Source organism: Micromonospora sp. NPDC053740 (assembly GCF_040677775.1).
In the GTDB taxonomy this organism is placed as follows: Bacteria; Actinomycetota; Actinomycetes; order Mycobacteriales; family Micromonosporaceae; genus Micromonospora; species Micromonospora alfalfae.
Map to the genome: position 1 here is coordinate 1 of NZ_JBFASO010000017.1, position 56006 is coordinate 56006.

Consider the following 56006-nt stretch of genomic DNA (forward strand, 5'->3'; position numbering starts at 1 on the left):
CTATCAGCGCCAGGCACTTTTACTACGTTACCCGCTCGTTTCCACCGTGTCAAACCGATATTTCGCGGTTCGCCATGCTTCAACCGATAATGCGGGCACCATGTCGCAACCGGCTTGCGCCGCTCTCGTCATGGATTCGGCAGGCCGGCCGTCGCGATTTCCCGCGACCCGCCCGGTGCCCTGCCGGTTCGTAACCATACCCGGTCGGTTTCGCGGCGCCAAATCCGCCTCGCGGCGTTTCTGGCGGCACCTCCCGGGTGGGGCTCCGGTGGGCGTGCCCACCCGACCCCCAGGTCGTTCGCCGGCGCTCCGGCCGCTTCAGGCTTTCGCCTGTTTCGTCCGTTCCGCGCTGGCAGAGAGAAAGTTACGCGTCCGGCGGGATGATCGTCAAATCCGCCGGACGCGTCCCCCGTCACATCGTCGACAGATGGCTATTCACCCAGCTCAACGCCAGCGAACGAACGCTTTCCACGGCGCAGCACCAGGTATCGCCCATGTAGAAGGTCGGTCGGCGACACCACGGCGTCCACAGCGGTCACCCGGTTGTTGTTGACGTAGGCGCCGCCCTCGGCGATCACCCGCCGAGCCTCCTTGAGGCCACTGACCAGACCGGAGTCGCGCAGCAGACCCGCCACATCCGGCAATTCGCCGGTGAGGCGTACGAGACCCGCCTCGGTCAGGGCCGCCCGCAGGGTCTCCGGCGCCAGCTCGTCCAACGAGCCGCGGCCGAAGAGCGCCTGACTGGCGGCGATCGCCTGTCGAGTCTCCTCGGCACCGTGCACCAGGGTGGTCAGCTCCTCGGCGAGCGCCCGCTGCGCCAACCGGGCCGCTGGCCGCTCGGCTGTCGCCTTGGCCAGCTCCTCCAACTCCTCGCGGGTCCGGAAGCTGAAGTACCGCAGGTAGCGGTCCACCTCCTGGTCCTCGACGTTGAGCCAGAACTGGTAGAACGCGTACGGGCTGGTCATCGTGGGGTCGAGCCAGACGGCGCCGCCCTCGGTCTTGCCGAACTTCGTGCCGTCGGACTTGGTGACCAGGGGCGTGGTGAACGCCTGCACCGGCCCCGCGCCCCGTCGGCGCACGTAGTCGACGCCGGCGGTGATGTTGCCCCACTGATCGGAGCCGCCGAACTGGAGCTGACAGCCGTGCCTGCGGTGCAACTCGAAGAAGTCGTTTGCCTGCAACAGCTGGTAGCTGAACTCGGTGAAGCTGATGCCGGTCTCCAGGCGGGCGCGCACCACCTCCCGCGCGAGCATCTTGTTCACCGGGAAGTGCTTGCCCACGTCACGCAGGAACTCGACCACCGACATCTCGCCGGTCCACTCCAGGTTGTTGACCAACTGGGCCGCGTTCTCACCGGAGTACGACACGAACGGCGCCAGCTGGTCACGGATGCGCTCGACCCATCCGGCGATCACTTCGGGCGGGTTGAGGGTCCGCTCGGCGCTCTCCTTCGGGTCACCGATCTGCCCGGTCGCCCCGCCGACCAGCAGCAACGGGCGGTGGCCGGCGAGTTGCAGCCGGCGGGCCATGGTGACCTGCATGAGCGAGCCGACGTGCAGGCTCGCCGCGGTGGGGTCGAAGCCCACGTAGTACGTGGCGGACTTTCCACCGTCGAGCAGCTCGCGCAGCTCGTCGAGGCCGGTCGAGTCCTGGATCAGGCCACGCCAGAGCAGGTCGTCGGTCAGGGAGTCCCGCCCGGGCGGCGGAGGGCTGCTGTCGGTCACGGTCACCGATTCTCCCCCATGGCCGGCACCAACCCGTACCGGGTTTGGCGCAACCCGCCCCGGCTAGGCTTGCGCCCGTTGATCAAGGAGGGCTTTGCCATGGAGATTCCGGATCTGACGGGCGGTCTCGTCGCCCTGCTCGGCCTCAAGTTCGAGGAGGCCAGCGCCGACCGGGTGGTCATCAGCTGGCAGGTCCGCCCGGAGCTGCACCAGCCGTTCGGCATCCAGCACGGCGGGGTGTACTGCTCGGTCGTGGAGAGTGCGGCCAGCGTGGGTGGCGCCCTCTGGCTGGCCGACCGGGGCAGCGTGGTCGGGGTGTCGAACCAGACCGACTTCCTGCGGGCCGTCCGGGACGGTGAGCTGAGGGCTGTCGGCACGCCGGTGCACCGGGGCCGCAGCCAGCAGCTCTGGCAGGTGGAGATCACCGACGCCGACGAGCGGCTGGTCGCCCGTGGTCAGGTCCGGCTGCAGAACCTCTCGCCCGCCTGAGCGGCGGCACTAGCCGGACCGGTCAACTGCGGGCCTCGTCCAGCATCGGCTCCGCGGCCTGGTCGGTGTCGGCGTCGCCGTCGGCTTCGTCGGGTACGCGGCTGAGCCGTACCTCGGTGATCGCCCGGTGGTCGATGCCGGCCACCATGAGCACCCAACCGTCGAGCGTGACGTCCTCCCCGGCGACGGTGGGGATGTGCCCGAGCCGGGTCAGCACCAGCCCGGCGACCGTGGTGTAGTCACCGGCCGGGCGCGACGGCAGCTCCACGCCGATGTCCGGCAGGTCGTGCACCGGGAAGGTGCCGGGCAGCACCAGCGCACCGTCGGGGTCGCGCCGCACCGAGCGCACATCCCGGTCGGTCTCGTCGTAGATCTCGCCGACGATCTCCTCCAGGATGTCCTCCAGCGTCACGATGCCGTCGACGGCGCCGCGCTCGTCCACGACGAGCGCGATGTGCTGACGCTCGGCCTTGAACTGGCGCAGCGCGTCCACCACCGGTAGCGAGTCGGGCAGCAGCATCGGCGGTCGGGCGATCTCGTCGACCGGCCGGTCGTCGGGCACACCCACCAGGTCACGCAGGTGGATCACTCCGGCCGTGTCGTCCAGGCCGCCGTGGCGCACGACCGGAGCTCGGGAGTGCCCGGTGGCGGCCAGCACGAGCCGCGCGGCCTCCGCTGTGGTCCCGCTGTCGAGCGTGAAGACCTGCAACCGGGGTACGAGGACAGCCCGCAACCGCCGGTCGGCGATCTCCACGGCACCCGCGATGATGGTGCGCTGCTCCTTGGTGAAGCCGTGGTTGCCGGCGACGATGTCACGCAGCTCGTCCGGGCCGATCTCCTCCGGCTCGTGTTTGGGGTTGAGCCCGACCAGGCGGACCACCACGTCGCTGGTGGCGCCGAGCGCCCAGACGGCCGGCCGGGTGAGGCTGGCGAGCAGGTCGAGCGGGCGGGCCACCAGCAGCGCCCAGCGCTCGGCGGACTGCATGGCGATCCGCTTGGGCGCCAGCTCGCCGAAGACCAGGGTGACGAAGGTCAGCGCGAGGGTGACCGCCACGATGGCCGCCGTCTCGGCGGCGCCGCCGAACACCCCGAGCAGCGGCACCAGGGGTTTTGCCAGCGAGACCGCCGCGGCGGCGGAGGCCAGGAAGCCGGCGAGGGTGATGCCGATCTGGATGGTGGCCAGGAAGCGGTTCGGGTCCTTGGCGAGCCGGGCCAGCACCCGCCCGGCCCGGCTGGTGCGCTCCAGCCGCTGGATCTGGCTGTCGCGCAGCGACACCAACGCCATCTCGCTGCCCGCGAAGAGCGCGTTGATCACGACCAGGACTCCGACCAGGGCCAGTTGGCTCCCGTAGCTCTGCACGCCCGGTTCGCTCCCTCGTGGTGGTGGCACCGGCCGCTACACGCGGCACCCGCCGGTCGGCGAGCCCGCCCGGCGTAGGCGTGTCTTTGCCCCGTCCGGCGCCGGCCGAATCCTGCCCCGGCGACGCTACGCCGAATCGGGCGAGGTGACGCTACGTCGAATCGGCGTCGGTGACGCTACGCCGGCAGGGGCGTCGGTGACGCTACGCCGGCAGGGGCCACGGTGACGCTACGCCGGCAGGAGCGACGGTGACGCTACGCCGACTGGGGCGTCGGCGACGTCGGCAGGTCGAGAACGTACGAGTCGCCCTCCGGGCGGAAGCCGAGCCGGTGGTAGTAGGGGGCCACCATCCGGGGCGGGCTGACCACCCGGTGGAAGCCTCTTTCGGTGAACAGGTGGCTGCGCCGGTAGACGAACTCGCCCGGGGTGAAGTCACGGAACTTCGGGGTCACGTAGTCCAGGTCGATCTGGGCGACACCGTGCGCCTCGGCGTGCGACAGCACCACGCCGACCACCTCGTCGGCCGTGACCACGAGGAACGCCGAGCGCCCCGACGCGTCCGGGTCCCAGTGGAAGCCGGGGTTGAACCGGGCGATGTCGGCGGCGTGCACCCGCAGCGTGTGCGCGAGGAACTGGTCACCGACGCCGACCTCCACCACCTGGTAGGTCTTCTCGTCGTGCCGGGTGGCGAGCATCCCGCGCAGGTACCAGATGTTGATCACCGCGAGCACGACGTTGAGCCCGACGCCGGGCCAGACCTCGATCGCGGCGTTGTAGCCGATCAGCACGAAGCAGCCGACGAGGTTGAGCGCCCGCAACCGCAGGATGCGCGACTGCAGCAGCGACCAGACCAGCACCGCGGAGCCGGCCCAGCCGACGAGATCCAACCAGTTCACGCCGCGAGACTAGTGCCCACCCAGGTCAGAGGCGTCGGCGGGCAGCTCCAACAGCCACTCCTCGACGTCTTCGCCGCGGCCGTTGGCGTACCCCGAGTCTTCACCGACCACCACGAACCCGCACTTGCGCAGCACCGCGAGGGAGGCGGCGTTGTCCTTGGCGGCGCGGGCGTGCACCGGCCGGGGCAGCTCGCGCAGCAGGGCGGCCAGGGCCGCGGTGGCGTGGCCCCGACCCCAGCGCGCCGGGTCGATCCAGTAGCTGACCTCGGTCTGCCGCTCGGCCGGGAAGGCGGTCACGTAGCCGACCACCTCGCCGTCGACCTCGGCGGTGCGGACCAGGTTCGCCGGGTTGGTCAGCACCCGGGCCCAGTGTGCGGCGAACTCCCGACGGTCGGACGGGTCCTTGGGGCCGAACGCGGCCATCCGGTTGGCCTCCGGGTCCTGCTGGTGCAGGAAGAACTCGACGAGGTCGTCCTCACGGACCGGGCGCAGCAGCAGATCGGAGGTCATCGGCCGAGGGTACGCAACGGCCGTGACACTAAGCGGCGGCGCGGAGTCAGCCGGCGGCGGCCACGGGCCGGCGCGTCCGGCCCCTGCGGAGCGCCCGAGCGGTCGACAATGACCTGACCGACCCAGGGAGCGCCGATGAACCGACCTGTCGTGGTGGGCGTTGACGGATCGCCGTCCAGCCTCGTCGCCGCCGAACACGCGGCGCGGGCCGCCGTGCTCCGGTCCCGACCGCTGCTCCTGGTGCACGGCTACCTGCATCCGTCCGGCTACGGCGTGCCGCTCAACCCGTACGACCTCGGGGTGCCGGCGCCGCCCGAGGAGGCGCAGCAGATGTTGGAGCGCACGGCGGCCGAGCTGACCGGCCGGTGGCCCGGCCTCGCCGTCGAGGTGCGTCAGGTCCTCGGGGGCCCGGCGGCCACCATGATCGAGGAGTCACGCCGGGCGGAGCTGGTCGTGGTGGGCAGCCGGGGCCTGGGCGGGTTCACCGGGCTGCTGCTCGGCTCGGTCGGCGCGCAGGTGGCCGCGCATGCCCACTGCCCGGCGCTTGTGGTCCGCCCGGACGAGCAGCCGATCCCGGTGGACGGCCCGGTGCTGGTCGGCGTGGACGGGTCCGAGTCGTCCCGGCTCGCCGCGGGCCTGGGCGCCGACGAGGCGGGGCTGCGGGACGTGCCGCTGGTGCTGGTGCACGTCGGTCCTCCGAACGAGGACCGGAGGGTGCCCGACGAGATCGAGGAGTCGCAGGCCGTGTACCAGGCCGAGGCGGTGAAACTCCTCGCCGACGCCTCAGCCGTGGTGCGCGCCGAACACCCCGACCTTGTGGTGCGGGAGCATCCGGTCCGGGCGGACGGCGCGGCCCAGGGGATCATCGAGGCCAGCGCCACGGCGTCGCTGCTGGTCGTGGGCACCCGGGGCCGGGCCGGGTTCGCCGGTCTGCTGCTCGGCTCGGTCAGTCAGGCGGCGATCCAGCACGCGCACTGCCCGGTGCTGGTCGCCCACCCGGTCAGCTGACCGCCTCGCCGTCACCTCGGCCGAGCATCTGCAGGAAGTCGGTGGTGAGGGCGAACGGGTCGGCCGGACCGGTGGCCGGTGGCCGGCGCTCGATCTGGTCGGCCAGCTCCCCGGCGGCGCGCCGGATCCGAGCGCGCAACGCGCCATCGGCGGTGCCGTCGGACCAGTCCTCCGGGGCGGCGAAGACCGCTGTCGGGACGACCACCGACCGAAGGTAGGCGAACATCGGGCGGACGGCGTGTTCCAGTGCCAGCGAATGCCGGGCGGTGCCGCCGGTCGCGCCGATCAGCACCGGCCGGTCGACCATCGACTCGGAATCCAACACATCGAAGAAGGACTTGAACAGCCCGTTGTACGAGGCGCTGAAGATCGGGGTGACGGCGATGAGCCCGTCCGCCCCGGTCACCGTGTCGATGACCTCGCGCAGCGCTGCCGGCGCGAACCCGGTGAGCATGTTGTTCACCACGTCGTGGGCGTACTCGCGCAGGTCGACGACGTGCAGCTCCACTTCGGAGCCGCGCCGGACCAACTCGTCGCGGGTGGCCGCGGCGAGCTGGTCGGCGAGCAGCCGGGTCGACGAGGGCTGACTCAGCCCCGCCGAGACCACGGCCAGGGTGCGGCGGGTCATCGGGTCGCCCCCTCCGGCGCCTTGCCCGTCACGTCGTCGACGGCGTGCACGGTGCTGTCAGTGGCACCGCCCGCGGCGACGACCAGCGAGGCGTGCGTCGGCGCTGCCGGCACGTGCGCCGGACGCAGCGCGGCGAACTCCTTGCGCAGCACCGGCACGACCTCCTCGCCGAGCAGGTCGAGCTGCTCCAGCACGGTCTTCAGCGGCAACCCGGCGTGGTCCATCAGGAACAGCTGCCGTTGGTAGTCACCGACGTACTCCCGGAAGCCGAGCGTGCGGTCGATGACCTGTTGCGGGCTCCCCACGGTCAGCGGGGTCTCCCGGGTGAACTCCTCCAACGACGGCCCGTGCCCGTAGACCGGGGCGTTGTCGAAGTAGGGCCGGAACTCCCGGACCGCGTCCTGCGAGTTGCGACGCATGAACACCTGCCCACCGAGGCCGACGATGGCCTGGTCGGCGGAGCCGTGGCCGTAGTGCGCGTACCGCTGGCGGTAGAGCGCGATCATCCGCTGGGTGTGCTCCTTGGGCCAGAAGATGTGGTTGGCGAAGAAGCCGTCGCCGTAGTACGCGGCCTGCTCGGCGATCTCCGGGCTGCGGATCGAGCCGTGCCAGACGAACGGGGGCACGCCGTCGAGGGGGCGCGGCGTCGAGGTGAACGACTGCAACGGGGTGCGGTACTTGCCCTTCCAGTCGACCACGTCCTCGCGCCACAACCGGTGCAGCAGGTCGTAGTTCTCGATGGCCAGGGGGATGCCGGCGCGGATGTCCTTGCCGAACCACGGGTAGACCGGGCCGGTGTTGCCGCGGCCCATCATCAGGTCCACCCGGCCGTCGGAGAGGTGCTGGAGCATCGCGTAGTCCTCGGCGATCTTCACCGGGTCGTTGGTGGTGATCAGCGTGGTGGCGGTGGACAGCAGCAGCCGCTCGGTGCGCGCCGCGATGTAGCCGAGCATTGTGGTCGGTGACGACGGCACGAACGGCGGGTTGTGGTGCTCGCCGGTGGCGAAGACGTCCAGGCCGACCTCCTCGGCCTTCAACGCGATGGCGACCATCGCCTTGATCCGCTCATGCTCGGTCGGCTCCCGACCGGTGGTCGGATCGACAGTGACGTCACCGACGGTGAAGATTCCGAACTGCATGACCAGCTCCTCGCGTGTCAACCGGGTGCCGTCGTGGTACCCGGACGCAGCTCTCAACTTATTTGACGACGCAACTATTCCGTCGGCGGTACGCCCCGCAGTGGCGCCGGTCACCCCCGCAACCGGACACCGGGTCGGGAACTCCCTCGGCGTCGGGCCGGTCAGCCGCCCGCCACCGAGGGCAGCACCTGCACCTCAGCGCCGTCCTTGACCGGGGTGGCCAGACCGCCGGAGTGCCGGCAGTCTTCCCCGTCGACGAAGACGTTGACGTAGCGACGCAGCTCGCCACGCTCGTCGCGGATGCGCCGGGCCAGCCGGGGGTGCGCGGCGGCCATCTCGTCGAGGACCGCCCGTAGCGTCCCGGCGGCGGTGACGTCCAGCCGACTCGCGCCCCCGGCCTCGCCGCGCAGCGGGCCGGGCAGCAGCACGGTGACCACGCTCAGACCTCCGCGGCGCGAACGCAGAGCACGTCGGGCAGGTGCGCCGCGACCAACGACCAGGAGTCGCCCTCGTCGCGGCTGGCGAAGACCGAGCCGGAGCGGGTGCCGAAGTAGACGCCAGCGGGGGTGGCGTCGTCGGCGCACATCGCATCGCGTAGCACCGCCGGATAGAACGGGCCCTCGGGCAGCCCGACCGACAGCGGCTCCCACTTGCCGCCCGCGTCGACGGAACGGAACACCCGGCACCGGTGGTCGGTCGGGTACCGCTCGCCGTCGGCCACCAACGGGAAGGTCCACACCGTGCCGCCGCGCCCCGGGTGGGCCACCATCGGGAAGCCGAAGTCGCTGGGCAGCCCATCGGCGATCGAGGACCAGGTGCGGCCGTCGTCATCGGAGCGGTAGACGCCGTGGTGGTTCTGCGCGTACAGCCGCTCGGGGTTGCCGGCGTCCCGGGCCACCTTGTGCACGCACTGGCCGAACTCCGGCCACTCGTCGGGCAGGAAGTAGGCGCGGATGCCGGTGTTGCCCGGCGTCCAACTCGCCCCGGCGTCCTCCGAGCGGTAGACCCCGCCGGTGGACATGGCGACAAGCAGCCGAGCCGGGTCACGAGGGTGGGGCAGCACGGTGTGCACCGCCTGACCGCCGAAGCCGCCCTCCCACTGCGGGCGGTGCGGGTGGTCCCAGAGGGAACGGACCAGCTCGAAGCTGCGGCCACCGTCGGTGGACTTGAACAACGCCGAGGGCTCCGTGCCCGCCCAGACGACGTCCGGCTCGTCGGGGCCGGCCGGCATCAACTGCCAGACCCGCCCGAGGGAGACGCCGGTGTCGGCCGGAAACGCGACAGGCGCCTGGTCGGGCTCGTCCCAGGAAGCGCCGAGGTCGTCGCTGGTGGCGACGCTGGGGCCGAAGTGTGAGCTGGTCATGCCGGCCAGCAGCCGCGGGGCGGAACGACGGGTGTCGACAGCGACGGCGTAGACACCGGTCATCGGAAAGTGCGGACCGGTGATCTCCCAACTGCGCCGGTCGTCGGTGCTGGTGGCGAGAAACAATCCCTTGGCCGTGCCGATCGCGAGCAGTCTTGCCATGACGTCCTCCGAACCGTCGGTGAGCAGATCCGGTGATTATGGCCACACCCCCCGACAGACTTCCGTGCCCACACGCGGACGGCGCTCTCAGCGCCGGATGCGGGGCACGTGCCGGCGGTACGCGCTGACCGTGGGGTCGCCGTCGAGCCAGAACCGCCAGGGCAGATCGTGGGCGCCGGTCACGCCGACCCGGGGGCCCGCCACCACCGTCTCCGGCGGCACCGGCCGGGCCGGCGGACGCAGGCGGACCGGGCCGTCGCCGAGCAGGTACGCCCCGTACGCCTCGCGGTCGATGCCGAGCGCCGAGCAGAGCCGGGCGGGCCCGCGGGCCAGGTCCACGTCCCGCCGGATGGCCGGCCGGCGCTCCCGTGCCGTGGGCAGCCCGTCGACCACCTCGCCGGCGCGCAGCAGCACGGCGGAGGCCTCCCCCTCGACCCCGGTGACCACGTTCATGCACCAGTGCATCCCGTAGGTGAAGTAGACGTAAGCGTGCCCGGCGGGGCCGAACATCACGGCGTTGCGCGGGGTGCGGCCCCGATGGGCGTGCGAGGCGGGATCACCGCCACTTCCCGCGTACGCCTCGACCTCGGTGATCCGGACGGTGACCCCGCCGACGTGCAGCAGGCAGCCCAGCAGCCCGCGCGCCGCCGGCAGCAGTGGACCGGCGAGAAGGTCCGCCAGCGCCACCAGGTCGGCGGCGGTGCCGCGGTCACCGGACGACAGGGTCATGTCCCCGACGGTACCCATCCCGCCACCGGCCGGCGCGCTGACCTTTCCGCGCCGCCCGAACAAGACTCACGTCGCAGATCAGACAGTCGGCCGAACAGTGAAACCCGAGCACCGGCTCGGGAGTGTTCCCGATGTCGTCGCAGGGAGCGACGACACACACGGGAGGAAACCACCATGACCGTACGGAGCATCCGGCGACCACTGATCGCCACCGGTCTCGTCGCGGCAGCCGCGACCCTGGCCTTCACCCCGTCGGCCAGCGCGAGCGTCCCACTGCGGGCCGCGGCGCAGGCCGACGACGCGTCTGTGACCGCGTTCGTGGTCGGCGCCACGGGCAAGATCGAGGCGAAGGGCGCGGCGGCGATCGTGCCGGTCACCGTCACCTGCTCGAAGGCCGTCGACTTCGATCTCACGGTCAAGGTCGCGCAGGCGGTCGGCCAGACGATGCGCGCGGGCACGACGGTTCGGAGGGTCACCTGCGCGGAGGGCACCCAGCAGGTGCGGATCGCGGTGATCCCGGTCGAGCGTCCGTTCGCAGCGGGCGTCGCGTTCGGCGTGCTGACCGCGAGCCCCTGTGACCCGTACTGCACACCCATGCACGACGAGCGCCCGTTCAACCTGGCGTTCTGAGGCGTCGCCTGGCGGCACGGCATGCCCGTGCCGCCAGGCTTCAACAGTTCGTTGACAATCTGACGTTCATAAGGTGTGCTCGGGGTATGACGACCGAGGACATCTTCACCGCGCCGGACCCGGGCCGGGCCCGCGCCCACCGCACCCACGAGGCGTTGCAACGGATCAGCGAGCGGCACGCCGGCACCGACACGCGGCGGGGCCGGTGGGCCCACCCGTACGTGCTCGACCCGTGGGAGGCGGTCGCCCTGGTCACCGCGCTGGCCGCTGGCGGGGCCGAGCGCGAACCCGCGGAAGAGCCGATCGACGCCGCCGACCTGACCGCCGCGCTGACCCTGCTGCCCCACGTCCGCGCCGAGCTCGACGCCCTGGAGGCCGGCCTGCTGACGCTGGCCCGCGACCGGGGGCTGACCTGGCAGGCGATCGCCTACGGGCTGGGGTTGGGCAGCGCACAGGCGGCCCGGCAGCGCTACGAGCGGGTCGCCGCCCGCTCGGCCGAGCAGACCCCCTGATCCGGTACGTCCTCAAACCGACGCCCGGATCGGCACGCCGCGCCTACGACGGCTGCGGGGCGGGCACACTGTGCGCACGACGAGGAGGCACCCATGGAGCGCGCGGAGATGCTGGCGTACTGCCTGGCCAAGCCGGGAGCGTGGCTGGACCAGCCGTGGGAGGGCGACGAGGTGGTGAAGGTGGGCGGCCGGATCTTCGCGTTCCTCGGCAGCGACAACGGCAAGCCGACGGTCGGCATCAAGTGCGGGGCGACCCGGGAGGTGGCCGACGAGTGGCTGCACCGACACCCCGACGACGCCAGCGTGATGGCCTACATCGGCCGGTCCGGGTGGAACACGCTGCGCCTGGACGGCGGAATCGACGACGAGGAGCTGACCGAGGCGGTCGACTCGTCGTACGACATGGTGGTGGCGAAGCTCCCCAAGCGGGAGCGCCCGACGGCCTGAACCGCCGCGGCGCCGGCGGCCAGCGCCGACGCCACGGCACAGCTCAGCGCGGAACGACAGCCTCGGTGGCCCACTCCCGCCAACCGGCCAGCCGGTCCGCCGCGGCGGCGAGCTGATCGGCGACCGGGCCAGGGCCGGTGGAACCAGGTGTGGTCCGGGCCGCGAGAGCCGAACGGACCGAGAGCACGTCCCGCACCGACGGGTCGAGGTGCCCGCTGATCGCGGTCAGGTCCTCGTCGGAGACGTCGTTCAGCTCGCACTCCCGAGCCGCGCAGAGTGCCACCAACTGGCCGGTGATCTCGTGCGCGTCGCGGAACGGCACGTTGCGCCGGACCAGCCAGTCGGCGACCTCGGTGGCGAGGGAGAAGCCGACCGGAGCGGCGGCGACGAGGCGGTCCACCCGGACCGTCATCGTGGAGATCATTCCCGCCAGGGCCGGAAGCAGCAGTTCCAGGGTGTCGACCGCGTCGAAGGCCGGCTCCTTGTCCTCCTGCATGTCCCGGTCGTAGGTCATCGGCAGGCCCTTGAGCATGGTGAGCACCGTCACCAGGCCGCCGACCAGGCGCCCGGACTTGCCCCGGGCCAGCTCGGCGATGTCCGCGTTCTTCTTCTGCGGCATGATCGACGAACCGGTGGCGAAGGAGTCGTCCAGCTCCACCCAGCCGAACTCGTGCGAGGTCCAGAGCACCACCTCCTCGCCGAGCCGGGACAGGTGCACCCCGATCAGGGCGGTGGTGAAGAGGAACTCGGCCACGAAGTCCCGGTCGGCGACGGCGTCCATCGAGTTGGCGAACGACGTACGGAAGCCCAGCTCCTTCGCCACCGCCACCGGGTCCAGTGGGAGCCCGGACCCGGCCAGGGCGCCCGCGCCGAGCGGGCTGATCGCCGCCCGGTGGTCCCAGTCGCGCAGCCGCTCGAGGTCGCGCAGCAGCGGCTGCACGTGGGCGAGCAGCCAGTGCCCGAAGGTGACCGGCTGGGCGTGCTGGAGGTGGGTCATGCCCGGCGCGGCGGTGTCGATGTGCCGCTCGGCCTGCTCGACCAGCGCCTCCGCCAGCTCGACCAGGCGGCTGGCCACGCCCCGGGCGTGGTCGCGCAGGTAGAGCCGCAGGTCGGTGGCGACCTGGTCGTTGCGGGACCGGCCGGCGCGCAGCTTGCCACCGAGGCTGCCGAGACGCTCCAGCAGACCGCGCTCCAGCGCGGTGTGCACGTCCTCGTCGTCGATGGTGGGGCGGAACGTTCCGGAGGCGCAGGCGGCCTCCAGGTCGTCCAGCGCGGCCAGCATCCGGCCCAGCTCCTCCGGATCGAGCAGGCCCGCGCCAGCGAGGACCCGGGCGTGCGCCCGGGACCCGGCGATGTCGTACGGGGCCAGGCGCCAGTCGAACTGCACGCTCACCGACAGTCGGGCGAGCGCCTCGGCGGGGCCGCCCGCGAACCGGCCACCCCAGAGGCTCGTCCGGTTGGTGGCGGCGCTGTTCTCAGTCAGGCTCTTGTCGTCCACGTCGCCCATCATTGCGTTGGTTGCCTTTCGCTCGCGACTGCGGGGCCCGCTTGCCGCGCCTGCTCAGTCTCCGCGCTCACACATGTCACTGGCCGCCACCGCCCAGCCGGGCGTCCCGAGCGGCGGCCATCCGGCTCGGCAGCCCCCACAGCTGCACGAAGCCTTTGGCCAGGGACTGGTCGAAGGTGTCGCCGGTGTCGTAGGTGGCCATCTGAAAGTCGTAGAGGCTCGCCTCGGAGCGCCGGCCGGTCACAGTGGCCCGGCCGCCGTGCAGAATCACCCGCACCTCGCCGCTCACGTGCCGCTGCGCGTCGTCGATGAACGCGTCCAGCGACGCCTTCAGCGGCGAGAACCACAGCCCGTCGTAGACGAGTTCGCCCCAGCGCTGGTCGACGCCCCTCTTGAACCGGGCCAGGTCCCGCTCGACGGTCACCGCCTCCAACTCCTGGTGGGCCGTGATCAGCGCGATCGCGCCGGGCGCCTCGTACACCTCTCGGCTCTTGATGCCGACCAGGCGGTCCTCGACCATGTCGAGCCGGCCCACGCCCTGCGCGCCGGCGCGCCGGTTGAGCTCCAGGATCGCCTGGTACGGGGTGACCGTCTCACCGTCGATCGCCACCGGCACGCCGCCGTCGAAGGTGATCACGACCTCGTCGGGGTCGCGCTCCTGGGTCGGGTCGGAGGTGTACGAGTAGAGGCCCTCGACCGGGGCGTTCCAGATGTCCTCCAGGAAGCCGGTCTCCACCGCGCGACCCCACAGGTTCTGGTCGACCGAGTACGGCGACCTGGCCGACACGTCGATCGGCAGCCCCTTCTCCTCGGCGAAGGCGATCGCCTTGTCCCTGGTCCAGGCGAAGTCCCGGGCCGGCGCGATGATCTTCAGGTCGGGGGCGAGCGCGTTCAGGCCCACCTCGAACCGGACCTGGTCGTTGCCCTTGCCGGTACAGCCGTGCGACACGATCGTGCCGCGGTGCTTGCGTGCCGCCGCCACCAGGTGCTTGACGATCAGCGGCCGGGACAGCGCCGACACCAGGGGGTAGCGGTCCATGTAGAGCGCGTTGGCCCGGATCGCCGGCAGGCAGTACTCGGCGGCGAACTCGTCGCGCGCGTCCACCACCTCGGACTCGGCGGCGCCGCAGTCCAGGGCACGCTGCCGAATGGCGTCGAGATCCTCACCGCCCTGCCCGACGTCGACAGCGACAGCGATCACCTCGGCGCCGGTCTGCTCGGACAGGTACGGAATGGCGACGGAGGTGTCCAACCCGCCGGAGTACGCGAGCACGACCCGCTCGGTCATGACGTGATGTTCCCTTCAGCGGTGTCTTCCCGGCGGGCCCAGCCGGCGAGCTTGTCTCCGAGTGCCGCCCCGCCGACGGCCTCACGGGCCACCACGAGGATGGTGTCGTCGCCGGCGATGGTGCCGACGATCTCGGGCAGGCCTGCCCGGTCCAACGCGCTCGCCAGGTACTGGGCCGCACCCGGCGGTGTCCGCAGCACGGCGATGTTGCCGCTGGAGTCGACCCCGTTGAGCAGTTCACGCAGCAGCCGTACCAGCCTGGCCGGCGCGGCCTCGGCGTCGCGCAACGGTCGCTGCCCGTCCTCGGGGATCAGGTAGACGGCCGGACCGTCGCCGCCGCGCACCTTGACCGCGCCCAACTCCTCCAGGTCCCGCGAGAGGGTGGCCTGGGTGACGCCGACCCCGTCGGCGGCGAGCAGGTCGGCCAGCTCGGTCTGCGACCGGATCGACCGGTCACGGATCAGCTCCACGATCCGGGCGTGCCGGGCCGCGCGAGTCAGCGGCGCTGTCATCGCTGCCCTCCGGTGACGGCATCGCCGGTCGCCTGGCCTCCCGTGCCGGTTCCCAGCAGGAACGTCAGCAGCGCCTTCTGCGCGTGCAGCCGGTTCTCCGCCTGGTCGAAGACCGCGCTCTGCGGGCCGTCGAGCACCTCGTCGGTGATCTCCTCACCACGGTGCGCGGGCAGGCAGTGCAGCACTATCGCGTCCGGTGCGGCCTGACCGAGCAGCTCCTTGTTGACCTGGTACGGCAGGAACGGGGTGATCCGGTCCAACCCGTCGGACTCCTGCCCCATCGACGTCCAGGTGTCGGTGGCCAGCACGTCGGCGTCGCGTACCGCCTGGGTCGGGTCGGTCAGCACCCGCACCGACCCGCCGGTCCGCGCGGCGATCTGGGCGGCCCGTTCCACCACTGCCGTGTCCGGCGCGAACCCGGCCGGGCCGGCGATCCGCACGTGCATCCCGGCGGTCGCCCCGGCCAGCAGGTACGACTGCGCCATGTTGTTCGCGCCGTCCCCCACGTACGCCAGGGTGCGGCCGGCCGTGCCACCGCACCGCTCCCGGATGGTGAGCAGGTCGGCCAGCAGCTGGCACGGGTGGAAACCGTCGGTGAGCGCGTTGACCACCGGCACCGTCGCGCCCGCCGCCACCTCGGCGATCCGCTCGTCACCGTGGGTCCGCAGCACGATCGCCGCGACGTAGCGGGACAGCACCCGCCCCGCGTCGGCGAGCGACTCACCGCGACCGAAGTGGGTGACCTGGGTGTCCACCACCAGGGGGTGCCCGCCCAGCTCGGCGATCCCCGCGTCGAACGAGATCCTGGTCCGCAGGCTCTGCTTGTCGAAGAGCACCGCCACCGAGCGGGGCCCGACCAACGGCCGGTGGCCGAACCGGTCCGCCTTCATCAGCGCCGCCAGGTCGAGGACCGCTGACTGTTCGGCCGGCGAAAGGTCGTCGTCGCGCAGGAAGTGCCGGGTCATCGAGTCGTCCCCGTCGTGGTGGTCACTGTGGCTGGTGCGATCTGCGCGCCGGCAGCGGCCGGGGCGGTCGCGTCCAGTGCGGCTGGCAGCGCGGCAAGGAAGGTGTCCGCCTGGGCGGCGGTGAGGATCAGCGGCGGAGCCAACCGGACCACACCCGGCTGCACCGGGTTGACCAGGAAGCCGGCTTCCCGCAGCGCCTCGGCCAGCACCGACGACACCGGCGCGGTGAGCGCCACACCGAGCAGCAGCCCGGACCCGCGTACCTCGGCGATCAGCGGGTGGCCCAGCGCCTCGATACCGTGGCGCAACCGCTCGCCGACCCGCTTGACGTTGTCGAGCAGGCCCTCGTTGGCGATGGTCGCCACCACGGCGAGCGCCGCCGCGCAACTGACCGGGTTGCCGCCGAACGTCGTGCCGTGCGAGCCGGGCGTGAGCAGGTCCGCGGCGGGACCGAAGGCCAGCGTCGCACCGATGGGCAGCCCACCACCCAGCCCCTTGGCCAGGGTGACCACGTCCGGCTCCACACCCTCGGCCTGGTGCGCGAACCAGTGCCCGGTACGCCCGACGCCGGTCTGCACCTCGTCGAGGACCAGCAGCGCGCCGTGCCGGGCGGTGATCCGTCGGGCCGCGGCGAGGTAGCCGGCCGGCGGGACCAGGACACCGTTCTCACCCTGGACGGGTTCCAGGATCACCATGGCGGTGGCCTCGGAGACGGCCGCGTCGAGGGCGGCGACATCGCCGTAGTCGACGTGGGTCACCTCACCGGGCAGCGGCCGGAACGGGTCGGCCTTGGCCGGTTGGCCGGTCAGCGCGAGGGCGCCCATGGTGCGGCCGTGGAAGCCGCCCCTGGTGGCCACCACGTGGGTGCGGCCGGTACGCCGGGAAAGCTTGAACGCCGCCTCGTTCGCCTCCGCGCCCGAGTTGGCGAAGAATACCCGGCCCGGGCGGCCGGCGAGCGCCAACAGCAGCTCGGCGAGGGCGACCGGAGGCTCGGCCACATAGAGGTTGGAGACGTGTCCAAGGGTCGCTACCTGCTTCGACACCGCCGCCACCACCGCCGGGTGGGCGTGACCGAGGGCGTTGACCGCGATGCCACCCACCAGGTCCAGGTACTCCCGGCCGGCGTCGTCGACCACGACGGCGCCGTGACCGGAGACCAACGCCATCGGCGGTGTGCCGTAGTTGTCCATCATGGAGTGCTTCCACCGCTGCGCCAACGTGCTCATGTCGCGTCCGTCCCGTCTCCCGGCACCACCATCGTTCCGAACCCTTCCGAGGTGAACACCTCAAGCAACGTGGAATGCGCCACCCGGCCGTCGACGACGTGCGCGGCGGGCACTCCCCCACGCACCGCCCGAAGGCATGCCTCCATCTTCGGCACCATCCCCGACTCCAGGCTGGGCAGCAGCTTGGCCAGGTCGTCCGCGGCGATCTCGGAGACCAGGCTGGTGGTGTCCGGCCAGTCCGCGTACAGGCCGGCCACGTCGGTGAGCACTACCAGCTTGCGGGCCCGCAACGCGATGGCCAGCGCCGCGGCGGCGGTGTCCGCGTTGAGGTTGTGCAGCACACCCTCCACGTCCGGCGCCACAGTGGAGATCACCGGGATCCGGCCGGCCTCGATCAGGTCGGTCACCGCTGACACGTCGACCGACTCGACGTCCCCGACCTGACCCACGTCGACCGGCACCCCGTCCACGTACGCCGGACGCCGCACCGCTGTGAACAGCCGGGCGTCCTCGCCGGAGAGGCCGACGGCGTACGGACCGTGCGAGTTGATCAAACCGACCAGCTCCCGGCCCACCTGACCGACGAGCACCATCCGGACCACGTCCATCGCCTCGGCGGTGGTCACCCGCAGACCACCGCGGAACTCGCTGGTGATGCCGAGGCGACCCAGCATGGCGGAGATCTGCGGACCGCCGCCGTGCACCACCACGGGCTTCAGGCCGGCGTAGCGCAGGAAGACCATGTCGGCAGCGAACGCCCGCTGCAACTCCGGGTCGGTCATCGCGTTGCCGCCGTACTTGACCACTACCGTCGAGCCGCTGAAGCGTGCCAACCAGGGCAACGCCTCGATCAACGTCTCCGCCTTCACCTGGGCGCGAGCCAGATCGCTGCTGAGACTCACAGTGCCGGCCTTTCGTTCGCGACTGCCCGACTCCGCTGCGCTGCGTTCCTCGCGCTCACGTCGAGTACGCCGAGTTCTCGTGCACGTACGCGTGGGACAGGTCGTTGGTCCAGATCGTGGCGGCCGACGTACCAGCGTGCAGGTCGATCCGGATGGTCACGTCCCGCCCGGTCAGGTCGACCTTGGAGCGGTCCTCGGCGGCGGCGCCGCGGCGGCACACCCACACCCCGTTGACCGCCACGTCCACCTCGTCCGGCTCGAACGCGGCGGCGGTGGTGCCGACGGCGGCCAGGATCCGACCCCAGTTGGGGTCGTTGCCGAACAACGCCGTCTTGACCAGGTTGTTGCGGGCCACCGTGCGGCCCACCTCGACCGCCTCGTCCTCGTCCGCCGCGCCGACCACGTCGATGGCGATCTGCTTGGTGGCGCCCTCGGCGTCGGCCACCAACTGCTGGGCCAGGTCGTGACAGGCCGCGGTGACAGCGGCGGCCAGCTCGGCTGGCGTCGGCTCGATGCCGCTCGCGCCGCTGGCCAGCAGCAGCACGGTGTCGTTCGTGGACATGCAGCCGTCGGAGTCGACCCGCTCGAAGCTGACCCGGGTGGCCGCCCGCAACGCCTCGTCCAGCGTCGCCGGCCCGGCCACCGCGTCGGTGGTCAACACGCAGAGCATGGTGGCCATCCCGGGCGCGAGCATCCCGGCGCCCTTGGCCATACCGCCGACCGTCCAGCCGCTCCCCCGGGTCACAGTGGTCTTCGGCCGGGTGTCCGTGGTCATGATCGCCTCGGCGGCGGCCGGGCCACCGTCGCGGGACAGCCCACGGATCGCCGAGCGGACGCCCGGCAGCAGCTTCGGCATCGGCAGCCGCTCACCGATCAGGCCGGTCGAGCAGACGGCGACCTCACCGGCGCCGAGGATCAACCGTGGGCTGACCGCTGTCAGCGCGGCGGCGGTGTGCTCGGCGGTGGCGTGCGTGTCCTGGAAGCCGGCCGGACCAGTGCAGGCGTTGGCGCCACCGGAGTTGAGCACCACGGCGCGGACCACACCGCCCTGCACCACCTGCCGGGTCCAGCGCACCGGCGCGGCCTTGACCCGGTTGGTGGTGAAGACACCGGCCACACCGGCGTCCGGGCCGTCGTTGACCACCAGGGCCACGTCCGCGCCGCCGCTGGTCTTGAGGCCGGCGGCCACACCGGCCGCCCGGAACCCCCGAGGGGTGGTGACGCTCACGGGGTGACGCCCCACATCGACAGGCCCGTCGTCTCCGGCAGGCCGAGCATCAGGTTGGCGTTCTGTACGGCCTGACCGGCCGCGCCCTTGCCCAGGTTGTCCAACGCGCTGAGCACGATCAGACGACCCGAGTCGACGTCGACGGTGGCCTGAAGGTGACACGAGTTGGAGCCCAGGGTGGCGGCGGTGTGCGGCCAGCGGCCCTCCGGCAGCACGTGCACGAACGGCGCGTCCGCGTACGCCCGGGCCAGCACCTCCTGCGGGTCGACGCCGCGCGCCGGCACCGCGGTGACGGTGGCCAGGATGCCGCGCGGCATCGGTGCCAGGACCGGGGTGAACGACAGGCCGGTCGCGCCGGTGGCCTGCTTGATCTCCGGGACGTGCTGGTGGGTGCCCACCCGGTACGGCGACATGTCGCCCATCACCTCGCTGGCCAACAGGTGCGGCTTGGCCGCCCGGCCGGCGCCGGAGGTGCCGGAGGCGGCGACCACCACCACGTCGGCGGGGTTGGCCGCGCCGTCGGCGATCAGCGGCGCGAGCGCCAGGGTGATCGCGGCGGCGTAGCAGCCGGTGTTCGCCACCCGGGTGGAGCCGGCGATCAGCTCCCGCTGGCCGGGCAACTCGGGCAGGCCGTAGGTCCACTGGCCGGCGTGCGTGCCGCCGTAGTACTGCGCCCAGGCGTACGGGTCGGCCAGCCGGTGGTCGGCGCCCAGGTCGACGATCCGCACCTCGGCCGGAAGCTGGGCCGCGAGAGCCGCCGACTGGCCGTGCGGCAGGGCAAGGAAGACCAGGTCCGCGTCGGCCAGGATCGTCGGATCGGTCTCGGCGAGCACCAGGTCGAGCCCGGTGAGCTGCGGGTGCACCACGTCGACGCGGTGCCCGGCCTGGCTGTGTGCGGTGGCGGCGGCAAGGTCGAACTCCGGGTGCCCGGCGATCAGGCGCAGGAGTTCACCCCCGGCGTACCCGCTCGCTCCGGCGACCGCGACTCGGATCCCCATACTCACCTCCGCATGACTATGCAGCGAAGGCTAGCAGCACTACGTGGTGACTGCAATTTTATGTGGAGTACTGCATGAACGTACGACCGGTTGGAGCGCTGGGATGGCTGTCGAAGAAGTACGGCAGCCAACGCTGACAGAACGCGCCGAACGGCCGGACCGCAGGACAGACCCGCCGGCTGAGGCCGGACAGGGACACCACGTCCCGCCGGTCGGTCTGGTGGAACAGGCCGATGGTGACGTCGAAGACGCCGCGTCGCACGGCGGCCTGGACACCCGCGGCGAGGATGTCCGCATCCAACTCGTCGACGGTGGCGTCCCGCCTGAGCAACTCGCCGGCCACGGCCGGCAACAGGTTGTTGCCGACGACCGTGATCAGTTTCGGATTCGGCACGAGATCGATGACTGACGACGAATAGCCCGAGACGTTGACGAAGGCCTCGGTGAAGGGCAGCAGGACCTTCGCCGTGCCCCAGGCCTCGACCAGTTCCGACGCCGACCGCGACACCTCGTCGACCAGGTACAGATGGGTGGCGAGGACGGCGTACCGGACACGCGGATCGCCGGCCAGCAGCTGCGCGACCCGGAACTCCTCAGCGCTGAAGCAGAGCCGGGCGAGCATGTAGACGCGGGCCAACTCACGCGCCTCGGCGGTCGTCAACAACACCCCGGCCGACCCCGCGCGCGGCGAGGGGACGCCCGACGACGACCGGCGCGATCGCCGGCCCTCCTCGTCCACGGCGCCGATCGCATCGTGGAGCGTCGAGAGGATGCGGCCGGCCGGCAGCGGTGGAGCGTCCGGGCCACCCCGACACAGGTGAACAAGGTCCGGCCAGTGCGTCGACAAGCGGCTCATGACATCCCGGCACGCCTCGGCGTGGGACTGACCCCGTCGTGACGCGAGCCGCTCGATGCCGCGGAGCAGGCGCTCGGCCGGCGAGCCCGGGGTGGTCTCCTCGCGTAGCCGAACGACAGCGGCCGGCAGGCTCCGGTCGGCCGTCAGCCCGAAGTAGCCGTCGAGGGTGTCGAGGTCGGCCGCGCCGAAGCGCACCGCCACCGGCTTCCCCGTCACCACCCGCTTCCAGTAGTGCGCGCTGAGGGCGGCGGGATCCGCCAGCAGCGCGCCGAGATCGCCGGACTCCGGCGACGGTCGCCCCGGCGGCAGCACACGCCGCAGCAACGCGCGAACGAAATCGTCGTTGCGCGCGGTCACCTCGGCGGAAGCGGCCTGGAACCAGACCTCGGACGCCAGCTTGGCGGTCTGCCTCTCCTCGTTCACGGATTCGAGGTAGGTGTCCAGCTTCTCCTTCTCCGGGTGTGTCGGGCGTTCGCCCAGCGAGGAGGCCGCCAGCCGGAGGTACATCCCGAACAACTCGCCAGTGATCTCGCGGCCCGCAGCGCCCAGGTCGAAGAGGTCGTCGGCCAGCACGGAGCCGAGGGCACCGAACACACACCCGGTGGTCAGCGACGCGTCGTCGGCGACGTCAGCGGCCGCGACGCACAGATCGACGATGAAGCGCCGCAGGGACAGCGCCGCCGCGTTCCCGTCGGTCGAACCCCAGATCGGGCCGGCGGGCCGGGACGCGACCGCCGTCGACAGGAGCCGCTGCAGAGCGACCAGCACGCCGTGCAGTTCCTCGGCGAGTTCACTGACCGGCCGGCGCTGTGGCGCTGACTGCGCGCGCAGGACCGCAGCGAGGTCGTACCGCGTGACGATGTCCCGGATGTGCTCCGGCGCCATCTCCCGGATCACGATCCGCGCCCGCTTGCGCACCTCCTCCCGCAGGTCGGTGTAGAGCGGCATGTTGAGGGCGCCCTGCAGGTCGTACTGAATACGCAGAACGAGTCGCTGCGCGATGGGCGCGTCGTCGTCGACGGCCGTGGCCAGCGTGGCGCGGCGAAGTCGGTCGAGGGAAACCCCCGCGCTCTGCCGCTCGTACCAGGCGCGAAAGCCCTCGTCGCGCAGGAGATGACGGTCCGGGTCGACGACGAAGCCGGGCCTGGACGCGGCAGCCGCGAGCGCCGCGACGACCCGGGGCATCTCGTCGGCGAGAAGCTCCAGGAAGGGACGCCCGTCCCCGGTCGCCAACAGGAACCGGTCGAGAGCCGACCCCGGGAGGTCCCCGGCGCCGAGGAAGCCGGTGCCCTCGTCGGTCCGGTGGAACGCCGCCATGATCGCACTGCGTGACCCGCCAGCGGACGTACGGTACCGGTGATGGACCAGCCGACTCGCGGCGAAGATCGTGTGACACGGCGTCGCGATGTCCTGAAGATGGACGACTCTCGGGCGGCCGTCGTCGAAGAAACGGGCCTGGGCGGCGAGCGCCTCGTCCACCCGGGCCTGAGAGGGAAAGATGCAGCTGTCCTCGTCGCTCCACGCGGTGCCGTCGTCGTCGACGAAGCACTGCCGCAGGAGCCGATTCGTGCGGGGCAGGTAGGTGAGCCCCTGCCCCGAGGGCCCTCGACCGGTGCCCATCGTCCAGGTGACGATCACCTTGAACTCGTCCATGAAGGGGCTGTTGTCGACGTGCAGGGTGTTGTCCCGCGCCACGACGTCGAGTGGCTGCGTGTCCTTCGCCCGCAAGTCGATGATCTTCACGGGTCCGCCGAGGGCGTGCGCGACGAGCGCGACCAGCAGCGGATGAGCGAACGCCTCCCGGAATTCCGGATGCTCGACCAGGGAGCCCGCGTCCGCGACGTTCAGGTAGTTGTGCAGCGAGCCACGGCTGCCCCTGGTGTCGATCGCCGAGTCGTACGCCCGCCGCGCGGGGTCGAAACGCTCGGGCGGGACGAGCCCGGCGAAGCTGAGCGCGCCCTCGGCCGCGAGGTTCCCGCTCAGCGAGGCGAAGGTGTCCCGGAGGAGCGGACCGGCCGCCTCCGCCCGGCACGCACCGTCGACGATCGCCTCGATCTCGCGTCGGAACCTCGTGGCTTCCCGCTCCCGCCGCAGTTGCCGATACGACGCAGGGCTGGCCAGCTCGTCAGCCGGGACGAGCGGCGCGTACCGAGGACTCATATCGCCGGACTCCCGACCACCAACGTCGACTGGGTGAGATCCGGGTAGTGCTCCAGGCGGGCCAGCGCCCGTCGGACCTCTTCCACGGCGCTGACGTTTCCGCACTGACCGTACGCCTGTTCGAGTTGGTCCAGGATCGTCCGGACGGAACGGAAGTTGCCGAGGGACTCCTCGACCCGCCAGGCCCGCTCCAACCAGGTGCAGCCCTCCTCGACCTCGCCCGACCGGAGGCCGCTCGCGCCGAGCAGACGCAGGGCCAGCGCCCGGCCGTAGTCGTTGCCGCGCTCCTCGCACATGGCGAGGCTGCGCAGGCCGAGCCCTCGGGCCCAGGAACAGTGGCCCAGTTCGTTCAGGGCTCGGGCCGCGTCGTACAGCCCGCGGGCCTCGCGGACGACATTGTTGCCGTTCCTGGATTGCCGGGCCGCCCGCAGCCCCCAGCGCAGCGCGTCCCGGTAGTCACCCGACCGGAGACAGAGCTCGGCCATGGCGTGATGCGACGACGCCCGACCGGAATCGTCGCCGGACGCCGCCTCCAGCGCCATGGAGGCGCGCAACTGCTCCTTCGCCGGCTCAAGCTGGCCGATGTCCGCGTAGGCACGCCCCAGGGCGCGTCGGGACAGCGCCTCCATCGCCGGGTCACCGCCGGCCGCCGCGGCAACGGCTTCCCGCTGGACGGACAGCGTTCTCGTGACGTCCTGACGCCAGTAGAGGAACGTGTTGAGTGCCCGTGCGAACCGGGTGATGAAGGCGAAGTCGTCGTCGGCCCGGGCCTGCTCGATGAGGTAGGTGATGGCCGCGGTGATCGACTCGAACCAGGAGAGGGCCTGCGCCACTGTGAAGCTGGCCGACCCGGCGACAGTCAGCAGCTCCTGGTCCACGGGCAGGGAGTCCCGGTGTGGATCGATGGCGCGATCGGCGGCGTAGCTCAACGCCAGGTAGACGGTGCGGATGCGGCGCGCGGTCAGCTCCTGCTCGGCGGGGTCCAGTACCTGCCCGAGCGTCTCCGCGAGATAGGCCTTCATCAGGTCGTGGAAGCGGTAACGGCCGGGGCTGATCTCGTCGATGAGGGATGCCAGGCACAGGGATTGGAGAGTGCGGTCACACACCCGCCGTGGCTGGTCGAGGACGAGGCAGAGCACCGCCACCGAGCATTCGTTGCTGGGCAGCATGGACGCGACGTAGAGGACCTTCGTCGTTGCCGCGTCGAGGTCGTCGAGCGACCAGGAGATGACGCGACCGACCTCGATGCCCAGGCCGGCGTCATCGAGGAAGCGAAGTGGGCTCTGTTCCTCCTCGATTCCCCTCGCGGCGTCGTCGATCGTCCAGGTGGTCTGGATGGCGAGCTTCGCCGAGACGATGGCCAGCGCCAACGGATGCCCCTCCAGAAGCTGCACGATGCGTTGGGCGGCGGCCTGCTCCCGTTCGACGCGGACGAACCCGACGCGTTCGGCGATCAGCTCCACCCCCTCGTCGAGGGTGAGCAACGGAAGTTTGATGACCCGGGCGTCGTGACGAACGCTCATCTCCGGGATCGCCCGGCGGCTGGTGACCACCAGCACCGACCCGAAGCCCGGCACCAGGTCGCGAACCTGCTCGTACGAGCCCACGTTGTCCACGATCACGAGGCACCGCCGGCCGGCGGTGACGGCGCGGAAGACACCGCCCCACTCCGCCTCGTTGTCCGGAAGGTCGGACCGGTTGATCCCCAGCGTGGCCAGGAAGCTGCGCAGGGCGTCCCGGGTCTCGATGCGCGGTGTGCCGGAGTACGCGCACATGTCGACGAAGAACTGCCCGTCGGGGTATTCGGCGATGCGCGAGCTGGCCCAGGCGACAGCGAGGGTGGTCTTCCCCGAGCCGGCCAGACCCCACACCATGCAGCAGCGCGAGCCCGGCGTCGTCATCGCCTCGTCCATCTCGTGCAGCAGGTGGTGCCTGCCGACGATCCTCCCGATGCCGCCCGGGAGCATGTGCGGCGGCTCGGGGACGCGCACCGCCGCTCGCGGCTGTTCGACGTAGATCGGGCCGGAGGAGCCCACCTGGAGGACCTGGTGCGCCGACAGTCCCTCGGCCACGTTGTGCGACGAGCTTCCGGAGTCGGGCTCCATGTCGGTCACCTCCGGCTACATCGTGATGTCGCCGACGCGCTGGGCCTGCACCAGCTTGCCCACGTTGCTGGAGGCCACCACATTCGTGCTGCCGATCGACGTCGCCCCCTGCCGGAGCTCCCGCAGGAACTCCGGATCCTCGGCCGCGCACCGGGTCAGGAGCACACGGAGTCGCGCCATGTCGTCGGCCGAGACGTCTCCCTGCGCCACCCGGTCCAGGGATTCGAGCATCCCCGCCGGCTCGTCGCTGCGGACGAACCGCCGCCGGATCAGGTCGACGAGTGCTGCCCCGGACCCCTCGGCGATCTTGACGAGCGCCGCGGCGACGATTGCCTCGATCATGCGCTGCTCCTTGCCTGAAGCCCTGCGACAGGCGTCGGCGCTCACCCCTTCGCCAGGCAAGGCTACCGATTCGTATCGACCTCGGAAAGGCTCGTGACATGGTCGGCAACGTCGACGTCGAGCCTCCGGCCGGTCACCCGAAGGCCACTTCGCATCGACGCCGACGCATGCCACCGGCGACTGATGCCTGGTGCCAGCCACGACGGCCCGACCACTGGGCCATCGCCGCCGACGAGGGCCGGCGCGGCCTGTCGGAAGCCCGACACGGCGCAGCCGGCGGCGGAACGACGACGGCCCCGCCACCCGCTGCCGGGTACCGGGGCCGTCGTGGGTCGCGTCAGGCGCCGCGCAGGGTGGCGCCGAGGCGCTCCGCCGCGACGGCGACAGCCGCGTCCCGTGCCGCGACCGCCTCCTCGACGGTGAGCGTCCGGTCCGGTGCCCGGAAGGTGAGCTTGTACGCCAGCGAGCGGCGGCCGGCGCCGAGCTGCGCGCCGGAATACACGTCGAACAGCCGCACGTCCTCCAGCAGCTCACCGGCGCCCGCCTCCAGCGCCCGGCGCACCTGCTCCGCCGGCACCGACTCGTCCACCACCAGGGCCACGTCGATCAGCGCCGGCGGGAAGCCGGAGACCGCCGGCGCTGGCGTGACCGGGGTCGGCGGCAGCGTGTCGAGGTTCAGCTCCATCGCGCTGGTGCGGCGGGGCAGCTCCAACGCCGCGACCACCACCGGGTGCAGCTCGCCGGCGTGTCCGACGACCGAGCCGTCGACCCGCAGCTCGGCGCAGCGACCCGGGTGCCACGGGGCGTACTCGGCGGCGCGCACCTCGACCCGCTCGTCGGGGATCCCGGCGGCGGCCAACACGTCACGGGCCGCCTCGATCGCGTCCGCCCAGCCGGCCGGTCGGCCCGGACCCCACCAGCCGGCCGGGTCCAGGTCGCCGGAGAGCACCACCGCGACGTGCACCGGCTGCGCCGGCACCACCGCGTCGGCGGCTGCGAACTCCTCGTCGGTGGGGCGTCGGTCCACGCCCATCGCCGGCGGGCTGCCGGCGCCGACGCGCGGGTGGAAGACCGCACCGATCTCGTAGAGGGCCAGGTCGCGGTGACCCCGGCCGAGGTTGCGCTTGAGGATGCCGAGCAGCGGGCCGAGCAGCGTGGTGCGCAGCAGCGGCTCCTCCTCGGACAGTGGGTTGGCCAGTCGCACCGCGGGCCGGCGCGAATCGTCGGCCCGCAGGCCGAGCTGGTCGGCCAGCTCCGGCGACACGAACGGGTGCGCGAGCACCTCCACGTACCCCCGCTCGGCCAGCGACCCGGCGACGGCCCGGCGGCGACGCTGCCGCGGGGTCAGACCGCGCCCCGGGGGCGCGGTCGGCAGCACCGACGGCACCCTGTCGTACCCGTCGAGGCGGACCACCTCCTCGACCAGGTCGGCCGGGTCGGTCAGGTCGGGCCGCCAGGTCGGCGGGGTGACGCTCAGCACCGTCCCGACGCCGCTGGCCACGCCGACCGCGCCCGGATCCTCGGACAACCGGTCCGCGCCCTGCGCGACAGTGCAGCCGACCCGCTCCAGCAGGGCGACCACCCGCGCCGGCGGGTACTCGACGCCGACCCGCCGGGTCGGCAGGTCAGCCGGAAGACTGATCGGGGTACGCGGCCGGACGTGGTCGATGTCCAGGATCTCCGCACCCGGGGTGCCCCCGCCGTGCTCGGTGAGCAGCCGCACGGCGCGCTCCAGCGCGACCAGCGCCACGGCCGGGTCGACGCCCCGCTCCCAGCGCTTCGCGGCCTCGCTGAACAGCTTGTGCCGGCGGGCGGTGCGCCCGACCATCGCCGGGTCCCAGTGCGCCGCCTCGAAGAGCACAGTGGTGGTGCCCGCGACGACCTCACTGGTCTCGCCGCCCATCACCGCGGCGAGGGAGATCGGGCCCGTGTCGTCGCAGATCACCATGTCGTCGGCGGTGAGCACCCGGTTGACCCCGTCGAGGGTGGTCAGCTTCTCCCCCGCCTCGGCGCGACGGACCACCAGCGGCCCGGCGATCCGGTCGGCGTCGAAGGCGTGCATCGGCTGGCCCAGCTCCAACATCACGTAGTTGGTGATGTCGACGGGCAACGAGATGCTGCGGATGCCGGCGGTGACGAGCCGCTGCTCCATCCAGGACGGGGTGGGCGCGGTCGGGTCGACCCCGCGGACCAGACGGGCCGTGAACCTGTCACAGCCGACCGTGTCGCGGACCTCCACCGGGTACGCCGGCGTCTCGGTGCCCGCCGGGGCCGGCACCCGGGCCGGGTCGCGCAGCGGCACGTCGAACGCGTGCGACAACTCCCGGGCCAGGCCGCGCAGGCTCAGCGCGTACCCCCGGTCGGGGGTGATCTCCAGATCGAGGACGACGTCGTCGAGGCCGACCACCGGGCGCGCGTCGTCGCCCGGCTTGGCCGTCACGTCCCGCCCCAGCACGATGATGCCGGAGTGGTCGTCGCCCAGGCCCAGCTCCTTGGCCGAGCAGATCATGCCCGCCGAGTTGTGCCCGTAGGTCTTGCGGGCGCCGATCGCGAAGCCGCCGGGCAGCACACCGCCGGGCAGGATCACCACCACCCGGTCACCCGGGGCGAAGTTACGGGCACCGCAGACGATCTCCTGCGGCTCGCCGGTGCCGTTGGCGGCACCCACGTCGACCCGGCAGAAGCGGATCGGCTTCTTGAAGCCGGTGAGCTCCTCGATCTCGCGGACCTCACCGACGACCAACTGGCCGGTGACGGTCTCGGCCAGGTCCACAGCGGACTCGACCTCGATGCCGAGGTCGACAAGGGCCTGCTCCAGGTCACCGGTGGGCAGGTCGGCGGGGAGGTCGACGTACTCCCGCAGCCAACTGACAGAAACTCGCATGACTTCAGACCACCGTTCCCGTGTCTCGTACCCGCATCGCCTACGCCCCGGTCCCGAGCGCGCGGCTGAACCGCACGTCGCCCTCGAAGAGATGGCGGATGTCGCTGACCCCGTGCCGGACCATCAGGGTCCGGTCGATGCCCATGCCGAACGCGAATCCGGAGTAGACCTCCGGGTCGACGCCGCAGGCGCGCAGCACCCGGGGGTTGACCATGCCGCAGCCACCCCACTCGACCCACTGCGGGCCGTCACGGTGCTCCGGGAACCACACGTCGAACTCCGCCGACGGCTCGGTGAACGGGAAGTAGTGCGGCCGCCACCGGGTCTTCGCCTCCGGGCCGAACATCGCCCGGGCGAAGTGGTCCAACGTGCCCCGCAGGTGCGCCATCGTGATGCCCTTGTCGACCACCAGGCCCTCGGCCTGGTGGAACACCGGGCTGTGGGTGGCGTCGATCTCGTCGGTGCGGTAGACGCGACCCGGCACGATCACGTAGATCGGCGGCTTGCGGCTGAGCATCGTGCGGGTCTGCACCGTCGAGGTGTGCGTACGCAGCACCAGGCCGGAGCCCTCCGGTGCGATGTGGAAGGTGTCCATCAAGCCGCGCGCCGGGTGGTCGGCGGGAATGTTCAAGGCGTCGAAGTTGACCCACTCCAGGTCGACCTCGGGCCCCTCGGCCACCTCGTAGCCCATCCCGACGAAGAGGTCGCTGATCGACTCCATCAGGGTGCTCAACGGGTGCCGGGCGCCACGCGGACGCCTGTCGTAGGGCAGGGTGACGTCCACCCGCTCCTCGACCAGCACCCGCTCGGCCTGCTCGCGCTCCACCACCTCGGCGCGGTCGGCGTACGCGGTCTCGATCGCCCGGCGGGCCTCGTTGACCCGCTTGCCGGCGTCGGACTTCGCGGCCGGCGGCAGCGCGCCGATCTCCCGGCGAGCGAGGGAGACCGGTGACCGGTCACCCAGGTGCACCGAGCGCAGCGCGGTCAGCGCGTCCGGGTCGGCGGCCGCTGTGAACGCCTTCGTGGCGTCCGCGACGGCCTCGTCCAGGGCGGCGGGGTCGAGCAGGGCGACCTGCTTCGGGTCGTACGGATCGTTGCGGTAGCTCATGGCGTACGGGCACTCCCTCACGGCGGCGCCAGCCCTCACCGGGGCGGCTAGGCGAGTCTACGGACGCGCGGCTGTGCCGCAGCCCGCCGGTAGGAGTTGCGCAGGGAGCAGGTCAGGCCCGCCGCCCGCCGACACCGGCGGGCTGGCTAAACGAACGCCGTGTCGCGTTCATGGACGGACGCTCTCCCCTGCTGTCAGTCGCGCCGGAGGCAATCACCCTCAGCGCTGCGCTCTCGCTGAAGCGTACAGGCAGACCGCGGCGGCGGCAGCCAGGTTGAGGCTCTCCGCGCGCCCGTACAGCGGCACCCGCACCGTGGTGTCGGCGGCGGCGGTCAACTCCTCGGACAGGCCGTGCGCCTCGGAACCGAACAACCAGGCAGTCGGCCCGACGAGCCGACCGTAGTCGGTCAGGTCGTCCAGGTCACTGTCGCCGTACCCGGTGGTGGCGAAGATCGACAGCCCGGCGGCGCGCAGCGCCTCGACCACCGCGACCGGGTCTGGGGCGCGGACCACGTCGACGTGGAAGAGGCTGCCGGCCGAGGCCCGCACACACTTGCCGTTGTACGGGTCGACGGCGTCACCGGCGAAGATCACCGCACCCGCGCCGGCCGCGTCGGCGGTGCGCAGGACAGTGCCGGCGTTGCCCGGGTCACGGATCTCGGCGAGCACCGCCACCAGCCGGGGACCGCCAGCGAGGGCCTGCTCCAGCGACACGTCCAGGTGCCGGCAGACGGCCACCAGCCCCTGCGGGGCGACGGTCTCGGCCAGCGCCGCGATGGCGTCGTCGGTCACCTCGGAGACCGGCACGTCGGCGCGGGCCGCCGTGGCGGCCAACTCCGGATACCGGTCGAGGGCTGTGGTCGTACCGAACAGTTCGGTGACCACCCCCGGCCGCGCGAGGGCCTCGCGGACCGCCTGCGGGCCCTCGGCCAGGAAACGGCCGGTGGCGTCGCGGTCCCGGCGGCGTTGCAGGCGGCGGGCGGCGACAACCCTGGGGGTACGCGGGGTGAAAGCCATGATGTGCGCTCCTCCGGCACGATTGAGGCGCCCCCCGGACGGCGGTGCCGACACGGGAGACGCCTCGCTCTGGTGCGTGGGGATCAGGCGGCCTGAGCCGCCGCGCCGCCGGTGCCCTCGGCCGTGACCGCGGCCCGGGCCAGCTCGACGATCGCCGCGAAAGAGGCGGCGTCGTTGACAGCCATGTCGGCCAGGATCTTGCGGTCAACCTCGATGCCGGCCAGACGCAGGCCCTGGATCAGACGGTTGTAGGTCATCCCGTTGGCCCGGGCGCCCGCGTTGATCCGCTGAATCCACAGCTGCCGGAAGTCGCCCTTGCGGTCGCGACGGTCCCGGTAGGCGTACTGCATCGAGTGCAGCACCTGCTCCTTGGCCTTGCGGTACAGGCGGGAGCGCTGACCGCGGTAACCACTCGCGGACTCCAGCAGGGTACGACGCTTCTTCTGGGCGTTTACAGCCCGCTTGACGCGTGCCATCTCAACTCCTAATTACGTAAGGTGGCGCGCGTCAGCGGCCGAGCAGCTTCTTGATGCGCTTGACGTCGGCCTTGGCCAGCACGACCGTGCCGGTCAGCCGGCGGGTCTGGGTGGAGGGCTTCTTCTCCAGGTTGTGGCGGAGGCCGGCCTGCTGGGCAACGATCTTGCCCTTGCCGGTCACCTTGACCCGCTTACCCATACCCGTGTGGCTCTTCATCTTCGGCATGTGGAACGTCTTCTCCCCTGTTACTCGCCGCTGGTGTCGGCGGCGAGGCCGGTGTCACCGGCTGCTGCGGTCTCGCTGACCGCCGCGGTCTCATCGGCTTCCGGAGTGGCGGACTCGTCCGCTGCCCGGTCCCGAGGTCCGCCGCGAGACGCCGTAGCGGCGACCGCGGAGGCCTTGACGGCCCGATGCGGGGCGAGAACCATGATCATGTTTCGGCCGTCCTGCTTCGGAGCGGCCTCGACGTATCCCAGTTCCGTGATCTCGGATTCGAGCCGGCGCAGGAGCCGGTAACCCAGCTCCGGGCGGCTCTGCTCGCGACCGCGGAACATGATCGTCACCTTGACCTTGTCGCCCGCCTTGAGGAACCGCACCACGTGACCCTTCTTGGTCTCGTAGTCGTGCGGGTCGATCTTCGGCCGAAGCTTCATTTCCTTGATGACGGTCTGCTGCTGATTACGCCGCGCTTCGCGCGCCTTGAGTGCGCTCTCGTACTTGAACTTGCCGAAGTCCATGAGCTTGCACACCGGCGGGCGCGCCATCGGCGCAACCTCGACCAGGTCCAGATCGACGTCCGCGGCCAGCTGAAGAGCGCGCTCCAGCGGGACGATGCCCACCTGCTCACCCTCTGGGCCGACCAGTCGGACCTCACGTGCCCGGATCTGCTCGTTCACGCGTGGTTCGACGCTGATGGGGCCTCCTCGAGTCGTTTCTGCTCTGTCGCCGACCCCTGCGGCTCCCGGGAGGGAACCAACCCGAAAAGCAGAAGGCCCCGGCGCATGCCAGGGCCCGCTCGACCGGTCAGCACGATCACAAGGATCGCGCACCCGGCACCGGGACATGCCCGGAACCGGTGACCGGACCCGGCCACCGTAGCGGCGACTCGGGTGGGAGCAGGCGCTCCGCTTTCAAGGCTGTCTGCTCGCACGCGGAGACAGCCTGGTCGACTCGATAACACTACACCGGCGCCCCGACGACCCCCAAACCGGGCATGGCCTGCGGCCTCGTGTCGGCGCGGTCGGTCGTCGGTGTGGCCCGGTCATCGGTGTCGGCCGGTCATCGGTGTGGCCGGCCATCGGTGTGGCCCGGTCATCGGCGCGGTCGTGCGCCGATCCGGGGTCAGCGACCGACGGCGCGTTCGGCGAGGCGGGCCTGGTGAGCCTCGTGCAGCCGACGCAGCGCGCGGACCCCGTCGACTGCCAACTCCTTGTCGGCGGCCTGCAACGCGACCATCGGCAGCAGGTCGTCATCGTGCAGCTCCAGGCTGGCCCACGGCGCACCCCGGTCGAAGCGGACACCCCGGACAACCTCCCAGGGCAGCTCGTACGAGCTGATGACGTTACGAACCCGGATGCCCCGCGCGTCCGCCTCCACCCGGGGACGGGTGAACAGCAGGAAGCCCAGCGCACCGAAGATGCCCAGGCCGATCATGGCGATCTGGTCGCCGCGCTGGAAGCTGCCGTAACCGTCGCCGGTCGGGCCGCTCAGCGACGTGGCGACCAGACCGAACACCACCACCAGGGCAGCCGCCGCCGACCAGCAGACCACGCGGATTCGGCGGGGCTTCAGGCGGACCAGCTCGGTTTCACTCACCCCACCAGTCTGCCACCCGCACTGGCCCAGCAAACGCACCACCCGCCGAGCCCACCACCCCGAGCCCGAACCCAGGGCCCCGGACCAGTCCAGGTCCAGGCCCGGCCAGTCCAGGTCCAGGCCAGTCCGGCCTGCCGCCTGCCGCCCGCCGCCCGCCGCCCGCCGCCCGCCGCCCGCTGCCCGCTGCCCGCTGCCCGCTGCAAGATCGTGCTCGATCCTGGATGTAGTGGTATCGGGCGGCGTCGAGGCCACTATTTCCAGGATCGAGGGCGATCTTGCGCCTGTTCGCGGGGCGTGGTCGTCGGACGGGCCCCACCTTGCGGGTCTCCGGGTTCGACCCACGAGGTCCCGGTCGCATCAGGTCCGCCCGCACCAGGTCCGCGCGCAGCAAGGTCCGCGCGCATCAAGGTCCGCGCGCAGCAAGGTCCGCCCGCATCAAGGTCCGCGTCGGCGCGCCAGATCCACTCGGGTTCAGGGAAAAGGGGGGTGTCCCTGGCGTGCGGACACCCCCTTTTCAAGAAACCGGAGTGGATCAAGCCACGGAGCCGCCTCGGGTACGAGAACGGTCAGAGGCGGCAGGCGTGGATGTTGGTGACGAGGATGGCGCGGGCGCCCAGTTCGTACAGTTCGTCCATGATGCGGTGCACGTCGTCGCGGAGCACCATCGCCTGCACCGCCACCCAACCTTCGCGGTGCAGCGGCGACACGGTGGGCGACTCGATGCCGGGGGTGAGCCCGCTGGCCCGGTCCAGCAGACCGGCCGGCACGTCGTAGGCGAGCATCACGTAGCGGCGGGCCACCAGCACACCGTGCAGGCGGCGCAGCAACTGCTCGGCCTGCGGTTGCGCGGGCGCGCCGGCGCGCCGGACCAGCACCGCCGACGAGCGCAGCAGGGGCTCACCGAAGACCACGAGACCCGCCTGGCGCAGGGTCGCGCCGGTTTCCACCACGTCCGCGATGACGTCGGCGACACCGAGGCGTACGGCGTTCTCCACAGCGCCGTCGAGACGGATCACGTCGGCCTTGACGCCCACCTCGCCGAGGTGCCGTTCGACCAACCCCGGGTACGCGGTGGCGATGCGGTGGCCGCCCAGCTCCTGCACGGAGGCGATGTCGTCGGGGCGGGCGGCGAAGCGGAAGGTGGCCCGGCCGAAGGCGAGGTCGACGACCTCCTCGGCCGGCGCGGCCGAGTCGATCAGCAGGTCCCGGCCGGTGATCCCTAGGTCGAGGTCACCGGAGCCGACGTAGGTGGCGATGTCCTTCGGGCGCAGGTAGAAGAATTCGACGTCGTTGGCCTCGTCCCGGCAGACGAGGTCCTTGGGGTCGGTGCGCTGGCGGTAGCCCGCCTCGCGCAGCATCTGGGCGGCCGGTTCGGCCAGGGTGCCCTTGTTGGGAATGGCGACACGCAGCATGACGGAGTGCTCCTTCGATCCGGTTGGCGATCAACAGGGGTGGGGGCACTCACAGATGTCGGTAGACGTCCTTGAGGTCGAGACCGCTGGCGAGCATCAGCACCTGGACCTGGTAGAGCAGTTGGGAGATCTCCTCGGCGGTGCGCTCCGGCCCCTCGTGCTCGGCGGCCATCCACGACTCGGCCGCCTCCTCGACGACCTTCTTGCCGATGAAGTGCACGCCCTTGTCCAGCGCGGCGACGGTGCCCGAGCCCGGGGTGCCGGCGGCGGCCTTGGCCTGCAGCTCGGCGAACAACTCCTCGAACGTCTTCACGGGGAACGATTCTTCCAGCCACCCGGGCGGCACCGCGCGTCCGGGTCCGTCGAAATCCAGTAAGCGGACAATTCCCTACCAACATGGTGGGACAATTGTCGATCGATGCCCGTGGAGCTCTACGCTGTCCGCCATGGCCAGCCGCTCACGTCTTCTCGCGCTCACCTTCGCCGGTGCCGTCGTCGTAGCCACCGCCGGATGCGCGCCACAGGACGAGAAACCCACCCCCACTGTCACCGCAGCGCCGTCCTGCGCCAAGGACAGCCTGCCCACGCGTACGCCGGGCAAGCTGACCATCGCCACCGACCAGCCCGCGTACGAGCCGTGGTTCGCCAAGGACAAGCCGGACAGCGGCGAGGGCTTCGAATCCGCTGTCGCGTACGCGGTGGCCGAGAAGCTCGGCTACGCCCGCGCCGACGTCACCTGGATCCGGGTCAAGTTCGACACCGCCATCGCGCCGGGGCCGAAGGATTTCGACTTCGACATCAACCAGTTCTCCATCACCGACGAGCGCAAGCAGGCGGTCGACTTCTCCGCGCCGTACTACCTGGTGCGGCAGACCGTCATCGCGTTGAAGTCCTCGAAGATCGCCGGCCGGAAGTCGCTGGCCGAGCTGCGGGACGCCCGGCTCGGCGCGCAGGTCGGCACCACCAGCTACCAGGCGATCACCGACGTGATCAAGCCAACCGCCAAGCCGCACGTCTACAACAGCAACGACGACGCCAAGAAGGCCCTTCAGAACGGACAGCTCGACGGTCTCGTGGTCGATCTTCCGACCGCCTTCTACATCACCGGTGCGGAGATCACCGACGCGACGATCGTCGGGCAGGTGCCGCAGGTCGGTACGCCCGAGGCGTTCGGGTTGCTGCTGGACAAGAACTCCCCACTGACCTCCTGCGTGAGCGGCGCGGTCGGTCAGCTCACCACGGCGGGCACCCTGAAGGAGCTGGAACAGAAGTGGCTCGCGCAGGTGGCGGGGGCGGCCGAGCTGCGGTGACGCTCCTGGATCAGGTGCCCTCGGAGGCGCAGCTGCGGCGGTCGGCGTACCGGCGTCGGCAGACCGTCTACAGCGTGCTCGTCGCGGCGTCCTCGACGGCGGCGCTCGGCACGCTGCTGGTGATCGCGGTGACCGGAGCGCCGGGCTGGGACCGGGTCCGGCGCTCGTTCCTGGATCCGGAGATCGCCCGCGACGCGCTGCCGACGGTGCTGAGCGGGCTGTGGCTCAACGTACGGCTGCTGGCCTGCTGTGCGGTCGGCGCGCTGCTGCTCGGGCTGGTGATCGCCGTGCTGCGGACGCTACGCGGGCCGGTCTTCTTCCCGGTCCGCGCGCTGGCCGCCGGCTACACCTACACCTTCCGCGGCCTACCGTTGATCATCGTCTTGTACCTGCTCACCCTCGGCGTGCCGGGGCTGCGGTTGCAGGGGATGCCGCCGGTGCTGGTGCTGGGTGGGATCGCGTTGGTCCTCACCTACGGCGGCTACCTCGCCGAGGTGTTCCGGGCCGGCATCGAGTCGGTGCACTCCAGCCAACTCGCCGCGGCCCGCTCGTTGGGCCTGACCTACCGGCAGACGATGCGGCACGTGGTCCTGCCGCAGGCCGTCCGCCGGGTGGCGCCACCCCTGCTCAACGACGTGGTGGCGTTGCAGAAGGACGTCGGGCTGGTCTCGCTGGCCGGGCCGATCGACGCGGTCCGCGCCGCGCAGATCGCCACCGCCCAGACCTTCAACTACACGCCGTACGTCGTGGCGGGGGTGCTCTTCGTGCTCCTCGCGATCCCGCTGATCGCGGTCACCGACTGGGTGACGCTACGCGCTGCCCGCCGACAGTCGGGAGGCTGACCCATGGCGTTGTTGCGCTGTCGGGGCCTGCGCAAGGAGTTCGGCGGGCACGCCGTGCTCGACCACCTCGATCTGACCGTCGCCGAGCATCAGGTGGTGGCAGTGATCGGCGCGTCCGGGTCCGGCAAGTCGACCCTGCTGCGCTGCGTCAACCTGCTGGACGATCTCGACGACGGCACCATCGAGTTGGACGGGGAGGACATCTCCGATCCACGGGTGGACCCGGACCGGGTCCGGCGGCGGATCGGCATGGTGTTCCAGGCGTACAACCTCTTTCCGCACCTGAGCGTGTTGGACAACATCACTCTCGCGCCGCGCCGCGTACACGGGCGGGGCCGGGCGGAGGCCGAGGCGCAGGCCCGGGAGCTGCTCGACCGGGTGGGGCTCGGCGCCAAGGCGGACGCCTACCCGGACCGGCTCTCCGGCGGGCAGCAGCAGCGGGTGGCCATCGTCCGGGCGCTGGCCAACTCACCTCGACTGATGCTGCTCGACGAGGTCACCTCCGCGCTCGACCCGGAGCTGGTCGGCGAGGTGCTGGCGATGATCCGCGACCTGAAGGCCGACGGCATGACAATGGTGCTGGCCACCCACGAGATGGGCTTCGCCCGGGAGGTCGCCGACCAGGTGTGCTTCCTCGACGCCGGGCGGGTCGTCGAGAGCGGCCCGCCCGGGCAGGTGCTCGGCGAGCCGACGCAGCCTCGTACCCGGCAGTTCCTGCGCCGGATCATCGAGGCCGGCCGTCTCTGAAGGCCCGCCTTCAGAGACGGCCGAGGCGGAGGCGCCAGAGACGGCCGAGGCGGTCGAGGCGCCAGAGGCGTCAGCCGCCGAAGCCGACCCGCTGGGCGTTGCCCGCCGCAACCGTCCGCACGGCCAACGCCGCGTCGAGCGCCGCCACCGTGGCGGCCCAGCCCTTGTCCTCCGCCGAGCCGGGCAGACCGGCGCGGTCGCGGGCCTGCTCGATGGTCTCCACCGTCAACACTCCGTGCGCCACCGGCTTGCCCTCGTCCAACGCCACCCGGGTCAGCCCGTCGGTGACCGAACGGCAGACGTAGTCGAAGTGGGCGGTGGAACCCCGGACCACCACGCCGAGGGCGACCACCACGTCGCAGCGGCGGGCGAGGGCCTGCGCGACCACCGGCAGCTCGACCGAGCCGGCAACCCGGGCGACCACGGAACGCGCGCCGCACGCCTCGGCGGCTGCCACCGCACGCTCCAGCATGTGGTCGGTCAGCTCGCCGTGCCAGCGGGCGGCAACGACCCCGACGGTCAGCCCCGCGGCGTCGACCGCCTCGACTCCCGGCTCACCGAAACCCGCCATCGTCATGCTCCGATCTCGTCGTTGGCGACCGGACGCCCCAGCGGCGCCTCGGACACCTCGTCCAACTCGTCCAGCAGGTGACCCATCCGGTCCCGCTTGGTGCGCAGGTAGCGCATGTTCTCCGGGTGCGCGCCGACCGGCAGCCCCTCGCGGCCGGTGATGGTCAACCCGTACCCCTCCAGCCCGGCCCGCTTGGCCGGGTTGTTCGTCAGCAGCCGCATCGACCGCACGCCCAGGTCGTAGAGGATCTGCGCGCCGGTGCCGTAGTCGCGTGCGTCGGCCGGCAGACCCAGGTCGAGGTTGGCGTCGACGGTGTCGCGGCCCAGGTCCTGCAACTGGTACGCCTGCAACTTGTGCAGCAGGCCGATGCCGCGTCCCTCGTGCCCCCGGACGTAGAGCACCACGCCCCGGCCTTCCTGCCCGACCCGAGCCAGTGCGGCATCCAGCTGCGGCCCGCAGTCGCAGCGCAGCGAGCCGAACACGTCCCCGGTCAGGCACTCGGAGTGCACCCGGACCAGCACGTCCTGGCCGTCACCGAGGTCACCCAGCACCATCGCGACATGTTCGGCCGGGTCGTGCTCGGCGCGGTAGCCGAGCGCCCGGAAGACCCCGTGCTTCGTTGGCATCCGGGCGTCGGCGACCAGCTCGACCTGCTTCTCGGTACGCCGACGGTAGGCGATCAGGTCGGCGATGGTGACCAGCGTGAGGCCGTGCTCGGCGGAGAACTTCTCCAGGTCCGGCAGGCGCATCATGGTGCCGTCGTCGTTCACCAGCTCGCAGAGCACGCCGGCCGGACGCAGCCCGGCGAGCCGGGTCAGGTCGATCCCCGCCTCGGTGTGCCCCGGTCGGCGCAGCACCCCGCCCTCGCGAGCGCGAAGCGGCACCACGTGCCCGGGGCGGGACAGGTCGGTCGGGTCGGTCGCCGCGCCGGCGAGCAACCGGCTGGTGTGTGCGCGGTCGGCCGCCGAGATGCCGGTGCTGACCCCCTCGCGGGCGTCCACTGTCACCGTGTACGCGGTGCCGCGCCGGTCCTGGTTGGTGTGGTGCATCGGCGGCAGGTCGAGCCGGTCGGCTTCGCTCTCGGTCAGCGCCACGCAGACGTACCCGGAGGTGTGGCGGACCATGAACGCCATCAGCTCCGGCGTGGCCAACTCGGCCGCGAAGATCAGGTCGCCCTCGTTCTCCCGGTCCGCGTCGTCGACCACGACGACCGGCCGGCCGGCCGCGATGTCCGCGACCGCCTGCTCGATATCCCCAAAACTGGTCATGCGACAGCCTCCGTGTAGATGGGCGTACGGACGGTCGCCGGTCGGGCGGCGCGGGAGGTGCGCCACCAGGCGGCGAAGCCCCAGACGCAGAGGGCGCCGTAGATCAGGTACATGACGGCCGAGGGGTAGAACCCGCCGCGCAGCAGCAGCGGCACGCCCACCGCGTCCACGGCGATCCAGAGCAGCCAGAACTCCACCCAGCCGCGGGCCATGCCGTACGTGGCCAGCAGGCTGCCGGTGAGGATCCAGGCGTCGGGCAGCGGGCCCCACGAGCCCAGGGCCTTGAGCAGCGGGTACGCCGCGGCGGTGCCGATCACGGCGGCCACCAGCAGCATCAGTCGCTCCCGTCCGGTGGCCCAGCGCGGCACGACCGCGGCCTGCCCGGCGTCGGCGCGACGGTTGCGCTGCCAGCGCCACCAGCCGTAGACGCTGACCGCGAAGAAGAACACCTGCCGGCCGGCCTGCCCGTACAGGTCGTGCTCCTGCGGGGTGGCGAACACCCCGCCGAGGAAGACGGTGAGGAGCAGCGCGTTACCGATCATGCCGACCGGCCACGCCCAGACCAGCCGGCGCAACCCGAGCAGCGCCGAGACCAGCCCGAACGCGTTGCCGACGATCTCCCTGGCCAGCACCGGAGAGCCGGCTACGTGCACCTGGGCGTCCAGCAGCCAACTGAGCGGACCCATCACGCCACCCCGCCCGGCTGCGCGGCAGCCCCGCTGGCGTCGGCGTGGGTGAGCCGGTCGCCGAGCAGCCGCTCGACGTACTTGGCCAGCACGTCGACCTCCAGGTTGACCGGGTCGCCGACGCCCTTCGCGCCGAGCGTGGTCAGCTTCAGCGTGGTCGGGATCAACCCGACGGCGAACTCGTCCGCGCCGACGGCGGCCACCGTCAACGAGACACCGTCGATGGTGATCGAGCCCTTCTCCACCACGTACCGGGACAGGGCGGCGGGCAGTCGGAACCGGACGGTCTCCCACTGCTCGGCCGGCTCCCGGGAGATCAGCTCACCGACGCCGTCGACGTGGCCCTGCACCAGGTGCCCGCCGAGCCGGCTGCCGAGCGCGGCGGCCCGCTCCAGGTTGACCGGGTCGCCGGGGCGCAGCGCGCCCAGCGCGGAGCGGCGCAGCGTCTCCCCCATCACGTCGGCGGTGAAGACACCGTCGGCCACCTCCACGACGGTCAGGCAGACACCGTTGACGGCGATCGAGTCGCCGTGCCGGGCGTCGGACGTGACCAACGGGCCGCGTACGCCCAGCAGCGCCGAATCGCCTGCCGTCGGCGCCACCCGGACGATCTCGCCCAATTCCTCGATAATGCCGGTGAACATCTCAGCCCTCCCTTTTGCGGGGCAAAGCGGTGATCCGGAGATCCGGACCGATCTGCGTAACGTCGACGAACTCCAGATCGATGGCCTCGGCGATGGTGGTCACTCCCGCGTCGACCAGAGCGGTCGGGCCGGCGCCGAGCAACCGCGGCGCGACGTACCCGACGATCTTGTCGACCAGGCCGGCCTCCAGGAACGCGCCGGCCAGCCGGGGGCCGCCCTCCAGCAGCACCGCACGGACCCCGCGCTGGTGCAGCGTCGCGAGCAGCGCCGACAGGTCGACCCGGCCGTCCGGGTCGGCGCCGACCTCGTCGGCGGTCGCGATCCACGTGCGCGCGGCGCCGTCGCGGACCCGGGCGTCAGCCGGGGTACGCCCCGAGCTGTCCACCACCACCCGCAGCGGCTGCCGGATGGCCAGGCTGCCGTCGCGCAGGTTGCGGGCGGTCAACCGGGGGTCGTCGGCGAGCACCGTGCCCACCCCGGCGATGACCGCGTCGACGGTGCCGCGCAGCGCGTGCACGTCGATCCGGGCCGCCTCCGAGGTGATCCACATGCTGGTGCCGTCCACCGCGGCGGAGCGCCCGTCGAGCGTGGCGGCGTACTTCCAGATCACGTACGGCCAGCCGCGGCGCATCGAGGTCAACCACGCGACGTTGCCGGCCTCGGCCTCCTCGCCGCGTACCCCCAGATCGACCCGGACCCCGGCGGCGCGCAAGGTGGCGGCGCCCCCGGAAGCGACAGGGGTCGGGTCGGGTACGGCGATGACCACCCGGCCCACCCCGGCCTGGACGAGCGCGGAACTACAGGGGCCGGTGCGGCCGGTGTGGTCGCAGGGTTCGAGTGTGACGACAGCTGTGCCGCCCTTGGCCCGCTGCCCGGCCTGCGCCAGGGCGACGATCTCGGCGTGCGGCCCCCCGGCGTAGGCGTGGAAGCCCTCGCCCACCACCTCGCCGTCGGCGTCGAGGAGCACGCACCCGACCACGGGGTTGGGGCTGGTGGTGCCGAGCCCGCGCGCTGCCAACTCGATCGCACGCCGCATCGCCTCATCAACGGAGACGCTGGCCATCGCCCTGCCCCTGCCCTCTCACTCGCCGGTCCGCGCGCGGGCGGTCAGGGAGGCGGTGGCCATGGGGCCACTGGCAGGCGGTGGCGGATTCCGGGAACGGCACAGCCGCCCCGGGAGGGTCGGCACGGCACGCTGAAGCCAGCGGCCGGCTCGGACCCGTCCGTCCCGCGCGCTGTCTCCCATCCGGACTGTCTGGGCGCGGACGAACCGCCCCCAACCGTCGGCCCCGGATTTTCACCAGGTCCACCGGACGGCAGAGCCGTCCGGGTCGCGGGCTGACCACGGTTGGACCGTGGATCACCGCCGGTTCGGAATTTCACCGAGTCCCGCCAGCGCGTGGTGGGTACACGGGAAGTCTTACACGCCGATCCGGCTCTGCCGCCACCTAGGCGAGCTACTTCACAGCGCTATCACGCTCAGGTGACGCCGCGACGCCGGTCCACCGCCACGTAGGAGCCCGGTTGACTCTTGGCCACCGTCTTCATCTCCGAGGCCACCGCTATCGCTTCGAGCGGGTCGGTGAACCGCTTGCCGGCGTCGGAGAGGGACACCCCGATGGAGAGCGTGACCAGGGCAGCCCGCCGGATGTTGCCGCGCCGATCCTTCAACTCGACGAAGCCGCGCTCCCGGTCGGTCTGGTCGTAGAGCGTGTCGGCGGCGTTCTCGAAGTCGACGACCGCCCGGGACGTCAGTGGGCGCACCTGGTCCGGGGCGCAGACGATGACGAAGTCGTCACCGCCGACGTGACCGAGGAAGGCCGGTGGCAGGCCGACGCCCACCACCGCCCGGTGCAGGCTGCGGGCCAGCGCGGAGATGAAGTCGTCGCCACGCACGAAGCCGTACCGGTCGTTGACGCTCTTGAACCGGTCGATGTCGACGTAGCCGACGGCGTAGTCCACGCCGTTCCGGACGCGATCGCTGATCTCCCGACGGATCCGGCTGTTGCCGGGCAGCCCGGTCAGCGGGGAGACCTCCCGGAACTCCTTGTTGCGGCGCAACGTGGACGAGACCCGGGCCACCAGCTCCGCGGTGTCGAACGGCTTGACCAGGTAGTCGTCCGCGCCGGCGCTGAGCCCGTGCACCTTGTCGACCGTCATCCCCTTGGCGGTCAGCATGATCACCGGAAGAGCGGACGTCATCGGGTCGGCGCGCAGCCGGCGGGTCAGCTCCAGCCCGTCGATCCGGGGCATCATGAGGTCGACCACCGCCAGGTCCGGCCGCTGGCGCTCGATGACCTCCAGCGCCTCCTGGCCGTCGTTGGCGTGGATCACCTCGAAGCCGTGCAGCCGCAGGTTGAACTCGACGAACCGGGCGATGTCTTCGTCGTCGTCGACGACGAGAATGATGTCCTTGCGGTCGGCCTCGGGCTCCACCTCAGGCCCCGGGCGCCGCGCGTTCCGCCAGTGCCCGCAGGTGCCGTACCGCCTCTGCCGGGTCGGCGGCCCCGTACACAGCGGTGCCGGCCACGAACGCGTCGGCGCCCGCCGCTGCCGCCTGCTCGATGGTGTCGGCAGCGATACCGCCGTCCACCTCGATGCGCAGCTCCAGGTGCCCGGCCGACGCGTGCCGCCGGGCCGTCCGCACCTTCTCCAGCAGCTGCGGAATGAACCGCTGCCCACCGAAACCTGCCTTGATCGTCATGATCAGCAGGGTGTCGAAGCTGGGCAGCAGGTCCAGGTAGGGCTCGATCGGGGTGTCCCGGTCGATGGCCAGGCCCGCCTTCGCACCGGCCGAACGCAGGTCCTTGGCGAGCGCCACCGGGTCGTCGGACGCCTCCGCGTGGAAGGTGACGTTGTACGCCCCGGCGTCGGCGTACCCGGGGGCCCACCGGCGCGGGTCCTCGATCATCAGGTGCACGTCGAAGGGCATCGCCGTGACGGCCCGCAGGCTCTGCACCACGGGCAGCCCAATGGTCAGGTTCGGCACGAAATGGTTGTCCATCACGTCGACGTGCAACCAGTCCGCGGCGTCCTCGACGGCACGGACCTCTTCGGCGAGTCGGGCGAAATCGGCGGCCAGGATGCTCGGCGCGACGATCGGCGGCGGTACGGTCACGGGGCCAGTGTACGAACGTGGCCACCCGCCACCCGCATCGCGGCACCTTTGGGGACGCCCTGTGACCCAGCAATGACCATTGGTGCAGAATTGGACGCTCCGGACCTCCGAATCCGGACGAACAGACATCAGCCACTGGCCGATCGACGGAAACGCGACGACACTCCAACCGGGACGGTGCCGTAGGCTGCACGCCCGCCGGGGTCTCGCCGCGGGGCGCGGCGACCGGCCGCCAGCTCCCGGGAGGGCGGACGATGCGACGGTGGCTTCCAGCGCTGGTGCTGGCCAGCGTCACGACGATGCTGCTGGCCGGCTGCACGCCGGCCCGGGGCGCGGACGGTGATCTCACCGACGACTGGCCGACGCTGCGGGTTCCGAAGCCGTTCACCCCCGCCACCGACACCTGCCTGCCGCGGATCGCCACTGTCGTGCAGGCCAGCACGTACGAGACGGTGGACTGCGCACGCAACCACCTGGCCGAGACCATCCACGTCGGCACCTTCGTCGGGCCCGACGCACTGACCGAGGCCCGACCGGAACCCGGATCTTCGGCGCTGCGCACGGCTCGCGCCGAGTGCGACCAGCGGGCCCGGCAGGTGCTCGGCGGCGACTGGCACACGGCCCGACTCGCGCTGTCCCTCGCGTTGCCGTCCACGGCCGCCTGGGCCGGCGGCGCCCGCTGGTTCCGCTGCGACATCAGCGAGACCGGCAGCATCGACAACACCCGCCCGGTGAACCGCACCGGCAGCCTGCGCGGCGCGTTGATCGGCGACACGCCGCTGACGCACCGCTGCTTCGACCCCAAGCTGATCGGCGACAACCTCAACTACATGGCGCCGGTGCTCTGCACCGAGCCGCACCGCGCCGAGTTCGTTGGCGTCTACGAGGAACGGGACATGAGCTGGGCGGAGTTCGCCAAGTCCGCCGAACAGGCCCACCAGCGCTGCATGGCGCTGATCGCCGAGTACGCCGCCGTGCCCAACAACAGCGAGCTGCCGTACCGGGCCGGGTCCATCTACTACCCGCCGTCGCAGCGGGAGTGGGAGGAGGGCGACCGTGGAGTGCGCTGTTTCCTGTGGAGCGACGACCGCAAACTCACCCGCTCGATGCGCGGCGCCGGTCCCGAGGGACTGCCCGCGATCTGAGCATCGTTGCCGTATGCTGCTGCGCCGTGGCGCTATCGACCGGCCGGGTCCGGTCGGGGGCCAGCAGCGGCGGGAGGTCGGGATGCGACGGTGGCTGGCGGCGTTCGCCGGGGGTGGGGCGCTGGCCCTGGCGCTGGCCGGGTGCGGCGCACCCGCCGGCATCGACAGTGACCTCATCGACGACTGGCCGGCGCCCGTCGCGGCGCAGCAGTTCGTCCCCGCTGCCGACGTCTGCCACCAGAGCTCCCAGCAGGTCGGCTTCCTGACCGGCTACAACCCGACGGCGTGCACCGAGGCGCACCGGGTGGAGACCATGCACGTCGGCACCCTCACCGGCCCGGGCGCCGACGGCGGCACGCCCCCGCAGCCCGGCTCGGCCGGCATGCGGGCCGCGCAGACCGGGTGCGACACGGCTGTCAACAAGGCGGTGGGGGCCGACTGGCGTTCCGGGCGACTCGGCCTGACCGTCGTGCTGCCGTCGCCGCAGGCCTGGTCGGGCGGAGCCCGCTGGTACCGCTGCGACGTCACCGAGATCGCCAGCATCGACGACACGGCGGTCGACCTGCGCACCGGCACCCTCCGGGGCGCGCTGTCCGGAGCGGCCCCGCTGGCGTACCGCTGCTTCAACCCGAAGCTGGTGAAGGACGACATCGACGAGATGGTGCCGGTCTCCTGCACCGCCAAGCACCACGCCGAGTTCGTCGGCGTCTGGCAGGCGCCGGACACCAGCTACGCCGAGTTCACCCGCAGCACCAAGCGGACCCACCGGGCCTGCCAGACGATGATCGCCAAGTACGCCAAGGTTCCGGACAACTCCCAGCTCGACTTCCGCGCCGGCACGATCTACTACCAGCCGTACGAGGAGGAGTGGCGCAACGGGAACCGGGGCGTGCAGTGCTTCCTCTGGATCTCCGACCGGAACCTGACCCGCTCGATGAAGAACGCCGGCACCAAGGGCCTCCCGGTCACCTAGGGCGTGTGTCAAAGCCCTCGGTCGAGCCGAGCGTGAACGCACGACGTCCGGCCGGTCGGCTGACCGGCCGGACGCATGGAACAGATCAACCTCGGCGCAGGACGGCGAGGAACATCGCGTCGGTGCCGTGGCGGTGTGGCCAGAGCTGCACAGTCGGCCCGTCACCGAGACCGGGCATGCCGGCCGGCAGCAGCGGGCGGGCGTCCACGAAGTCCACCGGAACCCCGCTACGGCGGGCCGCCTCGGTCACCGTCACGTGCGTCTCGACGGTGTGCGGCGAACAGGTGACATAGGCGACCAGGCCACCCGGGCGGACCGCCCGCAGCGCCGCGCCGAGCAGTTCCCGTTGCAGCCGGGTCAGCGGCGGCAGGTCGGACGGTTGGCGACGCCAGCGCGACTCCGGCCGACGACGCAGCGACCCCAGCCCGGTACACGGCGCGTCGACAAGCACCCTGTCGAAGTGCTGTTCCGGCAGTTTCGGGTCGCCGCCGACCTCACGGCCGTCCATGGTCAGCACGGCCACCGGCAGGTCCCGGGTCGCCAGGGAGACCAGCCGGGCGCGGTGCTCGGCCACCTCCACCGCTGTCACCCGGGCACCCCGCTGCGCGGCCAACGCGCCGAGCAGCCCGGCCTTGCCACCCGGGCCGGCGCACAGGTCCAGCCACCGTCCGTCCGGGCCGTCCAGCGGCGCGTCGGCGAGCGCGGTGGCCACCAACTGGGAGCCCTCGTCCTGGACGTGGGCCCGGCCGTCGACCACCGCCGGGATGTCGCCCGGCGACCCGCCGGGCAGATAGACGGCGTACGGCGAGAAGGCACCCGGCGCACCACCGACCTGGTCGGCTAGCTCGACCGGGTCGATCAGGCCGGGCCGGGCGCACAGGTGCACCGGCGGGCGCTCATTGTCCTCGATCAGGAGACGCTCCGTCTCACCCAGATCGCCGCCGAGCGCCTCGGAGAAGGCCCGCACGATCCACTGCGGGTGGCTGTACGCCAGCGCGAGGTGCCCGACCGGGTCGGTCTCCATCGGTGGAGCGAGCTTCGCCACCCAGGCGTCCGCGTCACGGGTGGACACCTCGCGCAGCACCGCGTTGGCGAAACCGGTGGCGCCCGGTGCTACCGAACGGACCAGGTCCACAGTCGAGGAGACAGCGGCGTGCGGGGGCACCCGGGTGTGCAGGAGTTGGTACGCCCCGAGCCGCAGCGCGTCGCGTACCGGCGGGTCGATCCGGGCCACGTCCCGGCCGGCAGCGTCGGTCAGGATCGCGTCCAACGTGCCCAGGTGGCGCAGGGTGCCGTAGGTCAGCTCGGTGGCGAAGGCCGCGTCCCGACCGAACAACCCCTCTTCCCGCAGGATGATGGGCAGCACCAGGTTGGCGAACGCGTCGTCCCGGTGCACCGCCGCCACCGCCTCGTACGCGGCGCGGCGCGGTCGGTCCAGCGGTGGTCGGACCGGACGCCGGTCCCCGCCACGGCCGGTCGACGGGCCGGAGCGCGTCGGTCGGGTTCCCTCCGGTGCCGTCACGCGAAGTCCTCTCCAGTGCCGACCCGGACGCCGCGCGCCCAGTCGGTAGCGTCCATCGCCCGCTTGCCCGCGGCGCGGACCTCGCCGAGACGTACCGGCACTGTCGCCGTGCCGGCCAGCACCCGGGACTTCTCCACCAGCAACTCCCCCGGCTTCAGCTCGGGGCCGTCGGGCACCGGGACGACCGGGCCGAGTTTCACCCGCTCGTCGCGGAACGTGGTCCAGCCACCCGGAGCGGGCGTGCAGGCCCGGATCCGCCGGTCCACGGCGAAGGCCGGGTCGCTCCAGCGCACCCGCGCGTCATCCACTGTCAGCTTCGGCGCCAGCGACACCCCGTCGGCCGGCTGCGGCTCGGCGCGGGCGGTGCCGTCGGCGATCGCGTCGAGCACCGCCACCAGCAGCCCGGCGCCGGAATCGGCGAGCCGCCCCAGCAGGTCGCCTGAGGTGTCGGTGGCGCGGATCTCGTCGGTCAGCGTGCCGTAGACCGGGCCGGTGTCGAGGCCCTCCTCCAACTGGAAGACGCTGGCCCCGGTCAGCTCGTCACCGTGCAGCACGGCGTGCTGCACGGGTGCGGCGCCACGCCACGCGGGCAGCAGGGAGAAGTGCAGGTTGATCCAGCCGTGCCGGGGGATCTCCAGGGCCGCCGGCGGCACCAGCGCGCCGTAGGCGACCACCGGCACGCAGTCCGGCTCCAACTCGCGCAGCCGGTCGAGGAACTCCGGCTCGCGGGGGCGGGCCGGTGTGAGCACCTCGACGCCGTGCTCGTCGGCCCACGCGCCGACCGGCGAGCGGGACAGGCCCCGCCCACGCCCGGCGGGCGCGTCGGGTCGGGTGACCACTGCCACCAGCTCGTGTCGGGAGGCGGCGACGGCGGCCAGGGCGGGAACGGCGACGGCCGGCGTACCGGCGAAGATCACGCGCATCCGGGTCAGCGCCCCAGACCGAAGGGGTCGCTGATGTGCGGGCTGAGCTTGACGGTGGGCGGGGCCGCCGCGTCGTACCACTCGGCCTGGCGGATCGCCTTCATGGCTTCCTTGCGCCCCTCCGGGTCCAGTCGGTCCAGGAAGAGCACCCCGTCGAGGTGGTCGGTCTCGTGCTGCACGCAGCGCGCCATCAGGCCGGTGCCGACGATCTGCATAGGGTCGCCGAACGAGCTGAAGCCCTTGGCGACGACGTTCTGCCGACGTTTGGTGTCGAAGTAGAGCCCGGGGATGGACAGGCAGCCCTCCGGGCCGTCCTGCTCCTCCTCGTCGGGGAACTCCAGCACCGGGTTGATCAGGTGCCCGAGGACGTCGTCGACGTCGAAGGTGAACACCCGTAGGCTCACACCGAGCTGCGGCGCGGCCAGGCCGGCGCCGTTCTGCTCACGCATCGTGTCGGTGAGGTCGGCGACGAGCCGACGTAGCTCGGCGTCGAAGTCGACCACCGGATCGGCCGGCGTGCGCAGCACCGGATCCCCAAACAGACGGATGGGCTGGACGGTCACGCGGGACGGCTCCTTCTTCGGGTGGACGAGCGGTGCCGTACCAGTCTACGGAGTGCCCGGCCGGACACCGGGCGGCGCACCTCGCTCAACCACCGCCGGTGTGCCCAGCGTCACCGGCGGACTCCCCGGCCAACAGCTCCCGCACCCGCTCGGCGTCCGGGTGGCCGAGATCGTCGAGGATGACCAGTGCCCGCCGCCAGGTGCGCGCGGCGCCGGCCGCGTCCCCCACCGCCTGCCGGCTCTCGCCGAGCCGGGACAGGGTGTCCGCCTCGTCGTAGCGGTCGCTGACCCGCCGGTACAGCCCGAGGGCCCGCTGGAAACAGCGGATCGCGGCCCGGTGGTCGGCCAGTCGGGCGTGGATGAAGCCGAGGCTGTCCCAGGTGTTCGCCTCGCCGTGCCGGTCGCCCGTCGTCCGCAGCAGCGCCAACGCCTCCCGGCAGTGCCCGAGCGCCGGCTCGTACTGGCCGAGCTGGGCGTACGCCCACCCCACCGCGTTGCGGGCGCTGGCCTCCCCGGCGACGTGCCCGGAGGCCCGGTACAGCGCCAGCGCCCGCTCGCTCTGCTCCAGGGACTCGGCGTGCCGACCGAGACCGTCGAGCATCGCGCCGAACGCCCGGTGGGTGCGGGCCTGCCCGGTGTGGTCAGCCAGCTCCGCGAAGATCACCAGGGCCTGCCGGTAGTTCCTCGCCGCCTCGTTCACCCGGCCCAGGCGGGACAGCACCCGGGCGAGGTCGCGGTGGGCGTTCGCCTGCCCCTGTCGGTCGCCGGCCCGCTGCGCCCCGGCCAGGGCGTTGCGCTGGGCCACGGCCAGGTCCGGCCACCGCCCCCGGCGTTGCAGGAAGTCCACAAGTGTCCAGGCCAGCTGCCACGCATGGCAGTCGAACCCGACCCGTCTCGCGTGGGCGACCGCCGCCAGCAGCACCGGATACTCGACGCTGAACCAGACGAGCGCCTGATTGAGGTCGGCGATCTCCTCGGGGAGCACACCCGGCGCGGCGGCGGTGAGGGTGACCGGGTCCCGTCCCGGTTGCAGCAGCAGCGCCGCCGCGTGCGCGGTGTGCAGGTAGTGGTCCAGCCCACGCCGGATCGCGGCCCGCCGGACCCCCTCCGGTTCGAGGCGTTCGACCTGCTCGGCCGCGTACGCCCGGAGCAGGTCGTGCGCGCCGAACCGGCCGGGGGCGTGCTCGGTGACGAGGTGCGCGTGGGCCAGCTCGGCCAGCAGTCGGGGCACCTGGGCCCGAGGCAGCCCGGCCAGACTGGCCGCCGCGGCGAACCCGATGTCCGGTCCGGGATGGCAGCCGAAGAGCCGGAACAGGCGGGCCGCCGCCGGGGTCAGGCTCCGGTACGACCAGGAGAAGACGGCCTGCACGTCGGTGCCGGCGTCCCCTCCGTCGAACGAGTCGAGTGGTCGCGGCGCCGCCCGCAGTTCGGCCGCGAGGGTGGCCAGCGGGAACGTCGGCTTCTCCGCGGCTCTCGCGGCGAGCACTGCCAGCGCCAGCGGCAGCCGCGCACACCGCTCGATGATCTCGTCCACCGCCTGCGGCTCGGCCGCCAACCGGTCCGTGCCGAGCCGCCGGGCCAACAGTTGCCAGGCCTCGGCGGCGCTGAGCAGGTCGACGCCGATCGGCCGGGCGCCTTCGGCGGCGATCAGCCCGGCGAGCCGGTTGCGGCTGGTTACCAGGACCAGGCAGGTCGGGCTGCCGACCAGCAGGGGTCGGATCTGGTCGGCGTCACGGGCGTTGTCCAGCAGCACCAGCATCCGGCGGCCGGCGAGCAGGCTGCGGTAGAGGCCCACCTGCGCGGGCAGGTGGGTGGGGATGCGCTCGGGCGGCACCTCGAGTGCCTCCAGGAAACCGCGGACCGCCTCGACGGCCGTCACCACAGTTCCGGTGGCGTCGAACCCGCGCAGGTCGACGTAGAGCTGGCCGTCCGGGAAGCGATCGGCGACCCGGTGCGCGAAGTTCACAGCGAGGGTCGTCTTGCCGACCCCGGCCGTACCGGACAACGTCATGACGGTGACCGACGCCACGCCGTCGTCCTCGGACCCCCCGGCGCGAGCGCATGCGTCGTCGAGCTGGGCGAGTTGGGCCGCACGCCCGACGAACCCGGGCAGCGCCGGGGGCAGTTGGCGGGGTGTCGGGAACCGGTGAAGCGTGGCGTCGGCGCCTGGGCCGCCGGCCCTGGCCCGCGCCGCCGCCCGCCGGGTGGTGGCCCGGTCGCGGTTCGGGCTGCGACGCCGCTCCTCGACCCGGTCCCGCGCCGTGGCCAGCACTCCCTGTTCGGCGGGGGTGGCCCCGAGCAGTCGGATGAGAGCGTCGAACCGTTCCGGCGGCGGCAGGATGTTGCCGGCGAAGTACTCGCCGATGATCCCGCGCGACCAGCCGGTCTTCGCGGCCAACTGCCGGTACGTCAGCAGGGTCTCGCCCTGCTGACGGGCTTCTCGGCGGCGTAGCTGGCGCAGCAGTCCGGCCAACTCGGGCAGTGTCTGCGCCTCGGTGCCGGCGCGGGCCAACTCGGGTGACCCATGTGACGTCTGATGAGTGCCGGAAGGTATCCACTGCTCAGACATGCGACCCCCACCCCGGTCATCCGGCCCCGGATGCGCACGGGCAGGGTAATTCCGGCCCCGCGCCGCTCGATAGATGGTTGCCAATGTATGACAGTTCCACTACGGACGGTTTCCCCGTCCGGCGGTGTCCAACGGTGTCCAGGCCCGTCCAGGATCCGTCCCGAGGCGTCGACACCAGTGCCACCGTCCTGGTGCGGGCCCGGCCCGCTCCACGACACCTGGGGGAAGAGGTACCCGATGATCCGTCCACAACCGACCACCCGACGCCCCGTGGCGCTGTTGCGTCGCGTCGCCATCACCGCGATCGGTCTCACGCTGCTCGCCGCGGGCCTGACCACCACCCCGGCCGCCGCCGCACCGGGCGGCAAGGCCACCACCGCCGGATCCTTCGTCGACAGCACACCGGTGCCCGGCGGCTTCGCCTCCTGGTCGGAGTTGCTCGGGCTGCAGCAGCGCATGAACACCGCCGCCGAGCGGATCACGAAGGTGGCCGAGCGCAGCCCGAACTCCGGCTTCGCCGGCATCGTCGCCGACCCCACCACCCGCCACCTTCAGGTCTACTGGAAGGGTGAGCCGCCGGCGAGCCTGGTGACCACCGCCCGTTCCACCGTCGCCACCACGGTGCTGCCCGCCGCGTACTCGCAGCGGGAACTGCTTGCCGCAGCCGATCGGCTGCGGGCCAAGGCCGGAAACGAGATCACCACTGTCGGGCCGCGCGCCGACGGCGCCGGCCTGCTCGTCGGCACGCAGGACGGGCTGCTCGGCGCGACGGCCATGGCCGGCGTGCCGGTGACCGTGCAGACCAGGGTCGCCGCCGCGCCCGCGACGCGGTGGGACGACAGCGCGCCGTGGTGGGGCGGTGCCGCCTGGCGCAACGCCACCACCGGCGGTGGCTGCTCGACCGGCTTCGGGGTCTTCAAGAACGGGAACGCGCGGATCCTCTCCGCCGCGCACTGCGGCAACCTCAACAACGTCGCGACCGATCCGACCGGCCAGTCGATGGGCACCGTCAGCACCCGCAACGCCGGCACCGACACCCTGCTGTTGTCGGCCGGCGCCGGCGGCCGGGTCTTCAACAACAGCACCGCCGCGAACGGCGACGTGGTCAGTGAGTTCAGCAACCAGGTGATCGGCGCGTCGGCCAGCCAGGTCGGCAACTGGGTGTGCACCTCGGGCGCGTACTCCGGCACCCGCTGCTCGATCCAGGTGAAGGCCCGCAACCTCTGCATCAACGTGCGCGACTTCGGTCAGGTCTGCGGCCAGGTCCAGGCGGAGAACACCACAGTCGCCAACGCCGTCGGTCAGGGCGACAGCGGTGGCCCGGTGGAGATCGTGAACGCTGCGAACACGCTCCAGGTCTGGGCGACCGGCACCACCACCGCCATCGACGACACCTTCACGTCGACGACCTGTACCGGCTACGTGAAGACCGGTCGGGTCTGCGCCTGGCGGTTCTACTACGAGGACATCTTCTCCGGCATGGCCGGCGTCGGCGCCACGGGCGTCGTCCTCGGCTGAGCCGTATCGGCGATCGCCGAACGACTCGGTGGCCGGGCCGGCGCGCGTACCCCGCGCGTCGGCCCGGCCTCACGCCGGTTCAGACGCTGGCGCCCGGGTCCCCGGCGAGCACCGCGTCGCCGCGGAGCAGCGCGGGCTCGGGCAGCGGCAGTTGGATCTTGTGAGCCGCCTCCCAGTCGTAGATCAGACCCGGGCGCACCTGGGCGGCGAAGTAGTCGATGGCGTTCATCCCACCCACCACCGGCTCGTCGACCTCGGCGACCAACTGGGCCGGGACCATGGAGAACCCGTTCTGCAGGGCAGCGCTGAGGCGGCGATGACCGTCGACGACGAAGAAGTACTCACCGGTGAACCCGATCTTCAACGGTTCGAGGGCCTCGTCGCCGGCCTCGGCCACCCCACCGACGAAGTCGGTGTCCCACAGACCCCGCAGGGTGGCGATGTCCTCGGTCGGGTAGACCCGGGCCGGGTCCAGCAGCAGCAGCGGCGGCCCGTCGCGCAGCACCTCGGCACCGAGCGTGCCCTCGTACGCGGCCACGATGTGCTCGATCACCTCGCTGGCGGTGGCCCGGGTGGTGTCACAGATCAGGTCGTAGTTGCGCAGACGGGCCTTGTCCACCCCGTAACGGATGATGAACCGGCTGCGCTCGCTCGCGCTGCGCTCCCGGAGCTTGGCCTTGGCCTCGTCCAGCGAGGCGTAGCTCTCGGCCGGGCCGGACGGTCGGGCGAGCACCCGGCGGGCCGCCTCGCCCGGCTCGGTGATCATGTGCACCTTGAGCGCGTCGGTGAAGAAGTGCCAGGCCAGCCGGGAGTCCATGATGAGGCGCTCACCGGAGGCGGCGATGTCCCGCTGGAGCTGGTCGACGTAGCCGTCGACGGCCTGGTCGAGCTCGGCGTGCAGATTGAGTTGCAGGGCGGTCATCTGCCGCTGCTGCGCCATCTCCCGGTAGAGGTCCCCCACGCTGACCCGGCGCATGCCGAGCCGCTTGGCGATCTCGACCGACACGGTGCTCTTGCCGCTGCCGAGGTCGCCGTTGAAGACGATCGATTGTCCAACGGTCACGACTGGTCCACCCCTGATCACCGGATCACTGACATCATCGACCTCGCGCCCGACCGACGCGTTCCCGCCATCGTCGCGCCATCCCGCGACGGCTCCAGCTTGGCGCGGCTGACGCCCCCTCGCGACCTGGAGCCCGTCGTACGCCTTGGCATGACGGGCGATGCTACCACTCGGACGCCAGCGCTCTGCCGGACGCGGTGTGCGAGGGCCGCCGGCAGCGGGCGAGGTCCGCGACCGCCGGCACCGGCCGAAACGCCTCAGAACAGGCTCAGCGGATCGACCTGGAGACGAACCGGATCGGCGGCCTTGCGGGCGGCCCGGACGCCAGCGGCCGAGTGCAACGCCTCGGCGAGCGCTGCGGCCCGGGCCCGGGGCACCCGGACCAACATCCGCTCCCGGCCCTCCTCGGCCGGGACCGGCCCGAGCACCTCGGCGTCGTCCGGCAGCCGGGCCGCCGCCAGCAGGTCCGCCACCGCCTCGGCCGCTCCGGTGACGCTCGCCATCCGCACGGCCGGCGGGAAGCCCAGCTCGCGACGCTCGGCCAGCTCCCGACCGGCGAACCAGGCGGCGTCCCAGCGCAGCAGCGCCTGCACGGGGGCGAGCGCGCCGTCGGCGACCACCACCACCCGACCGGCCGGCGCAGGGCGGGCCAGGGCCGCCGCCGCCAGCCAGCGGCGCAGCGCCTCCTCGCCGGCGCGCAGGTCGGCCCGGGTCAGCAGGGCCCACGAGTCGAGCAGCAGCACCGCGCCGTAGCCGCCCTCGGCGACCGGCTCGGCGCCCGGGGTGGCCACCACGAGGGCCGCGCCACCCGGCACGTCGGTCAGTACCTCCTCGCGCCCCGAGGTGCGCACCGGGACGTCGGGGAACGCCCGACCCAGCTCCTCGGCGGTCCGCCGGGCCCCGGTCACCGCTGCCCGCAGCCGCCGCCCACCGCACTCCGGGCAGGCGTACGCGGCCGCCACCCTGGCGCACCACCGGCAGGCCGGCGTGCCGCCGGCCGAGGGCAGCGCGAGCGGGCCGGCGCAGTGCGCGCAGCGGGCCGGGGTGCGGCACTCGGCGCAGGAGATCGACGGGAGGTAGCCACGGCGGGGCACCTGCACCAGCACCGGCAGGTCCTGGCGGAGCGCGTCGCGGGCAGCCGTCCAGGCCAGGCTGGGCAGCCGGGCGGTGGCGGCCCCGGGGTCGCGGGCCAGTTGCGGGTCGTCCCCGGTCGGCGCGATGGCCGGGATCCGCGCCCGCACGGTGGCCCGGTCGGCGACCACCTCCGGGGCCCAGCCCGTCTCCACCAGCAGCTGCGCCTCGGCCGTCCGGGCGTACCCGCCGACCAGCGCGCCGGCCTCGGCGAGGTGGGCGCGGGTGAGCAGCACGTCGCGGGCGTGCGGGTAGGGCGCCCGGGGCTCGGAGTGCAGGTCGTCACCGTCGTCCCAGACGGCGACGAGGCCGAGCCGGGCCACCGGGGCGAACATCGCCGCCCGGGTGCCGATCACCACCGGCACCCGGCCACGGCGAGCGGCGAGGAACGCCCGGTAGCGCCGGGCCGGACCGAGCGCGGCGGAGAGGGTGACGTGCCGCCCCGGGCCGAGGACGCCGGTGAGCGCCGCGTCGAGGCGGTCGAGGTCACGCGCGTCGGGCACCACGACCACCGCGCCGCGCCCACCGGCGACGGTGGCCGCCACCGCGTCGGCGTAACGGGCCGCCCAGTCCTCACCGGGCAGCGCCGACCAGACCGCGCGGGGCGCACGGCCGTCGACGAGCGCCCGCAGCAGGGCCGGGCCGGCCGGGTAGTCGCGCCACCCGCGTGGGTCGAAGGCCCCGGTGGGGGCCGTCGGGGTGGGTGGCTCGTCGTGGGGCTCCTTCTCCACCCGCGCGTGCCGGGGTGGCACGGCGAGCCGGAGCACGTCGGCGAGGCTGCCCGCGTACCGGTCGGCGACCGCCCGGGCCAGCCGGGCGACCTCGGGGGCCAGCACCGGCTCCGGGGAGACCACCTTCTCCAGGTACGCGAGGCGGCCGGTGTGCCCGGAGTCGTCGGCGCGTGACAGCAACCACCCGTCGACGAGTTGCCCGGCGAAGCGCACCTTCACCCGGGTACCGGGCACCGCCACCTCGTCCAGCTCCGCCGGCACCAGGTAGTCGAACGGCCGGTCC

General features: G+C 72.1%; 53 protein-coding genes and 1 riboswitch (1 of these 54 running past the window's edge). Of the genes, 11 read left to right on the forward strand and 42 right to left on the reverse strand.

From position 1 onward, the window contains the following. Positions 1-431 precede the first annotated feature (431 nt). Complete coding sequence (gene tyrS / locus AB0K35_RS32900; protein WP_238671111.1) at positions 432-1724, reverse strand: tyrosine--tRNA ligase; 1293 nt, start codon at positions 1722-1724, stop codon at positions 432-434. A gap of 99 nt (positions 1725-1823) precedes the next feature. On the opposite strand from tyrS, the gene AB0K35_RS32905 reads away from it, so the two are divergent. After that, a complete protein-coding gene (locus tag AB0K35_RS32905) occupies positions 1824-2213 on the forward strand; it encodes a PaaI family thioesterase (RefSeq protein ID WP_363890431.1) in 390 nt (129 codons plus the stop codon). A 22-nt stretch (positions 2214-2235) separates the two neighbouring features. Here the strand turns inward: AB0K35_RS32905 and AB0K35_RS32910 are convergent, their stop codons facing one another. The 3 genes from AB0K35_RS32910 to AB0K35_RS32920 form a co-directional block, all read right to left on the reverse strand. Continuing rightward, on the reverse strand, positions 2236-3573 hold the full coding sequence (locus tag AB0K35_RS32910) for a hemolysin family protein (RefSeq protein ID WP_238671086.1): 1338 nt from the start codon (positions 3571-3573) through the stop codon (positions 2236-2238). Positions 3574-3827: 254 nt separating this feature from the next. Next, positions 3828-4469, reverse strand: coding sequence for a YgjV family protein (locus tag AB0K35_RS32915; RefSeq protein WP_238671087.1), 642 nt, complete (start codon positions 4467-4469; stop codon positions 3828-3830). Positions 4470-4478: 9 nt separating this feature from the next. Then, entirely contained in the window at positions 4479-4979 is a 501-nt protein-coding gene (locus tag AB0K35_RS32920) for a GNAT family N-acetyltransferase (RefSeq protein ID WP_238671088.1), read from the reverse strand. A gap of 135 nt (positions 4980-5114) precedes the next feature. Here AB0K35_RS32920 and AB0K35_RS32925 point away from each other — a divergent pair, with 135 nt between their 5' ends. Beyond that, entirely contained in the window at positions 5115-5987 is an 873-nt protein-coding gene (locus AB0K35_RS32925) for a universal stress protein (protein WP_363890435.1), read from the forward strand. Here AB0K35_RS32925 and AB0K35_RS32930 read toward each other — a convergent pair. The 5 genes from AB0K35_RS32930 to AB0K35_RS32950 all read right to left on the reverse strand — a co-directional run bounded on the left by AB0K35_RS32930 (position 5980) and on the right by AB0K35_RS32950 (position 10008). Beyond that, positions 5980-6615 (reverse strand): FMN reductase, encoded by a 636-nt coding sequence (locus AB0K35_RS32930; protein ID WP_238671090.1) that lies wholly within the window; start codon positions 6613-6615, stop codon positions 5980-5982. The genes AB0K35_RS32925 and AB0K35_RS32930 overlap by 8 nt on opposite strands. Next, entirely contained in the window at positions 6612-7754 is a 1143-nt protein-coding gene (locus AB0K35_RS32935) for an LLM class flavin-dependent oxidoreductase (protein WP_238671091.1), read from the reverse strand. The genes AB0K35_RS32930 and AB0K35_RS32935 overlap by 4 nt, the downstream gene beginning before the upstream one ends. Before the next feature lie 161 nt (positions 7755-7915). Next, positions 7916-8191: a ubiquitin-like small modifier protein 1 gene (locus AB0K35_RS32940; RefSeq protein WP_238671092.1), complete on the reverse strand. Its 276-nt coding sequence runs from the start codon at positions 8189-8191 to the stop codon at positions 7916-7918. Between the two features lie 2 nt (positions 8192-8193). Beyond that, on the reverse strand, positions 8194-9279 hold the full coding sequence (locus AB0K35_RS32945; RefSeq protein WP_363890439.1) for an exo-alpha-sialidase: 1086 nt from the start codon (positions 9277-9279) through the stop codon (positions 8194-8196). An 87-nt stretch (positions 9280-9366) separates the two neighbouring features. After that, the gene (locus AB0K35_RS32950; RefSeq protein ID WP_238671094.1) at positions 9367-10008 is read right to left on the reverse strand and encodes a DNA-3-methyladenine glycosylase; all 642 of its coding nucleotides are present in this window, start codon (positions 10006-10008) and stop codon (positions 9367-9369) included. 174 nt (positions 10009-10182) lie between these two features. Here AB0K35_RS32950 and AB0K35_RS32955 point away from each other — a divergent pair, with 174 nt between their 5' ends. The 3 genes from AB0K35_RS32955 (at position 10183) to AB0K35_RS32965 (ending at position 11597) form a co-directional block, all read left to right on the forward strand. Continuing rightward, positions 10183-10638, forward strand: coding sequence for a hypothetical protein (locus tag AB0K35_RS32955; RefSeq protein WP_238671095.1), 456 nt, complete (start codon positions 10183-10185; stop codon positions 10636-10638). An 86-nt stretch (positions 10639-10724) separates the two neighbouring features. Next, entirely contained in the window at positions 10725-11150 is a 426-nt protein-coding gene (locus tag AB0K35_RS32960; protein WP_210786251.1) for a DNA-binding protein, read from the forward strand. 93 nt (positions 11151-11243) lie between these two features. Beyond that, on the forward strand, positions 11244-11597 hold the full coding sequence (locus AB0K35_RS32965) for an MmcQ/YjbR family DNA-binding protein (RefSeq protein ID WP_238671096.1): 354 nt from the start codon (positions 11244-11246) through the stop codon (positions 11595-11597). A gap of 43 nt (positions 11598-11640) precedes the next feature. Here AB0K35_RS32965 and argH read toward each other — a convergent pair whose 3' ends face one another. The 20 genes from argH to AB0K35_RS33065 all read right to left on the reverse strand — a co-directional run bounded on the left by argH (position 11641) and on the right by AB0K35_RS33065 (position 34712). Beyond that, positions 11641-13104 (reverse strand): argininosuccinate lyase, encoded by a 1464-nt coding sequence (gene argH, locus AB0K35_RS32970; protein WP_238671097.1) that lies wholly within the window; start codon positions 13102-13104, stop codon positions 11641-11643. A gap of 76 nt (positions 13105-13180) precedes the next feature. Beyond that, on the reverse strand, positions 13181-14392 hold the full coding sequence (locus tag AB0K35_RS32975) for an argininosuccinate synthase (RefSeq protein WP_238671098.1): 1212 nt from the start codon (positions 14390-14392) through the stop codon (positions 13181-13183). After that, positions 14389-14904, reverse strand: a complete 516-nt coding sequence (locus AB0K35_RS32980; protein WP_238671099.1) for an arginine repressor — start codon at positions 14902-14904, stop codon at positions 14389-14391. Before AB0K35_RS32980 ends, AB0K35_RS32975 begins: the two co-directional genes overlap by 4 nt. After that, positions 14901-15869, reverse strand: coding sequence for an ornithine carbamoyltransferase (gene argF, locus AB0K35_RS32985; protein WP_238671100.1), 969 nt, complete (start codon positions 15867-15869; stop codon positions 14901-14903). Before argF ends, AB0K35_RS32980 begins: the two co-directional genes overlap by 4 nt. Continuing rightward, a complete protein-coding gene (locus AB0K35_RS32990) occupies positions 15866-17095 on the reverse strand; it encodes an acetylornithine transaminase (protein ID WP_238671101.1) in 1230 nt (409 codons plus the stop codon). Before AB0K35_RS32990 ends, argF begins: the two co-directional genes overlap by 4 nt. Next, positions 17092-17997, reverse strand: a complete 906-nt coding sequence (gene argB / locus AB0K35_RS32995; RefSeq protein ID WP_363890447.1) for an acetylglutamate kinase — start codon at positions 17995-17997, stop codon at positions 17092-17094. The genes AB0K35_RS32990 and argB overlap by 4 nt, the downstream gene beginning before the upstream one ends. Positions 17998-18052: 55 nt before the next feature. Beyond that, positions 18053-19225, reverse strand: a complete 1173-nt coding sequence (argJ, locus tag AB0K35_RS33000; protein ID WP_363890454.1) for a bifunctional glutamate N-acetyltransferase/amino-acid acetyltransferase ArgJ — start codon at positions 19223-19225, stop codon at positions 18053-18055. After that, complete coding sequence (gene argC / locus AB0K35_RS33005) at positions 19222-20223, reverse strand: N-acetyl-gamma-glutamyl-phosphate reductase (protein WP_363890457.1); 1002 nt, start codon at positions 20221-20223, stop codon at positions 19222-19224. The genes argJ and argC overlap by 4 nt, the downstream gene beginning before the upstream one ends. Positions 20224-20281: 58 nt before the next feature. After that, positions 20282-23239 (reverse strand): hypothetical protein, encoded by a 2958-nt coding sequence (locus AB0K35_RS33010; protein WP_363890459.1) that lies wholly within the window; start codon positions 23237-23239, stop codon positions 20282-20284. Beyond that, positions 23236-25344 (reverse strand): NB-ARC domain-containing protein, encoded by a 2109-nt coding sequence (locus AB0K35_RS33015; RefSeq protein WP_363890462.1) that lies wholly within the window; start codon positions 25342-25344, stop codon positions 23236-23238. The genes AB0K35_RS33010 and AB0K35_RS33015 overlap by 4 nt, the downstream gene beginning before the upstream one ends. A gap of 15 nt (positions 25345-25359) precedes the next feature. Next, positions 25360-25686: a hypothetical protein gene (locus AB0K35_RS33020; protein ID WP_238671107.1), complete on the reverse strand. Its 327-nt coding sequence runs from the start codon at positions 25684-25686 to the stop codon at positions 25360-25362. A gap of 337 nt (positions 25687-26023) precedes the next feature. Continuing rightward, on the reverse strand, positions 26024-28570 hold the full coding sequence (gene pheT / locus AB0K35_RS33025; RefSeq protein WP_363890465.1) for a phenylalanine--tRNA ligase subunit beta: 2547 nt from the start codon (positions 28568-28570) through the stop codon (positions 26024-26026). A 40-nt stretch (positions 28571-28610) separates the two neighbouring features. Further along, complete coding sequence (pheS, locus tag AB0K35_RS33030) at positions 28611-29678, reverse strand: phenylalanine--tRNA ligase subunit alpha (protein WP_238671109.1); 1068 nt, start codon at positions 29676-29678, stop codon at positions 28611-28613. 219 nt (positions 29679-29897) lie between these two features. After that, positions 29898-30749, reverse strand: a complete 852-nt coding sequence (locus AB0K35_RS33035; protein ID WP_363890479.1) for an RNA methyltransferase — start codon at positions 30747-30749, stop codon at positions 29898-29900. A 29-nt stretch (positions 30750-30778) separates the two neighbouring features. Continuing rightward, the gene (rplT, locus tag AB0K35_RS33040; RefSeq protein ID WP_030488429.1) at positions 30779-31171 is read right to left on the reverse strand and encodes a 50S ribosomal protein L20; all 393 of its coding nucleotides are present in this window, start codon (positions 31169-31171) and stop codon (positions 30779-30781) included. A 31-nt stretch (positions 31172-31202) separates the two neighbouring features. Further along, a complete protein-coding gene (gene rpmI / locus AB0K35_RS33045) occupies positions 31203-31397 on the reverse strand; it encodes a 50S ribosomal protein L35 (protein ID WP_007458415.1) in 195 nt (64 codons plus the stop codon). A 20-nt stretch (positions 31398-31417) separates the two neighbouring features. Beyond that, a complete protein-coding gene (gene infC, locus AB0K35_RS33050; RefSeq protein ID WP_091401946.1) occupies positions 31418-32068 on the reverse strand; it encodes a translation initiation factor IF-3 in 651 nt (216 codons plus the stop codon). A gap of 445 nt (positions 32069-32513) precedes the next feature. Beyond that, positions 32514-32987: a PH domain-containing protein gene (locus AB0K35_RS33055; RefSeq protein WP_181539405.1), complete on the reverse strand. Its 474-nt coding sequence runs from the start codon at positions 32985-32987 to the stop codon at positions 32514-32516. Positions 32988-33553: 566 nt separating this feature from the next. Next, complete coding sequence (gene hisG, locus AB0K35_RS33060; protein WP_030488425.1) at positions 33554-34399, reverse strand: ATP phosphoribosyltransferase; 846 nt, start codon at positions 34397-34399, stop codon at positions 33554-33556. 49 nt (positions 34400-34448) lie between these two features. Next, the gene (locus tag AB0K35_RS33065; protein WP_110566078.1) at positions 34449-34712 is read right to left on the reverse strand and encodes a phosphoribosyl-ATP diphosphatase; all 264 of its coding nucleotides are present in this window, start codon (positions 34710-34712) and stop codon (positions 34449-34451) included. Between the two features lie 133 nt (positions 34713-34845). Here AB0K35_RS33065 and AB0K35_RS33070 point away from each other — a divergent pair, with 133 nt between their 5' ends. The 3 genes from AB0K35_RS33070 to AB0K35_RS33080 are packed head-to-tail and all read left to right on the forward strand — an operon-like array spanning position 34846 to position 37298. Next, positions 34846-35709, forward strand: coding sequence for an ABC transporter substrate-binding protein (locus tag AB0K35_RS33070; protein ID WP_238671584.1), 864 nt, complete (start codon positions 34846-34848; stop codon positions 35707-35709). A 5-nt stretch (positions 35710-35714) separates the two neighbouring features. After that, entirely contained in the window at positions 35715-36551 is an 837-nt protein-coding gene (locus AB0K35_RS33075; RefSeq protein ID WP_363890540.1) for an amino acid ABC transporter permease, read from the forward strand. Positions 36552-36554: 3 nt separating this feature from the next. After that, positions 36555-37298 (forward strand): amino acid ABC transporter ATP-binding protein, encoded by a 744-nt coding sequence (locus tag AB0K35_RS33080; protein WP_274526410.1) that lies wholly within the window; start codon positions 36555-36557, stop codon positions 37296-37298. 70 nt (positions 37299-37368) lie between these two features. Here the strand turns inward: AB0K35_RS33080 and ribH are convergent, their stop codons facing one another. The 7 genes from ribH to rpe form a co-directional block, all read right to left on the reverse strand. Further along, complete coding sequence (ribH, locus tag AB0K35_RS33085; protein ID WP_091401939.1) at positions 37369-37869, reverse strand: 6,7-dimethyl-8-ribityllumazine synthase; 501 nt, start codon at positions 37867-37869, stop codon at positions 37369-37371. 2 nt (positions 37870-37871) lie between these two features. Beyond that, positions 37872-39137 carry a bifunctional 3,4-dihydroxy-2-butanone-4-phosphate synthase/GTP cyclohydrolase II gene (locus AB0K35_RS33090; protein WP_238671585.1) on the reverse strand — a complete coding sequence of 422 codons (1266 nt, stop codon included), beginning with the start codon at positions 39135-39137 and terminating at the stop codon, positions 37872-37874. After that, on the reverse strand, positions 39134-39823 hold the full coding sequence (gene pnuC, locus AB0K35_RS33095) for a nicotinamide riboside transporter PnuC (protein ID WP_112584599.1): 690 nt from the start codon (positions 39821-39823) through the stop codon (positions 39134-39136). The genes AB0K35_RS33090 and pnuC overlap by 4 nt, the downstream gene beginning before the upstream one ends. Then, entirely contained in the window at positions 39823-40467 is a 645-nt protein-coding gene (locus AB0K35_RS33100; RefSeq protein WP_357366696.1) for a riboflavin synthase, read from the reverse strand. Before AB0K35_RS33100 ends, pnuC begins: the two co-directional genes overlap by 1 nt. 1 nt (position 40468) lies before the next feature. After that, on the reverse strand, positions 40469-41530 hold the full coding sequence (ribD, locus tag AB0K35_RS33105) for a bifunctional diaminohydroxyphosphoribosylaminopyrimidine deaminase/5-amino-6-(5-phosphoribosylamino)uracil reductase RibD (protein WP_363890504.1): 1062 nt from the start codon (positions 41528-41530) through the stop codon (positions 40469-40471). A gap of 167 nt (positions 41531-41697) precedes the next feature. Next, a riboswitch (FMN riboswitch) is annotated at positions 41698-41868 on the reverse strand. A gap of 78 nt (positions 41869-41946) precedes the next feature. Then, a complete protein-coding gene (locus tag AB0K35_RS33110; RefSeq protein ID WP_363890542.1) occupies positions 41947-42984 on the reverse strand; it encodes a response regulator in 1038 nt (345 codons plus the stop codon). Next, positions 42905-43585: a ribulose-phosphate 3-epimerase gene (rpe, locus tag AB0K35_RS33115; RefSeq protein ID WP_238671589.1), complete on the reverse strand. Its 681-nt coding sequence runs from the start codon at positions 43583-43585 to the stop codon at positions 42905-42907. The genes AB0K35_RS33110 and rpe overlap by 80 nt, the downstream gene beginning before the upstream one ends. Before the next feature lie 254 nt (positions 43586-43839). Here rpe and AB0K35_RS33120 point away from each other — a divergent pair, with 254 nt between their 5' ends. After that, a complete protein-coding gene (locus tag AB0K35_RS33120; RefSeq protein WP_238671590.1) occupies positions 43840-44730 on the forward strand; it encodes a septum formation family protein in 891 nt (296 codons plus the stop codon). Between the two features lie 82 nt (positions 44731-44812). After that, entirely contained in the window at positions 44813-45703 is an 891-nt protein-coding gene (locus AB0K35_RS33125; RefSeq protein WP_238671626.1) for a septum formation family protein, read from the forward strand. An 85-nt stretch (positions 45704-45788) separates the two neighbouring features. On the opposite strand, the gene AB0K35_RS33130 is transcribed toward AB0K35_RS33125, so the two are convergent. From AB0K35_RS33130 to AB0K35_RS33145, 4 genes are all read right to left on the reverse strand, one after another. Further along, a complete protein-coding gene (locus AB0K35_RS33130; RefSeq protein WP_238671591.1) occupies positions 45789-47225 on the reverse strand; it encodes a transcription antitermination factor NusB in 1437 nt (478 codons plus the stop codon). Continuing rightward, complete coding sequence (fmt, locus tag AB0K35_RS33135; protein ID WP_238671592.1) at positions 47222-48148, reverse strand: methionyl-tRNA formyltransferase; 927 nt, start codon at positions 48146-48148, stop codon at positions 47222-47224. The genes AB0K35_RS33130 and fmt overlap by 4 nt, the downstream gene beginning before the upstream one ends. A gap of 5 nt (positions 48149-48153) precedes the next feature. Beyond that, a complete protein-coding gene (gene def, locus AB0K35_RS33140; protein ID WP_091401921.1) occupies positions 48154-48711 on the reverse strand; it encodes a peptide deformylase in 558 nt (185 codons plus the stop codon). A gap of 85 nt (positions 48712-48796) precedes the next feature. After that, on the reverse strand, positions 48797-51280 hold the full coding sequence (locus AB0K35_RS33145; RefSeq protein WP_363890509.1) for a tetratricopeptide repeat protein: 2484 nt from the start codon (positions 51278-51280) through the stop codon (positions 48797-48799). Between the two features lie 237 nt (positions 51281-51517). Here AB0K35_RS33145 and AB0K35_RS33150 point away from each other — a divergent pair, with 237 nt between their 5' ends. After that, positions 51518-52798 carry a S1 family peptidase gene (locus AB0K35_RS33150; protein ID WP_238671594.1) on the forward strand — a complete coding sequence of 427 codons (1281 nt, stop codon included), beginning with the start codon at positions 51518-51520 and terminating at the stop codon, positions 52796-52798. Positions 52799-52877: 79 nt separating this feature from the next. On the opposite strand, the gene AB0K35_RS33155 is transcribed toward AB0K35_RS33150, so the two are convergent. Continuing rightward, a complete protein-coding gene (locus AB0K35_RS33155) occupies positions 52878-53861 on the reverse strand; it encodes an AAA family ATPase (protein WP_363890514.1) in 984 nt (327 codons plus the stop codon). Positions 53862-54118: 257 nt separating this feature from the next. Then, on the reverse strand, positions 54119-56006 hold the 3' portion of the coding sequence (locus AB0K35_RS33160) for a primosomal protein N' (protein WP_238671596.1). Its footprint extends 23 nt past the window's final position; the window shows 1888 of its 1911 coding nt (coding positions 24-1911); its start codon lies beyond the right edge, outside the window; it ends in the stop codon at positions 54119-54121.

What these genes read in the sequence shown, in the direction of transcription:
- fmt (WP_238671592.1), bottom strand. Translation starts at nt 48,148, where the DNA reads ATGCGCGTGATCTTCGCCGGTACGCCGGCCGTCGCCGTTCCCGCCCTG.
- AB0K35_RS32955 (WP_238671095.1), top strand. Translation starts at nt 10,183, where the DNA reads ATGACCGTACGGAGCATCCGGCGACCACTGATCGCCACCGGTCTCGTC.
- AB0K35_RS33020 (WP_238671107.1), bottom strand. Translation starts at nt 25,686, where the DNA reads ATGATCGAGGCAATCGTCGCCGCGGCGCTCGTCAAGATCGCCGAGGGG.
- ribD (WP_363890504.1), bottom strand. Translation starts at nt 41,530, where the DNA reads ATGGCCAGCGTCTCCGTTGATGAGGCGATGCGGCGTGCGATCGAGTTG.
- ribH (WP_091401939.1), bottom strand. Translation starts at nt 37,869, where the DNA reads ATGGCGGGTTTCGGTGAGCCGGGAGTCGAGGCGGTCGACGCCGCGGGG.
- AB0K35_RS33120 (WP_238671590.1), top strand. Translation starts at nt 43,840, where the DNA reads ATGCGACGGTGGCTTCCAGCGCTGGTGCTGGCCAGCGTCACGACGATG.
- AB0K35_RS32990 (WP_238671101.1), bottom strand. Translation starts at nt 17,095, where the DNA reads ATGAGCACGTTGGCGCAGCGGTGGAAGCACTCCATGATGGACAACTAC.
- AB0K35_RS32920 (WP_238671088.1), bottom strand. Translation starts at nt 4,979, where the DNA reads ATGACCTCCGATCTGCTGCTGCGCCCGGTCCGTGAGGACGACCTCGTC.
- pnuC (WP_112584599.1), bottom strand. Translation starts at nt 39,823, where the DNA reads ATGGGTCCGCTCAGTTGGCTGCTGGACGCCCAGGTGCACGTAGCCGGC.
- AB0K35_RS32945 (WP_363890439.1), bottom strand. Translation starts at nt 9,279, where the DNA reads ATGGCAAGACTGCTCGCGATCGGCACGGCCAAGGGATTGTTTCTCGCC.
- AB0K35_RS32935 (WP_238671091.1), bottom strand. Translation starts at nt 7,754, where the DNA reads ATGCAGTTCGGAATCTTCACCGTCGGTGACGTCACTGTCGATCCGACC.
- argH (WP_238671097.1), bottom strand. Translation starts at nt 13,104, where the DNA reads ATGGGCGACGTGGACGACAAGAGCCTGACTGAGAACAGCGCCGCCACC.
- AB0K35_RS33080 (WP_274526410.1), top strand. Translation starts at nt 36,555, where the DNA reads ATGGCGTTGTTGCGCTGTCGGGGCCTGCGCAAGGAGTTCGGCGGGCAC.
- AB0K35_RS32950 (WP_238671094.1), bottom strand. Translation starts at nt 10,008, where the DNA reads ATGACCCTGTCGTCCGGTGACCGCGGCACCGCCGCCGACCTGGTGGCG.
- AB0K35_RS32925 (WP_363890435.1), top strand. Translation starts at nt 5,115, where the DNA reads ATGAACCGACCTGTCGTGGTGGGCGTTGACGGATCGCCGTCCAGCCTC.
- hisG (WP_030488425.1), bottom strand. Translation starts at nt 34,399, where the DNA reads ATGCTGCGTGTCGCCATTCCCAACAAGGGCACCCTGGCCGAACCGGCC.
- AB0K35_RS32930 (WP_238671090.1), bottom strand. Translation starts at nt 6,615, where the DNA reads ATGACCCGCCGCACCCTGGCCGTGGTCTCGGCGGGGCTGAGTCAGCCC.
- AB0K35_RS33090 (WP_238671585.1), bottom strand. Translation starts at nt 39,137, where the DNA reads ATGACCAGTTTTGGGGATATCGAGCAGGCGGTCGCGGACATCGCGGCC.
- AB0K35_RS32960 (WP_210786251.1), top strand. Translation starts at nt 10,725, where the DNA reads ATGACGACCGAGGACATCTTCACCGCGCCGGACCCGGGCCGGGCCCGC.
- argF (WP_238671100.1), bottom strand. Translation starts at nt 15,869, where the DNA reads ATGACCCGGCACTTCCTGCGCGACGACGACCTTTCGCCGGCCGAACAG.
- AB0K35_RS32980 (WP_238671099.1), bottom strand. Translation starts at nt 14,904, where the DNA reads ATGACAGCGCCGCTGACTCGCGCGGCCCGGCACGCCCGGATCGTGGAG.
- AB0K35_RS32975 (WP_238671098.1), bottom strand. Translation starts at nt 14,392, where the DNA reads ATGACCGAGCGGGTCGTGCTCGCGTACTCCGGCGGGTTGGACACCTCC.
- AB0K35_RS33100 (WP_357366696.1), bottom strand. Translation starts at nt 40,467, where the DNA reads ATGTTCACCGGCATTATCGAGGAATTGGGCGAGATCGTCCGGGTGGCG.
- pheT (WP_363890465.1), bottom strand. Translation starts at nt 28,570, where the DNA reads ATGCGAGTTTCTGTCAGTTGGCTGCGGGAGTACGTCGACCTCCCCGCC.
- rpmI (WP_007458415.1), bottom strand. Translation starts at nt 31,397, where the DNA reads ATGCCGAAGATGAAGAGCCACACGGGTATGGGTAAGCGGGTCAAGGTG.
- AB0K35_RS33070 (WP_238671584.1), top strand. Translation starts at nt 34,846, where the DNA reads ATGGCCAGCCGCTCACGTCTTCTCGCGCTCACCTTCGCCGGTGCCGTC.
- AB0K35_RS32965 (WP_238671096.1), top strand. Translation starts at nt 11,244, where the DNA reads ATGGAGCGCGCGGAGATGCTGGCGTACTGCCTGGCCAAGCCGGGAGCG.
- argC (WP_363890457.1), bottom strand. Translation starts at nt 20,223, where the DNA reads ATGGGGATCCGAGTCGCGGTCGCCGGAGCGAGCGGGTACGCCGGGGGT.
- AB0K35_RS33150 (WP_238671594.1), top strand. Translation starts at nt 51,518, where the DNA reads ATGATCCGTCCACAACCGACCACCCGACGCCCCGTGGCGCTGTTGCGT.
- AB0K35_RS32905 (WP_363890431.1), top strand. Translation starts at nt 1,824, where the DNA reads ATGGAGATTCCGGATCTGACGGGCGGTCTCGTCGCCCTGCTCGGCCTC.
- AB0K35_RS33010 (WP_363890459.1), bottom strand. Translation starts at nt 23,239, where the DNA reads ATGAGTCCTCGGTACGCGCCGCTCGTCCCGGCTGACGAGCTGGCCAGC.
- AB0K35_RS33015 (WP_363890462.1), bottom strand. Translation starts at nt 25,344, where the DNA reads ATGGAGCCCGACTCCGGAAGCTCGTCGCACAACGTGGCCGAGGGACTG.
- pheS (WP_238671109.1), bottom strand. Translation starts at nt 29,678, where the DNA reads ATGAGCTACCGCAACGATCCGTACGACCCGAAGCAGGTCGCCCTGCTC.
- AB0K35_RS33145 (WP_363890509.1), bottom strand. Translation starts at nt 51,280, where the DNA reads ATGTCTGAGCAGTGGATACCTTCCGGCACTCATCAGACGTCACATGGG.
- AB0K35_RS33125 (WP_238671626.1), top strand. Translation starts at nt 44,813, where the DNA reads ATGCGACGGTGGCTGGCGGCGTTCGCCGGGGGTGGGGCGCTGGCCCTG.
- rplT (WP_030488429.1), bottom strand. Translation starts at nt 31,171, where the DNA reads ATGGCACGCGTCAAGCGGGCTGTAAACGCCCAGAAGAAGCGTCGTACC.